The organism is Paludibacter propionicigenes WB4 (assembly GCF_000183135.1).
Lineage (GTDB): Bacteria > Bacteroidota > Bacteroidia > Bacteroidales > Paludibacteraceae > Paludibacter > Paludibacter propionicigenes.
This window is the reverse complement of sequence record NC_014734.1, coordinates 2,710,555-2,768,225: the sequence shown is the minus strand read 5'-3', so window position 1 is coordinate 2,768,225 and position 57,671 is coordinate 2,710,555. Positions and strand designations below refer to the sequence as shown.

54 protein-coding genes (1 of these 54 running past the window's edge) are annotated in these 57,671 nt (G+C 41.1%); 32 read left to right on the top strand and 22 right to left on the bottom strand.

Going from position 1 to position 57,671, the window contains the following annotated elements:
- The 9 genes from rbfA to corA all read right to left on the bottom strand — a co-directional run.
- Positions 1-132, bottom strand: the 5' portion of a protein-coding gene (gene rbfA, locus PALPR_RS11370) for a 30S ribosome-binding factor RbfA (protein WP_013445782.1). 234 nt of this gene lie to the left of the window's left edge; only the first 132 of its 366 coding nucleotides appear in the window; it begins with the start codon at positions 130-132; its stop codon lies beyond the left edge, outside the window.
- Positions 133-145: 13 nt separating this feature from the next.
- Entirely contained in the window at positions 146-1,273 is a 1,128-nt protein-coding gene (locus tag PALPR_RS11365; RefSeq protein WP_013445781.1) for an AAA family ATPase, read from the bottom strand.
- Between the two features lie 131 nt (positions 1,274-1,404).
- Entirely contained in the window at positions 1,405-2,871 is a 1,467-nt protein-coding gene (gene cysS, locus PALPR_RS11360) for a cysteine--tRNA ligase (protein WP_013445780.1), read from the bottom strand.
- 108 nt (positions 2,872-2,979) lie between these two features.
- On the bottom strand, positions 2,980-3,708 hold the full coding sequence (locus PALPR_RS16110) for a TerB family tellurite resistance protein (protein ID WP_013445779.1): 729 nt from the start codon (positions 3,706-3,708) through the stop codon (positions 2,980-2,982).
- A 105-nt stretch (positions 3,709-3,813) separates the two neighbouring features.
- Positions 3,814-4,467, bottom strand: a complete 654-nt coding sequence (locus tag PALPR_RS11350; protein WP_013445778.1) for an HAD family hydrolase — start codon at positions 4,465-4,467, stop codon at positions 3,814-3,816.
- A 215-nt stretch (positions 4,468-4,682) separates the two neighbouring features.
- Positions 4,683-5,228: a hypothetical protein gene (locus tag PALPR_RS11345; protein ID WP_013445777.1), complete on the bottom strand. Its 546-nt coding sequence runs from the start codon at positions 5,226-5,228 to the stop codon at positions 4,683-4,685.
- A 12-nt stretch (positions 5,229-5,240) separates the two neighbouring features.
- Positions 5,241-5,969 (bottom strand): 6-phosphogluconolactonase, encoded by a 729-nt coding sequence (gene pgl, locus PALPR_RS11340; protein ID WP_013445776.1) that lies wholly within the window; start codon positions 5,967-5,969, stop codon positions 5,241-5,243.
- Between the two features lie 11 nt (positions 5,970-5,980).
- Positions 5,981-7,522 (bottom strand): glucose-6-phosphate dehydrogenase, encoded by a 1,542-nt coding sequence (gene zwf, locus PALPR_RS11335; RefSeq protein WP_013445775.1) that lies wholly within the window; start codon positions 7,520-7,522, stop codon positions 5,981-5,983.
- A 97-nt stretch (positions 7,523-7,619) separates the two neighbouring features.
- Positions 7,620-8,684, bottom strand: a complete 1,065-nt coding sequence (gene corA, locus PALPR_RS11330; RefSeq protein ID WP_013445774.1) for a magnesium/cobalt transporter CorA — start codon at positions 8,682-8,684, stop codon at positions 7,620-7,622.
- Between the two features lie 203 nt (positions 8,685-8,887).
- Between corA and pafA the strand changes: the two genes are divergently transcribed.
- The 10 genes from pafA to PALPR_RS11280 all read left to right on the top strand — a co-directional run bounded on the left by pafA (position 8,888) and on the right by PALPR_RS11280 (position 17,874).
- On the top strand, positions 8,888-10,525 hold the full coding sequence (pafA, locus tag PALPR_RS11325) for an alkaline phosphatase PafA (RefSeq protein ID WP_013445773.1): 1,638 nt from the start codon (positions 8,888-8,890) through the stop codon (positions 10,523-10,525).
- 112 nt (positions 10,526-10,637) lie between these two features.
- Complete coding sequence (locus PALPR_RS11320; protein ID WP_041620389.1) at positions 10,638-11,546, top strand: helix-turn-helix domain-containing protein; 909 nt, start codon at positions 10,638-10,640, stop codon at positions 11,544-11,546.
- 108 nt (positions 11,547-11,654) lie between these two features.
- Positions 11,655-12,860 (top strand): MFS transporter, encoded by a 1,206-nt coding sequence (locus tag PALPR_RS11315; protein ID WP_013445771.1) that lies wholly within the window; start codon positions 11,655-11,657, stop codon positions 12,858-12,860.
- Between the two features lie 105 nt (positions 12,861-12,965).
- Positions 12,966-13,613, top strand: coding sequence for a flavodoxin family protein (locus PALPR_RS11310; RefSeq protein ID WP_013445770.1), 648 nt, complete (start codon positions 12,966-12,968; stop codon positions 13,611-13,613).
- Between the two features lie 114 nt (positions 13,614-13,727).
- The gene (locus PALPR_RS11305) at positions 13,728-14,084 is read left to right on the top strand and encodes a VOC family protein (RefSeq protein WP_013445769.1); all 357 of its coding nucleotides are present in this window, start codon (positions 13,728-13,730) and stop codon (positions 14,082-14,084) included.
- A 103-nt stretch (positions 14,085-14,187) separates the two neighbouring features.
- Positions 14,188-15,168: an aldo/keto reductase gene (locus tag PALPR_RS11300; RefSeq protein ID WP_013445768.1), complete on the top strand. Its 981-nt coding sequence runs from the start codon at positions 14,188-14,190 to the stop codon at positions 15,166-15,168.
- 63 nt (positions 15,169-15,231) lie between these two features.
- Positions 15,232-16,248 (top strand): aldo/keto reductase, encoded by a 1,017-nt coding sequence (locus PALPR_RS11295; protein WP_013445767.1) that lies wholly within the window; start codon positions 15,232-15,234, stop codon positions 16,246-16,248.
- Between the two features lie 227 nt (positions 16,249-16,475).
- Positions 16,476-16,892 (top strand): hypothetical protein, encoded by a 417-nt coding sequence (locus PALPR_RS11290; protein WP_013445766.1) that lies wholly within the window; start codon positions 16,476-16,478, stop codon positions 16,890-16,892.
- A 72-nt stretch (positions 16,893-16,964) separates the two neighbouring features.
- On the top strand, positions 16,965-17,291 hold the full coding sequence (locus PALPR_RS11285; RefSeq protein WP_013445765.1) for a hypothetical protein: 327 nt from the start codon (positions 16,965-16,967) through the stop codon (positions 17,289-17,291).
- 4 nt (positions 17,292-17,295) lie between these two features.
- On the top strand, positions 17,296-17,874 hold the full coding sequence (locus tag PALPR_RS11280) for a hypothetical protein (protein ID WP_013445764.1): 579 nt from the start codon (positions 17,296-17,298) through the stop codon (positions 17,872-17,874).
- 42 nt (positions 17,875-17,916) lie between these two features.
- Here the strand turns inward: PALPR_RS11280 and PALPR_RS11275 are convergent, their stop codons facing one another.
- Positions 17,917-18,657, bottom strand: coding sequence for an RDD family protein (locus tag PALPR_RS11275; protein WP_013445763.1), 741 nt, complete (start codon positions 18,655-18,657; stop codon positions 17,917-17,919).
- 23 nt (positions 18,658-18,680) lie between these two features.
- Here PALPR_RS11275 and PALPR_RS11270 point away from each other — a divergent pair, with 23 nt between their 5' ends.
- The 7 genes from PALPR_RS11270 to PALPR_RS11240 all read left to right on the top strand — a co-directional run bounded on the left by PALPR_RS11270 (position 18,681) and on the right by PALPR_RS11240 (position 26,121).
- Positions 18,681-19,670 carry a stage II sporulation protein M gene (locus PALPR_RS11270; RefSeq protein WP_013445762.1) on the top strand — a complete coding sequence of 330 codons (990 nt, stop codon included), beginning with the start codon at positions 18,681-18,683 and terminating at the stop codon, positions 19,668-19,670.
- Complete coding sequence (locus PALPR_RS11265; RefSeq protein WP_013445761.1) at positions 19,639-20,568, top strand: hypothetical protein; 930 nt, start codon at positions 19,639-19,641, stop codon at positions 20,566-20,568. The genes PALPR_RS11270 and PALPR_RS11265 overlap by 32 nt, the downstream gene beginning before the upstream one ends.
- Positions 20,555-21,382: a DUF4129 domain-containing protein gene (locus PALPR_RS11260; RefSeq protein WP_013445760.1), complete on the top strand. Its 828-nt coding sequence runs from the start codon at positions 20,555-20,557 to the stop codon at positions 21,380-21,382. The genes PALPR_RS11265 and PALPR_RS11260 overlap by 14 nt, the downstream gene beginning before the upstream one ends.
- A complete protein-coding gene (locus PALPR_RS15485; protein WP_013445759.1) occupies positions 21,375-22,592 on the top strand; it encodes a hypothetical protein in 1,218 nt (405 codons plus the stop codon). The genes PALPR_RS11260 and PALPR_RS15485 overlap by 8 nt, the downstream gene beginning before the upstream one ends.
- Positions 22,593-22,602: 10 nt before the next feature.
- Entirely contained in the window at positions 22,603-23,601 is a 999-nt protein-coding gene (locus tag PALPR_RS11250) for an AAA family ATPase (protein ID WP_013445758.1), read from the top strand.
- Positions 23,602-24,933 (top strand): DUF58 domain-containing protein, encoded by a 1,332-nt coding sequence (locus PALPR_RS11245; RefSeq protein WP_013445757.1) that lies wholly within the window; start codon positions 23,602-23,604, stop codon positions 24,931-24,933.
- A 231-nt stretch (positions 24,934-25,164) separates the two neighbouring features.
- Entirely contained in the window at positions 25,165-26,121 is a 957-nt protein-coding gene (locus PALPR_RS11240; protein WP_013445756.1) for a substrate-binding domain-containing protein, read from the top strand.
- Positions 26,122-26,325: 204 nt separating this feature from the next.
- Here PALPR_RS11240 and PALPR_RS11235 read toward each other — a convergent pair whose 3' ends face one another.
- From PALPR_RS11235 to PALPR_RS11225, 3 genes are all read right to left on the bottom strand, one after another.
- Positions 26,326-26,922 carry an LURP-one-related family protein gene (locus tag PALPR_RS11235; protein WP_013445755.1) on the bottom strand — a complete coding sequence of 199 codons (597 nt, stop codon included), beginning with the start codon at positions 26,920-26,922 and terminating at the stop codon, positions 26,326-26,328.
- Between the two features lie 13 nt (positions 26,923-26,935).
- Positions 26,936-27,805, bottom strand: a complete 870-nt coding sequence (locus PALPR_RS11230; protein ID WP_013445754.1) for an endonuclease/exonuclease/phosphatase family protein — start codon at positions 27,803-27,805, stop codon at positions 26,936-26,938.
- A 61-nt stretch (positions 27,806-27,866) separates the two neighbouring features.
- Positions 27,867-28,328 carry a hypothetical protein gene (locus PALPR_RS11225; RefSeq protein ID WP_013445753.1) on the bottom strand — a complete coding sequence of 154 codons (462 nt, stop codon included), beginning with the start codon at positions 28,326-28,328 and terminating at the stop codon, positions 27,867-27,869.
- Between the two features lie 163 nt (positions 28,329-28,491).
- Between PALPR_RS11225 and PALPR_RS11220 the strand changes: the two genes are divergently transcribed.
- From PALPR_RS11220 to PALPR_RS11205, 4 genes are all read left to right on the top strand, one after another.
- A complete protein-coding gene (locus PALPR_RS11220) occupies positions 28,492-28,773 on the top strand; it encodes a SemiSWEET family sugar transporter (RefSeq protein WP_013445752.1) in 282 nt (93 codons plus the stop codon).
- Positions 28,770-29,192, top strand: a complete 423-nt coding sequence (aroQ, locus tag PALPR_RS11215; RefSeq protein WP_013445751.1) for a type II 3-dehydroquinate dehydratase — start codon at positions 28,770-28,772, stop codon at positions 29,190-29,192. Before PALPR_RS11220 ends, aroQ begins: the two co-directional genes overlap by 4 nt.
- A 75-nt stretch (positions 29,193-29,267) precedes the next feature.
- On the top strand, positions 29,268-30,710 hold the full coding sequence (gene pyk / locus PALPR_RS11210; RefSeq protein ID WP_013445750.1) for a pyruvate kinase: 1,443 nt from the start codon (positions 29,268-29,270) through the stop codon (positions 30,708-30,710).
- A 155-nt stretch (positions 30,711-30,865) separates the two neighbouring features.
- Complete coding sequence (locus PALPR_RS11205) at positions 30,866-33,352, top strand: TonB-dependent receptor (RefSeq protein ID WP_041620914.1); 2,487 nt, start codon at positions 30,866-30,868, stop codon at positions 33,350-33,352.
- Positions 33,353-33,433: 81 nt separating this feature from the next.
- On the opposite strand, the gene PALPR_RS11200 is transcribed toward PALPR_RS11205, so the two are convergent.
- The gene (locus tag PALPR_RS11200; protein ID WP_013445748.1) at positions 33,434-34,186 is read right to left on the bottom strand and encodes a TrmH family RNA methyltransferase; all 753 of its coding nucleotides are present in this window, start codon (positions 34,184-34,186) and stop codon (positions 33,434-33,436) included.
- Positions 34,187-34,352: 166 nt separating this feature from the next.
- Between PALPR_RS11200 and tamL the strand changes: the two genes are divergently transcribed.
- Complete coding sequence (gene tamL, locus PALPR_RS11195) at positions 34,353-36,614, top strand: translocation and assembly module lipoprotein TamL (protein WP_013445747.1); 2,262 nt, start codon at positions 34,353-34,355, stop codon at positions 36,612-36,614.
- On the opposite strand, the gene PALPR_RS11190 is transcribed toward tamL, so the two are convergent.
- Both PALPR_RS11190 and PALPR_RS15480 read right to left on the bottom strand, forming a co-directional pair.
- Positions 36,602-37,264 carry a ribonuclease HII gene (locus tag PALPR_RS11190; RefSeq protein WP_013445746.1) on the bottom strand — a complete coding sequence of 221 codons (663 nt, stop codon included), beginning with the start codon at positions 37,262-37,264 and terminating at the stop codon, positions 36,602-36,604. The two genes, tamL and PALPR_RS11190, sit on opposite strands and share 13 nt — an antisense overlap.
- Positions 37,265-37,294: 30 nt before the next feature.
- Positions 37,295-37,822: a CvpA family protein gene (locus PALPR_RS15480; RefSeq protein ID WP_013445745.1), complete on the bottom strand. Its 528-nt coding sequence runs from the start codon at positions 37,820-37,822 to the stop codon at positions 37,295-37,297.
- A gap of 321 nt (positions 37,823-38,143) precedes the next feature.
- On the opposite strand from PALPR_RS15480, the gene PALPR_RS11180 reads away from it, so the two are divergent.
- Both PALPR_RS11180 and PALPR_RS11175 read left to right on the top strand, forming a co-directional pair.
- Positions 38,144-39,391: a hypothetical protein gene (locus tag PALPR_RS11180; protein WP_013445744.1), complete on the top strand. Its 1,248-nt coding sequence runs from the start codon at positions 38,144-38,146 to the stop codon at positions 39,389-39,391.
- Between the two features lie 149 nt (positions 39,392-39,540).
- Positions 39,541-40,461 carry a nitroreductase family protein gene (locus PALPR_RS11175; protein WP_013445743.1) on the top strand — a complete coding sequence of 307 codons (921 nt, stop codon included), beginning with the start codon at positions 39,541-39,543 and terminating at the stop codon, positions 40,459-40,461.
- Between the two features lie 54 nt (positions 40,462-40,515).
- Here PALPR_RS11175 and PALPR_RS11170 read toward each other — a convergent pair whose 3' ends face one another.
- The 6 genes from PALPR_RS11170 to PALPR_RS11145 all read right to left on the bottom strand — a co-directional run bounded on the left by PALPR_RS11170 (position 40,516) and on the right by PALPR_RS11145 (position 46,227).
- Positions 40,516-41,457: a glycosyltransferase 28 domain-containing protein gene (locus PALPR_RS11170; protein WP_013445742.1), complete on the bottom strand. Its 942-nt coding sequence runs from the start codon at positions 41,455-41,457 to the stop codon at positions 40,516-40,518.
- Positions 41,458-41,559: 102 nt separating this feature from the next.
- Positions 41,560-42,330: a radical SAM protein gene (locus tag PALPR_RS11165; RefSeq protein ID WP_013445741.1), complete on the bottom strand. Its 771-nt coding sequence runs from the start codon at positions 42,328-42,330 to the stop codon at positions 41,560-41,562.
- Positions 42,331-42,437: 107 nt separating this feature from the next.
- Positions 42,438-44,387, bottom strand: coding sequence for a DNA primase (dnaG, locus tag PALPR_RS11160; protein WP_013445740.1), 1,950 nt, complete (start codon positions 44,385-44,387; stop codon positions 42,438-42,440).
- Positions 44,388-44,567: 180 nt separating this feature from the next.
- Positions 44,568-44,993, bottom strand: coding sequence for a hypothetical protein (locus PALPR_RS11155; RefSeq protein ID WP_013445739.1), 426 nt, complete (start codon positions 44,991-44,993; stop codon positions 44,568-44,570).
- A 41-nt stretch (positions 44,994-45,034) separates the two neighbouring features.
- Complete coding sequence (locus PALPR_RS11150; RefSeq protein WP_013445738.1) at positions 45,035-45,460, bottom strand: hypothetical protein; 426 nt, start codon at positions 45,458-45,460, stop codon at positions 45,035-45,037.
- A gap of 80 nt (positions 45,461-45,540) precedes the next feature.
- A complete protein-coding gene (locus tag PALPR_RS11145; RefSeq protein WP_013445737.1) occupies positions 45,541-46,227 on the bottom strand; it encodes a PQLLE family protein in 687 nt (228 codons plus the stop codon).
- 601 nt (positions 46,228-46,828) lie between these two features.
- Between PALPR_RS11145 and PALPR_RS11140 the strand changes: the two genes are divergently transcribed.
- From PALPR_RS11140 to ovoA, 8 genes are all read left to right on the top strand, one after another.
- A complete protein-coding gene (locus PALPR_RS11140) occupies positions 46,829-47,950 on the top strand; it encodes a DUF6588 family protein (RefSeq protein ID WP_013445736.1) in 1,122 nt (373 codons plus the stop codon).
- 281 nt (positions 47,951-48,231) lie between these two features.
- Positions 48,232-49,683 (top strand): RNA polymerase factor sigma-54, encoded by a 1,452-nt coding sequence (gene rpoN / locus PALPR_RS11135; protein WP_013445735.1) that lies wholly within the window; start codon positions 48,232-48,234, stop codon positions 49,681-49,683.
- 94 nt (positions 49,684-49,777) lie between these two features.
- Complete coding sequence (locus tag PALPR_RS11130) at positions 49,778-50,383, top strand: phosphatase PAP2 family protein (protein ID WP_013445734.1); 606 nt, start codon at positions 49,778-49,780, stop codon at positions 50,381-50,383.
- Between the two features lie 93 nt (positions 50,384-50,476).
- Positions 50,477-51,584 (top strand): peptide chain release factor 2 gene (gene prfB, locus PALPR_RS11125; protein ID WP_013445733.1). Its coding sequence is split into 2 segments (ribosomal slippage): positions 50,477-50,539 and positions 50,541-51,584, totalling 1,107 coding nucleotides; the frame shifts between segments, so codons are not numbered across the junction.
- 117 nt (positions 51,585-51,701) lie between these two features.
- A complete protein-coding gene (locus tag PALPR_RS11120; RefSeq protein ID WP_013445732.1) occupies positions 51,702-52,802 on the top strand; it encodes a transglutaminase domain-containing protein in 1,101 nt (366 codons plus the stop codon).
- Between the two features lie 3 nt (positions 52,803-52,805).
- A complete protein-coding gene (locus PALPR_RS11115) occupies positions 52,806-54,818 on the top strand; it encodes a beta strand repeat-containing protein (RefSeq protein WP_013445731.1) in 2,013 nt (670 codons plus the stop codon).
- Positions 54,819-54,974: 156 nt separating this feature from the next.
- Positions 54,975-55,502, top strand: a complete 528-nt coding sequence (locus tag PALPR_RS11110; RefSeq protein ID WP_013445730.1) for a GNAT family N-acetyltransferase — start codon at positions 54,975-54,977, stop codon at positions 55,500-55,502.
- Positions 55,503-55,504: 2 nt separating this feature from the next.
- Positions 55,505-57,610: a 5-histidylcysteine sulfoxide synthase gene (gene ovoA, locus PALPR_RS11105; protein ID WP_013445729.1), complete on the top strand. Its 2,106-nt coding sequence runs from the start codon at positions 55,505-55,507 to the stop codon at positions 57,608-57,610.
- Positions 57,611-57,671 lie beyond the last annotated feature (61 nt).

Here is a 57,671-nt window from a genome sequence, read left to right as displayed (position 1 = left end):
TAAGTCGGGACTTACCCGAACCGCAGTTACAGTAATCAATGTACCCTGTAATTCACGAGCATACAACAAAAAGATTTCTCCCAACTCTTTCTGCAACATCCGCGATATTTTTTGTTGTCTGGTAGTTTCCATTATTTTTTAATTTTTATAATTTTCTTATGTTCTTTTGAAACCAAATTTTGAAAACCGGATCATTAAAACTAACAATCCTGCCTGTTATATCTATCAGCTCCTTTTTCTCTAAAGCATCTTTTAATCGTTTCACATTCGCCGAAGTTCCTAAATGATAATTCTGAAGTGTCTCCGATCTGGTAAATTCATTACTTTTCCCATCGGCAACTGCTCGCAGAAAGTTGATCTGAAAACCCGACAAACCCTCAATATATCTGTAATACAGCATTGAGTTTTGATTGAATAAGTCAATTAATGCTGCATCAACATCAGTACTCGTTGCTGATGTTTTTGTTTTAATCCACACATTCCATGCTAATTGTTGAACGTATGACGAATGATTTTCAACTGTATCGCATATTTTTCTAGCCAACTCGGCTGAGATACTCTTACCTGTTGATCGAAAGCGTTCACAAATGAAGGTTATCCAATCGTCTGTGCTTATTTTTTGCAAAAAAAAGATATCTCCAAATTTATAAAATGGCATGCTTTGATTTGAAAAAAGCTCACTTAATACATGTTTTTTGCTACCATACAAGCAATACGAAACCTCTGTTTGTAATTGCCATACAGAGCGTAGTTTCTTCTGAAAATGAACATGATCCAGAAATTCAGCTATTTGTTGAAATTCATCAATACAGACTACGATTCTAAATCCTTTATCCTTAGCTATTTTCTGAGGTAAATCAAGTAATTCATCATTCAGCCTTGTATTTGAAAAATCAAGCGAAACGGAAAAATCGGTATTCGGATCTATACCAAAACTTATTTTTGGAATCAATGCAGATAAGAATTTCTTGGCATTCTCAGCCCATTCTTCCCATTTATTAGCCGTTTGCTTTATTACTTCTGTGGCAAAAAGCTGATAAAAATCTTCAGCATTCCTGCATGAAAAAATATCAAGGTTTACAACTTTAATATCTTTACTTTGAGCCATAGCACTCACTTTCTGTACCAAAGAAGTTTTCCCCCAGCGACGCGGTGAAATAAGAATAACACTAACGCCGTGCTTAAAATTGGCTAATAGTCTTTCTGCATCTTGAACCCTATCGGTGAACTGTTCTCCCGAAGTGGCTGAACCAAAAACAAATGGATTACCCATATTACTCTATTTTTGATGCCAAAGATAGTAATACTTTTTTATTGTAACAATATTGTATGTAACAATATTGTATGTAACGACCTTTTATATACTTAACTCAAAGAAGACAAACAGATTAAAACAGATATAATTTAAATCTTCCACTCAAATCCGTCCTTCGTATCTTTTATTTCGAATCCAAGAGCAGTTAGTTCGTTGCGGATTTTATCGCTGGTTGCCCAGTCTTTATTTTGTTTTGCTGCCAGGCGCATATTCAACAGTAAGTCAACTGCTCCTTTGTATGCCTCACTGCCTCCTGAAGTCGCAACTTCAGATTTCAATCCCAAAACATCCTCAATAAACACCTTGAAAACAGATTTCAATTCCTCCAAATCTTTTGCAGAGATGGTTTCTTTTCCGTCGTGTATCAGATTGATTGCTTTCAGTGCATCAAACAAATGAGCAATTGCAATAGGAGTATTGAAATCGTCATTCATTGCTTCTTCGCATTTTGACCTTAAACTGGAAGTATAAACCGAAGATGCAGTCGAAGCCTGCAGTTTTTGCAAACGGGCATAACCATCCATAAGCCTTTCAAAACCTTTTTCGGAAGCCTGAAGAGCCTCGTTCGAGAAATCCAGCGTACTCCGATAGTGCGACTGAGCCATAAAGAAGCGCACCGTCATGGGAGAATACCCTCTTTCGAGCAAGGGATGTGCCCCCGTAAAAAGTTCTTTGGGTAAAAATCCGTTTCCTGCGCTCTTCGACATTCTGACGCCATTTACCGTGAGCATATTGGTATGCATCCAGTACTTGACAGGCGCAACATGGTTACATGCCTGCGATTGAGCTATTTCATTGGTATGGTGCGTGGCTTGCAAATCCATTCCTCCACCATGAATATCGAAAGTTGCACCAAGGTATTTTGTACTCATGGCCGAACATTCAATATGCCAACCCGGGAAACCCCATCCCCAGGGAGAAGGCCATTGCATAAGTGTTTCCGGCTTGGCTTTTATCCACAAGGCAAAGTCCAGTCGACCTTTTTTCTCGTCTTGTCCGCCTAACTCGCGTGTACCTTCCAACAAATCTTCCAACTTTCGGTTGGTCAGTATTCCGTAAGGTAAATCTTTATTATATTTCTCAACATCAAAGTAAACCGTACCTTCAATTTCGTACGCATAACCGCTTTCCAAAATGGCCTTAACCATTTCTATCTGCTCGGAAATATGTCCGGTGGCAGTGGGTTCGATGCTTGGTGGAAGCGTATTGAAAACATTCAAAACATCATGAAAACCAACAGTATATTTCTGTACAATTTCCATAGGCTCAAGCTGTTCAAGCTTGGCTTTCTTGGCAAATTTATCATCGCCTTCGTCGCGGTCGCCTTCCAAATGTCCGGCATCGGTTATGTTTCTTACATATCTCACTTTATACCCCAGATAGAGCAAGTAACGGTAAATTAAATCGAAAGAAATGAATGTACGGCAATTACCCAAATGAACGTCGCTGTAAACGGTAGGACCGCAAACGTACATGCCCACTCTATCTTCATGGAGTGGAATAAATTGTTCTTTTTTTCGACTTAATGTGTTGTAGATATATAAATTGTGTTCCATAGACCCCTAACCCCTAAAGGGGAAATTTAAATTAGTATCGTTTATATATTTCATTCAGAATTAATGCAAATTCCTTACCTCTTACTACTTGCCTCTTACTGCTATTTCTCAATTTATTCCTCGTTGCTTTTTCAGGCTTTCATACGCTTCATTGATAGAGCGGAATTTTTCGGTAGCGGATTTTTTTACTTCTTCACCCAAATCATTCACTTTATCGGGGTGGTATTTCATAGCCATCTTGCGATAGGCCTTTTTTATTTCCTCGTTTGTAGCACTTGGTTCTATTTCGAGCGATTTGTATGCCCAATTTGTATCCACATGCTTCATGTAAGGAGCTTTGATTGACTCAAAATCAAGACGATCAATCCTGAATATCTGAGCAATGCGCTGGATAGTATTTAACTCCGACGCCACCACCTCTCCATCGGCATAAGCGATATTGAACAGCAAATGAAGCAATTCGAGCTTAGAAGAGTAGTTCAGATTCTGACCGATCTGCATAGCCACTTCAGTTTCATCGATAGGCTGATCCAGTAATTTTTTCAGTATTTGCAGGGCATCCAGTGCACCTTCTTCACCAAAATTGGCAACTAAGAATTTCTTTACCACGGCCAACTCGGCTTTATCAACACGCCCGTCGGCTTTCATAATGCAGGCTACCAAAACGAGTAGACTCATTTTGAAATCGCCTTCAGCGGTATGTCCAGGCAACTGAGCTGTACCAGCTGTTACAGAGCCATCGAACATTGAACCCAAGGCAAAACCTACCAGTGCACCAATAGGACCACCAACAGCCCAACCCAGGCCACCACCTATCCATTTTCCAAAACTTCCCATATTGTGTTATTTATACTGATTTTTGGGCAACAAAGATACGAAAAAATGTACTAACAACCGAACCTTCAAGTTGTGAAGATTAAAGTTCTGCTATTTTAAAATAGACTATCGTTCAAATAGTTTTCTATCCACACGGTCAAAATGTGTGATTATATCGTACGAAAATCTGCTGTAATTCTCGCCATACGAGTTAACGATATAAATCAGTCCGGCACCGGCTTTTTCGGCAGCAATAATTCCGGGAACCGAATCTTCGAAAATAACAGTTTCGGAAGGTTTCAGTCCAAGTTTTTCGGCACCGGCCAGAAAAACATCGGGCTCCGGTTTTCCTCGCAAGGTTCCGTCGTTGTAAGCCACTTTATCGAGACTAAACCAACGGTTCAGACCCATATGCTCGAAATAGAAAGCTACATTTTCGATACCCGCAGAGGTTGCTATGGTTTGAGGAATATTATTGGAGGCGAGAAAATTAAATAAATCTTCAGCCCCATCGGCGAACTTCAGTTCATCTTCGCACAATTCACGATAAATCAATTCCTTTTCCTGCGTCAGGTCTTCGAGTTCCTGATCAGTCAGTTGATTACCAAAAATTGTTCGCATAATGTCCGGATTACCCTTACCGTGTATTTTTACTCTTTTTTCTTCGTCGGTAAGGTGAAGTCCTCTTTTTGCCAAAAAAATATCAAAAGCTCTGTCGTGATATGGTGTATCCCAGAAAAGTGTTCCGTTGAAATCGAAAATTGCTCCTTTAAAAGTCATTTTTTATTGTTTATTATTTATAGTAAAAACCATTGCTAGAATATAAAAGCTAAAGCAAACCGGAGTTTGGATTAGCGTTTTATTTCAGCATACGGCTCCATTTTTTTTGAAGCCACAAAATTAGCTAATAACTTTAGCTCTAAAACCGAAGAGGAATAAATTTATTGAAATTTGACAGAAATTACTGTTCTTGATGCGGATGTAAGAAACTAAATTCACGCAAAAAGCACGAGAAAAAAGGAGATCAGAATAATTACCGGAAACAGAAATACCAACTGACTGATAAGACCATACACAATAAAACGGAAATAATAAGATAAGCGTGAACGCTGTTTACGATTGAGCGTAAGCTGCTGTAATTTATCTAAATCCAGATCCAAAAGCTCATCCTGAGATAAGTTCAGACGAGCGATTCCTTTATCCCTACTTCCTTTACGAAATGCCCGGAAGACGACTTCAGGATAAGTCCAGAAACCCCATCCCATAGTCCAGAGAGGAAAAACAATGACCGGAAAGCTTCTGTAAAATCCGGTGGAAATTTCCCATGTTGCAATAAATATTTCGCCTTTCCAGGAAGTATCCTGATTGTTCAGAATATGCTCCAGGTCATGGATATAAAGCATTTTTCTTCTCCACGAGAAGTTGGGTAAAGTGAGCATAAAAAAAGGAAGTGGCACTTCGAAGGTTTTATCATTAACTCCTCCTTCCTCAGGGATATTGTAGGTGTGGTAAAATTTGTCCAGATGCTCTCGTAAAGTCATTCAAACGCAGAATTAAAGTTCCGCGGCGGCTGCTTTATCGAGATAAAAATCGGCCGGAGCGGAATAAGCATGAATATATGATGCCGGAAAATCCTTGAAATTTTGTTTCCGGTGAATAATTTGTTGTAAAACCGATGATTTTGAAGATCCAGTGATAAGAAACACTACTTTATCGGCATTGCTAATAACATTGCCCGTCAGCGTAATTCTTTGCTGACCACTGACTGGGTGCGCGGCAACCGCCACGGATGCATCGGCATACAGTAAGCTCATATTGTCGGGAAAAATCGATGCTGTGTGGCCATCATCTCCCATACCCAATAAAATAAGGTCGAAGCGGGGTAAAGCATCCCTTAACGGCAGTTGAGCTTCGAGCATGGTCTGGTAGCGTTCGGCCTCTTTCGCTGGATTGACTTCGCCAAGCATTCTGAACACATTGGAATTGTGGACAGGAACTTGTTTCAGTAAGTTTTCATACGTCATCCCGAAATTGCTTTCGGGGTGCGTAGGCGGAACACAACGTTCATCCACCCAAAACAATCGAACAAAATGCCAGGGAATAGACTGAGCATATTCCGCTGCCAAAATATTGAATAACAATTTTGGAGTACTCCCACCCGACAAAGCCACATTGAATGGAAGCGAATGTTTGTTCTTCTCTTTCGCCATGTTCAGAATCAACTCTGCCACAGCCCGTGCAGTTTGTTCAGGAGTTTCGAATACATGAATGTTAGAATCCATCTTCTTACAATTTATTGAGTCTTGAACTTTTTAAACGGTGGTCGCCATTTAAGTTCTTTGTTTCCAAACAGCAGATTGGCTTCTTTCGGTCCCCAGGTATTGCATTCGTAAAAATACAACGGAATATCCTGATTGGTTTTCCATGCCTGCAAAATCGGATCAACAAACTTCCAGCTCGCTTTTACGGCATCGGCGCGGGCGTAAAGGGTGGAGTCACCAATCATACAGTCTAACAATAAACGTTCGTAAGCTTCGGATATTTTAGTTTCAGCTAAATCAGAATAATGAAAATCCATATTTACGTTCTGAACCTTGTAACCGGCACCCGGTATTTTCATCCCAAAATCTACAGCCACTCCGGCATCAGGACTTATACGCAGAATGATCATATTGGTAGACTGAGCCACACAACGCTGCTTGAACAGCTGATGAGGAGCCGGTTTCAAGTGTATGGTAACTTCGGTTACATGTTCAGGCAGTTGTTTTCCTGTACGGATATAAAAAGGAACGTCGCCCCAGCGCCAGTTATCGACAAAAACCCGCAACGCCACAAAAGTTTCGGTTTTCGAATTCGGAGCAACTCCTTTTTCCTGCCGGTAGCCTTTTTGAATCACATCGTCCACCAAGGTTTCGATGTATTGGCCTCGCACAACATTTTGAGTAATCTCTGCCGGTTTAATAGGTCGGAGCGATTGCAACACTTTCACACTTTCATTACGGATAGACTCCGAATCAAAAATAGACGGCGGCTCCATGGCAACTACGGCCAGCACCTGCAACAAGTGATTCTGAATCATATCGCGCATGGCACCCGAAGTATCATAATACCCACCACGACTGCCCACACCGATTTTCTCGGAAGCTGTAATCTCTACTCGATCAATATATTTTCGGTTCCATATCGGTTCAAAAAAGCCGTTAGAGAAACGCGTAACCATAATATTCTGAACCGTTTCTTTTCCCAGATAATGGTCGATACGATAAATCTGATCTTCATTAAAGCCGTTTCGGAGTTTTTTGTCCAGATCTATCGCTGTATCGTAGCTGTATCCGAATGGTTTCTCTATTATAATCCGCTTCCAACCGGTCGCTTCTTCATTCAAACCATACTTTACCAAATGACCGGCCACCACTTCGTACAAGAACGGCGGGATAGAGAAATAGTAAATAATATTTTGCGGAAGCTCCAGTCTGGCCGACAGGTCATCGATGTATTGCTTCAACAGACCAAAATCTTCTTCCGTTTCGTTATGTACTTTCTGATAATAAACATTTTCCAGAAAAAGTTGGAGCTTTTCGGGATTATCGGTTGCTCCTTTGGTGGCAAATTCCAACAGCGAAGCACCCACATCGGTACGGTTTTCGGCTTCAGTTTTTTCCATACTACCGGCACCGAGCACCGCGAAGCGTTCGGGCAATAAGTTGTCAAGATATAGCTGAAAAATGGCGGGTAAAAGCTTACGCTTAGCCAAGTCGCCATTCGACCCGAAAATTACCAGTATCTGGCTTTCCACCGGGTTCTTTCGGGTTACTTTTTTAATTACTTCTTCCATTAAAAATCGAAATTAAACGGGTTACATAGATTCCACTGAATTATGTCTATGGCAGAATCGTATATGTTTAAACAAATTAACGGTCGAATCGTTCATATCAAAACCATTTCTTTCGACGAAAAAACCAGAGCATAACCAATGTGGTTAAAATCATTATCACCCACATAAACAGATAACCGTGTCGCCAGTGCACTTCGGGCAAGTTCTCAAAGTTGGTTCCGTAAACTCCTACTATGAAGGTCAATGGAATGAAGATCACTGAAAAAATCGTCAGAATACTCATTATTTCGTTCAGCTTGGTACTCATGGATGAATGATATACATTTAACTGATCGTAAAGAATTTCGCGGTAACTGTCCGACAACTCGGAAGCTTCGTTGATATTGTCCTGCAGCTCGCGGAAATGAATTCGGTTTTCGTCGTGTATAAATTCCGACTCCATCTTGCCCAGGTTGAGAATCATTTCTTTTGCAGGCTTAATATGTTTACGCATAAAGTTCATTTCACTTTTATACGAATTTATGCTTTCCAATAACTCCTTCTTCAGATTACCGGTCATGTCATTTTCCAACGCTTCAATTTTATCTCCCAATATACCGTTGATATATATGTAATTATCCACAACCACATCCAGCAAAGCAAAAGCCAGATAATCCGCTCCGGAAGTTCTGATTTTGTTTTTATGCTTACGAATCCGTTCGCGGATAGGTTCGAACACCAACCCCGATTGCTCCTGAAAAGAAATAAGCGTATTATCGGTGATAATCAAACTCAGATTATCAGCAGACAAGCTATCGTTCTTTTCATCAAAATGAAGCATCTTGATGGTAATGAAAATTCCGTTGTCGAATTCCTGCACTTTAGGCCGTGCTGCCGGATTCATTACATCCGAAAGAATATTTTGCTCAATTTTAAACACCCGGGCCAGGTTTTCCATCAATTCGGCATTATCCAGTCCGTCAATATTAAGCCAGGTGAGTTTTTTAGATTTTTTACGGCCTATCAGATCGTCAGTGGATTTCAGCTCTTGTTCGGTCACATCTTCCAGGTCAAAATCCATGGCTCGTAAAACAGTTTTGTCTGTTTTCTTTTGCCCACGAAACACCAAAGCATAAGGCGAAAGCCCGATATCTTCTTTTTTCTTTTTGATAAATCTCGACATAATTATAGTTCTTAATTTCCTTATTGGCAAAGATATACAATTTTACGTTTACGCTTTCAAAACTCCTGAAAATGTTTTGCAAAATGGAACAAAATGAAGATTCTGTGAAATTTCGGAAAGAAGCCATTCAAAAACTAGCTGTTTCTGTATTTTTCCTTTACTTTTGCTACAGTATTTTATAAACTCATTTAATTTCTATCTAAATGAAAAAGATTTTTTTCTTAAATATACTGTTACTTTTAGGAAGTAGCACGTTGTCCGCTCAAAAAAATACGCAGCTGGAACGCCCTAAACTGGTCGTTGGTATTGTAGTCGACCAAATGCGCTGGGATTATCTTTATCGCTACTACAATAAATATGAATCAGGCGGCTTTAAACGGCTGCTCAATGATGGTTTTTCGTGCGAAAACACCATGATAAACTACATTCCGGCAGTGACTGCACTGGGGCACACATCCATTTTTACCGGTTCGGTTCCATCCATACATGGCATTGCCGGAAACGATTGGATTGACCCAAAAACCGGAAAATCGGTTTATTGCACCGACGATTCGACCGTAACCACTGTAGGAGCCAACAGCAAAGCCGGTAAAATGTCGCCCCGCAATTTGTGGGCTACAACCATTACAGACGAATTGCGCCTGGCAACAAATTTTCAATCGAAAGTTGTGGGTGTTTCGCTTAAAGACAGAGCTTCAATCCTGCCGGCCGGACACAATCCTACTGCCGCTTTCTGGATAGACGATGCCTCAGGTAAATTTATCACCAGTTCTTATTACATGCAGCAACTTCCGGGTTGGGTAAACGATTTCAACAACGCTAATCCCATCGATAAACTCATTGCTAACGGATGGAATACGCTGTTGCCGATAGATCAGTACACAGAAAGTACAGACGATGATGTGGAATGGGAAGGAATACTGAAGGGTGCTACCAGACCGGTTTTTCCATACGACACGAAGAAAGCCTATGCGGCCGATCATGGATCGTTGCGTCAAATGCCGTTTGGCAATACGCTAACATTGCAATTTGCCAAAGCAGCCATTGAAGGTTACAAGCTCGGACAAGAAGCATCGAGCGATTTTCTAACCATCAACTGCGCTTCAACAGATTATTGCGGACACCTGGTTGGTCCAAATGCGATAGAAATAGAAGATGTTTACCTGCGACTGGACCGCGACTTAGCCGAATTTTTCAGCTACCTCGACAAAAAGATAGGCAAAGGAAATTACCTGATATTCCTCACTGCCGATCATGGAGCTGCTCATGCCGAAGGTTTTTCGCGTGCTCACAAAATGCCTACAGGGTTATTGGCCAAAGACCTGGAAAGCAACATGGTGAAAACAATAGAAAAACAATTTGGAGCTAAAAAACTGATTCTGGGTACAGACAATTTTCAGGTTACGTATAACAAAGAAAGAATTGACAGCCTGAAGCTCAATATAAACGAGATTAAATCGGCCACCATCAATTATCTGATTCATCAGGAAGGAATTCAATATGCTGTTGATCAGGATAAAATTGCAGACGCCTCTATTCCTGAACCACTCAAAACCCTTATGATAAATGGATATAACCAGCAACGAAGCGGAAGTGTGCTGATGGTAAATCTTCCGGGCTGGCTTCCGGCCTATTGCAAGAAAGGGTGTACACACAGCGTGTGGAATCCCTACGATACACATATTCCACTCATATTTATGGGATGGAACATAGCGCACGGCACTACCAACCGGACTACACAAATGACCGACATTTCGGCTACACTGGCTGCACTGCTTCACATACAGATGCCCAGCGGATGTATTGGTGCACCGATTACTGAAATCACAAACAAGAAATAGATTTCACTCCCAATATTACTGCAATGGTAAGGGCGCTCAACTACAAAAGTTGACGCCCTTATTTTTTTAGGCTAAGTCGATGTAGATTGTTTGAATTTTGTATCTTTGTCGCATGGAAAAAATAATGACACTCGAAGAGTTTTATCGGGTTAAACTCAATTTTGTACCCGAGAATCTAAAAAAAGGACTGGGACATTTCAATGTTTTCAGGGTGGACGATTGTATGTGCGGCAGAAAGAAGAGCGTGCCCTACAGCCGGAAAGATTATTATAAAATTACCCTGCTGAAAGGAAAATACAATATTCAATACGCCGACCGCACACTGGAAACGAGCGGCAATGCTTTGGTTTTCAGCAATCCGATGATTCCCTACACCTGGGAGTCGCTGGACGATTTTCAGACAGGGTACTTCTGTATTTTTACCGAAGAATTCTTCAGTCAGTACGGTAACCTGAAAGAATACCCGATGTTTAAACCCGGATTTGACAAGGTTTTTATTCTGAACAACGAGCAGGCGGCCGAAGTGGAGAAACTCTATCAGCGTATGTTCGAGGAAATTAATTCGGGGTTTGAGTATAAATTTGATGTTATCAGGGGATTGGTTTTCAATCTTATACACGATGCACTCCGCATGCAACCTGCTCACGAAGCACTAAACTCAGGGTCCAATGCCACCAGCCGCATTACCACCATGTTTGCCGAATTACTCGAAAGGCAGTTTCCGGTAGAAACTTCCATGCAACGCATAAAACTACGCTCGCCCATTGACTTTGCCGAGCATCTGGCCGTACACGTCAATCATCTGAATCGCAGCCTGAAAGAAACTACCGGCAAAACCACTTCGCAGCTCATAACAGAGCGTGTTACGCAGGAAGCGCGCGTACTGCTCCGCCACACCGACTGGAATATCTCGGAGATTGGTTATAGTTTGGGGTTCGAAGAATCGTCCCATTTCGTAAACTTCTTTAGAAAAAATAACGGCGAAAGCCCCAAAACATACCGCGACAGAGCTGTTGTTTGATTTTTGCAACTTTTGGTTTGAAATTTATATAGCTGAGGCATCTTGAACATATTACTTTTGCATCGTGTTTTTAATGCAGATAATTAAACTATTCATCTCTTTACAACTATGAGCAAAGTAATCTCCTCAAACACTGCCGCAGGCATACCCGCCGCACTGATAACCTTAATGGCCGTATCGGCAGGTATCACGGTAGCCAATATATATTACAATCAACCCATCCTGATGGATATTGCCCGTGAGTTCAACACCACAGAAACCAGTGCGGGTCTTATATCCATGTTGTCGCAAATAGGGTATGGACTTGGGTTATTTTTTATCACCCCGCTGGGCGATAAAATGAACAAGAAAACGCTGATCATCTCGCTTCAGGTATTGCTGCTTGTGGCACTGGCCGGCATTTTCATCAGCAACAGCATTGTTCAACTTTGGTTTCTGAGCATACTGGTCAGCTTATTTTCGGTATCAGTGCAGGTTATTATGCCTATGGCAGCCGGAATGAGTACGGTGAACAGAGGTAAAAACGTAGGAACAATATTTACTGGCGTACTGATAGGAATCTTAGCCGCTAGGGTTTTCAGCGGTGCCATTGCCGACTTGCTGGGCTGGCGGTATGTGTATCTTATTTCGGCGGGAGCCGTAGGGCTTTCTACTCTGTTGCTTATGCTTTATCTGCCCCATACCACCAGCACGTTTAGCGGCAATTATCCTCAACTGTTGGGTTCGGCACTTCAGCAGTTCGGTAGGTTCAAATTACTCCGCAGATTGTCGTTTATCGGTATTTTGCAGTTCGGACTTTTCTGCTCGTTCTGGACGACGCTGACTTTTCATCTGAGCGGTGCACCTTTTAATTTTCAGAGCAGCACCATTGGTTTGTTTGGAATAATTGCCATCGCCGGAGCATCGGTTGCGCCATTTATGGGCAAAAGTGCCGACAAAGGCAGCGTAACCCGTGTACGCTTTATGGCAATTAGCCTTACCATCAGCTCCATTCTGATTATGTTGTTTTTCCAACACTCGGTGGCGGCTATGATAGTGGGCATTCTGTTGCTCGACGTAGGTGCGCAGTCGCTTCAGGTTACCAATACCGCATTGCTGTATACGCTCGATGAGTCGGTACATAGCCGCATCAACACCATATACATGACATTGTTCTTCAGCGGCGGCGCATTGGGTACATTCATTGGCATTATGATGTGGCAATGGGGCGGTTGGAACTTCGTGATGCTACAAATGCTGCTCTTTGCCGCTGGGGTTGTGTTCTTGCTTTTCAAAGAACGAAAAGCCGCAGAAGATCACGCAAATAAAGGATAATTAATTTCAAACTCTATAATATACAAAAGCGCCAGGCAATCATTATAAAAGACACATGTTTTGATTCCCAGCTTTTTAATCTATCAATAAAAAAAACATAAACGTATGAAAGTAGTAGCAATCAACGGAAGTCCGCACAAAGACGGCAATACGGCTCAATCACTGCAGATCGTAGGAGAGAAACTGAAATCGAACGGCATTGATTTCGAGGTAATTCATATTGGCCACAAAGCCATTCATGGTTGCATAGCCTGTGGTCAGTGCCGGGTGAAACGCGATGGTACCTGTGGTATTAAAAACGATGTGCTCAACGGACATATCCCGGCATTGCGCCAGGCCGAAGGGATTATACTGGCTTCACCGGTTTATTTTTCGGGCATAGCAGGTTCTATGAAAAGTTTCCTCGACCGGTTATTCTATGTGTCGCTGAGTAATGGCAATTTTTTCCGCCATAAGGTGGGAGCTGCTTTGGTGGCAGTGCGCCGCACAGGTGGTTCTCACACGTTGGACGGACTGAATCATTACCTTACCTACTGCGAAATGCAATTAGCCACAAGCAATTATTGGTCGGTAGTGCACGGACTCACTCCCGGCGAAGCGCGATATGACGGTGAGGGCGTGAACACCCTCGAAGTGTTGGGCGACAACATGGCCTGGCAGCTGAAAATGCGCGAAGCTACCCGCTCTACTTTACCCGAACCCCAGGTTGTACAAAAAGTTGCAACACACTTTGTACGCCAAGATTTGAAATAATAAACAGACAAAAAATATCCGGTCAATAAACAAATCATGACTAACTTCATCTGATAAGCATGCACAATCTTTGTTTTAGATATTCAAATATAAATAATTTAATTTTCAATTAAGATGAAAGTTTTACAGATATTATCCCGTGTATATGTAAACGATATTGATGCGGCAATTTGTTTTTACGAGGGATTGCTTCAGGAGAAATGCTCTTCCCGATTCGACTATCCGCAGATGAAATTAGAAATAGCCCGAGTTAGGGATATTCTTTTGATTGGAGGTTCTGATGAGGCATTAAAACCATTTATGAATACAAAAGCAACATTTCTCGTAGATTCTGTTGAGGAATTCAAAGAGTTTTTACTGAAAAATGATGCAACAATCATCCGGGATATTCAGCAAGTACCCACCGGATTTAATATGACAGTTCAACACAAAGATGGAATCATTATAGAATACGTAGAGCACAAAAAATAATCTTAAGTAAACATTGCTCACAGTTTAAAATCTAAACTAACATTATCAGACAAACAGCGTTGTAATAAAACGCAATAATCAACTCCTAATCAAAAAAAACAACATGAAATACAGAAATCTGGGAAAAACAAACATGCAACTCTCTGCCATTGGATTGGGTTGCATGGGTATGAGTCATGCCTACGGCGAACGCGACGACAAAGAATCCATTGCCACCTTGGAAAAAGCGCTTGATCTGGGGATCAACTTCTGGGACACGGCAGATATTTACGGCAACGGCATCAACGAAGAACTTATTTCGAAAGTATTGGTGCCAAATCGCGACAAGGTATTTATTGCCACTAAGTTTGGATTCAAAGTTACTCCACAAGATCCGTTTACCGTGGATGCATCTCCCGCTCACATGAAAAAGGCCGTCGAAGCAAGTCTGCACCGACTGAAAATTGAAACCATCGATTTGTATTATGCCCACCGCATTGACCCCAAAGTGCCTGTGGAAGAAATGGTGGAAGCCATGGCTGCGTTGGTCAAAGAAGGCAAAGTGCGCTACCTCGGATTGTCCGAAGCCTCAGCCGAATCCATCCGCCGGGCACATGCGGTGCACCCTATCTCTGCACTTCAGAGCGAGTATTCGTTGCTCACCCGGGGTGTTGAAAAAGAAATTCTGCCTCTGTGTCAGGAATTAGGCATCAGCTTTATTCCTTTTAGCCCTCTGTCGCGCGGGTTAGTCACCAACACGGTGGAAAAAGAGAGTCTGGGTGAAAACGATTTTCGTAAATCTCTTCCGCGCTTTTCTGACGAACATTGGGACAATAATCGTAAACTGGCAGGAGCATTTGCCGCATTGGCAATCGACAAACAATGTACACCTGCACAGTTGGCGTTAGCCTGGGTATTGGCGCAAAGCGAAAATATTATCCCCATACCCGGAACAAAACGGCGGAAATACCTTGAAGATAATGCCGGAGCCGTGGATGTTGTGCTTTCGGAAGCCGACATGCAATCTATCGAAGATTTATTGCTCCGCTATCCCAATATCGGGGTTCGCTACCCCGAAAGTATGGCAAAGATGGCGGGTAAATAATATTGTCATTTTAATTCGATACATATTTATATCATTAAACTCAACAACTAAAAACAAACAAATATGAAATACAATTTATTAGGAAACACCGGACTAAAAGTGTCCGAACTCTGCCTGGGCACCATGACCTTTGGCGGACAGGGAATGTGGACAGCCATCGGTGCTCTGCCACAGGATGAAGCCAACGAATTGGTAAAACAGTCGGTAGATGCCGGCATCAACTTTATTGACACAGCCAATGTATATAGCGAAGGACTTAGCGAAATGATGACCGGACAGGCCATCCGCGATCTGGGACTGAAACGCGACGACCTGGTGATTGCCACCAAAGTGCGTGGCACCATAGGTACTGGCATCAATAATTCGGGATTAACCCGCAAACATATTCTGCAACAGGCCAACGAAAGTCTGACCCGCCTGAATATGGATTATATTGATTTGTATCAGATTCACGGTTTCGACCCCCTGACTCCGATTGAAGAAACACTGGAAGCGCTCGACATGCTTGTAAAAAGTGGCAAAGTGCGTTATATCGGTTGCTCCAACCTGGCGGCCTGGCAAATAATGAAAGCCCTGGGCATTTCGGCTCAACAACATTTAGCTAAATTCGTATCGTTACAAGCATATTATACTGTTGCCGGACGTGATCTGGAACGCGAAGTAGTGCCCTTATTGCTCGACCAAAAGGTGGGACTGATGGTTTGGAGTCCATTGGCAGGAGGTTTCCTGAGCGGAAAATATACCCGCGAAGCCAATGCTGAAGAAGGTCGCCGTGTAAACTTCGACTTTCCACCCGTGAATAAAGACAAAGCCTTCGACATCATTGATGTCATGCAGGAAATAGCCGTAGCTAAAGATGTCACCGTACCGCAGGTTGCTTTGGGATGGTTGCTTCACCAGCCGGTGGTTACTTCGGTCATTATCGGAGCCAAAAGACCGGAACAGCTACAGGATAACCTGAAAGCGGTAGACCTGAAACTTACGGCAGACGAATTAGCTCAACTCGAAGCGGTAAGCAAACTATCGCCCGAATATCCTGGCTGGATGATTGAACGCCAGAGTGCCGACCGTAAGGCATAAATCTACAATCTCACTCTTTTCATTTAAATCCCCGCCCCTGTTGCTCTAGGTAGCAACGAGGGCGTTTTTTTTGCTATGACAGTCACGATTACGAAATAATAAACTGTAAAATATTTATTTAAATTTGCAGCAAGAAGAAATGCAACGTTTTTAAAGCAAATTGCATCTTTATAATTAAATTTTGTAGATTAAGATGCTATACAATTCGTACAAAAGACAAAAAAGCTATGAGAATAAAAATTATTAGTAGTTTATTTATTTTGTTCCTCTTAATGGGATGCAAGAATGATCCCCAGTATTCAAGATTTGAAAATCACAACGTTCCAGCTTGTGGTATAACTGATCCTTTAAATAATCTTCCTTGGTTGAAAGCATATTGTAGTGAACATTATAATAGCTACTCGATATCCATATCCATTTATAAAAATAATACAACTGGCGTGAATCATATCGTCATTTTAAATACTTCTGCCGAGAATCGTGATAAGAGTCCATCCGTAATTTGGAAGCACGTAGTGTACACTTGCGAAGGAATAGGTGTTTTGTTTAATTACACTGAAGGAACGGTGTCTGAAGGCTGGGATGCTTTTTTCCTAGAAAATACACTTGTTGCAAAAATATGGGAGGTGAAGGAAAATTATTGACCTAACGTTCAAAAAAGAAAAATATACATCTAATTAATCTATTAATACTTTATCGTATAAACTTATAAGATTATGAAAACGAGATTAATTTCACTAACATTTATTACTCTATTATTTGTGCTGTTTAGCTGTGAGGATGATAACCTGTCTTATCAAGGAAAGATTATATCTTTAAATGCCGGTGCATGTTATAATATAATTCAGATTGAAAAATCTATTCCCCAAGGATTACCTGTAAACTCAACAATCTCTTTTGATCCAAATTTGCACAAAGGACAGTTGAAAATAGGTGATATCGTCTATTTTAAAATCACTAAATATACAGAGTGGACAGGTGTCGTAATTGCAATGTGTACTGCTCCTCAATATGCAGGACAATTAGAATTTTATAATAAATAAAAATATGAAGTATAAAATCATTAGAGCTCTTCTAATTTTTTCTTGTGTGGGATTTCTTGCATGCAAGTCTGAAGATCTTACAACAGATAATGTAGGACAAGTTGTAAATGTATTTGAATTAAAGTACGGGGAATCAATAGGAATACAAGTAGATAATAATAACTATATCTTCGCTCTTAAAAATGCAAGTAATAATGTTCCTTGTCTAGGGCTTGTAGATTTTGTCGATTATCAAAAGCAAATCTTAGAAATAAGAGCACATGCTTATTTGCAAATTAATGGCAATAATAAGTTATTAGATGTTCAATCCGCTCCCGGAGGGACAGCTTTCGATTATTTAGATAATGGAACTGATGTCAGTGATATTCAACGTAGAATTGATGAGCTTAAGTCTACGGGGGTAGCACTAAAAGACAGCACCTATTTTAATCAAGCGTTCATCAAAGTTTTCGGCTCTGGTGCTTTAATTAAGAACACATCATTAAAAATATTTTTAGCAAAGACTAATATAACTCAATGTCAACAACCCAATGCAACAGTTGAACAATATAAATTCATTCTAATTGTAACTAAACAATCATGAAAATACTCTTTCATAAATAGTTTCCAATCAAAACAACCATTTTTACTTCCCCGTATGATAATCATAGTCCTTCAGCAGGGTATTAATTAGCTCACGCTCGGTTTTAAAGGGATTTTGGATATTCATTACCGATTCTATTTTTCGGGTCAGCTTTTCCATAATGCTATAATTGACCTGCGCAAAGGCTATGTCGGCATTTTCCTTGATAATCCGGATGTCGTTATCACTAAAAAGTATAACCTGATGCTGCGCAAAGTAAGGTTTGTAGCTGTCATCCACATCCATCAGGATAGTGTGCGATATGTCATACTTCGATTTTTCGGTGATAACGGCAGTTCCGGCAGCCAAATCGCCTAACCGTCGCGTGTGAGTAGTAACCACCATCGAAATAAGCCCGGGCACATAGCCTATGTTAATATCCACTATCGCAAATATCCAACGGGTGAGGTAATCGATAAATCCCGCCTGAAAGCCATCTATTTTTATCACTTTGATTTTAATCAGCTTTTTACCGAAAGTTTGTCCCTCCATCAGTGTTTCGGAAACGAGAGTGTAAAACACTACCGGCAACATAAACAATGAAAACAAAGCTATCGACAACCAGTCGTGCCCATCCAGAATGCTTCCGATACTCCCAACATAGACATACACCATAACGACAATAAACACATAGGCTATTTTTATCAGTAAATCAATACCATACGCCAGCATTCTGTCTCCCACGGAAGCCGGAGTGAAAAATAGTTTAACGTTTTGTGTTGTGGTTACATATAACTTTGACATTTTTTATTATTTTTGCAATTAGTATGAGAGAAATAGCATTCATAAAACAAAACAAATCGAAATGGTTGGACTTTGAACAATCGTTGAAGACCAAAAGCAAACGTAACCCCGACGAGTTGGCAGATGCTTATATACAGCTATTAAACGACCTCTCCTATGCGCAAACCTATTATCCAAAAAGTAAAACCACCGTTTATCTTAACTTTTTGGTGTCGCAAATATACAGAAAAATTTACAAGACCCGACGAATAGAGCACAACCGGGTGGCTTATTTTTTTAAAACAGAAGTTCCCACCATTGTCTACAGTCACCGCAAAAAAATAATTTTTGCTTTCGTACTGTTCTTCTTTTTCAGTCTGTTGGGAGCGCTCTCGGCACGATACGACCGTACATTCGTGAGACTGGTGCTGGGCGATGCCTATGTAAACAAAACTCTGGAGAACATTGCCAAGGGCGACCCCATGGCCGTTTACAAATCAGGAAACTCATTCGGCTCGTTTATCGGCATCACCATGAATAACATAGGAGTGGCAGCCAGCGCTTATATATACGGGCTTTCGGCCGGAATACTGACTTTTTACATTGCGTTGCAAAACGGCATTATGCTGGGCTCATTTCAGTATTTCTTTTACGAGCAGGGGGTGTTGGAGCAAAGCATCAGAGGTATATGGCTCCACGGAGCGATGGAGATATTCAGTATTGTAATCTCCACGGCGGCCGGATTTATACTGGCAGGTTCATTTCTTTTTCCAAAAACTTACTCCAGAATGTACTCTTTTAAAACAGGTGTGCAGGATAGTCTGAAAGTGTTCATCAGCACAGTGCCATTTTTTGTGACTGCCGGATTTATCGAAGGATTTGTAACCCGTCATTCGAACACCATGCCTCTGTGGCTCAATATTCTGATCATTATTTCTACATTGTCAATCATCTCGTTTTATTACTTACTATATCCAACCATTGTAAACAAAAAGCAAAGCCATGTCAGTATTTCAACTTTACAAAAAACGTGATTTCAGCGCCTACATTGGCGACACTATGCAGTATTTGAAGCAGTTCGGGAAAAATTTTTTAAAGAACTACCTCGTTATCAACGGAGCTTTGATGCTTGTGTGGAGTTTGGTTTATTACTTCATGTTCAAGAGCAGTATGCAAAATCTGCTTAGTATGCAAAAACCCAGCGCCAATCTGTTTTCGATGTACACCAACGACATGGGATCTTTTTTCAGCATGGGGGCTATATTCTTTGTAGTAATGATTGTTTTCTCCATTTTCACTATAGCCTACCCAATGGCTCACATGAGGTTGATTAAAGAAACCGATCGGGATACGTTCACTCCTTCCGAGATTTTCATCGAAATGAAAGGATATGCAGCGCGCATTTTTTTATTCGGACTCATTTCCATGTTCACACTTTTACCACTCGCAATGATAATCTTTGCTTTGGGGGTTGTGCTTTGTTTTATTCTTGTCGGAATTCCGCTTCTGTTGCTATCCATCCCTACCATCATGGCCTGGTACATGCAGGCACTGTATGTTTATATGGAAGAGGAAGTCGGCTTTTTTGAAGCTGTAGGCGAAGGACGTAGAATTGTGTTCAGCAATTACTGGAGCATTATCGGATCCACAGTAGCCTTGCTCTTTGCTGTTTCTATATTAGGTAGCACCATCACCATGATACCAAGCATGATGTCAATAGCTACCCTGATTTCATCGGGTGGAACGCCTTCTCCTGTAAATCTGTCGCCCACCATGACAGCTATTTACATCCTTGGTACAATTGTTTCGTACGTGCTGTACAATATCTTGTATGTACATCAGGGAATAATTTATTATAGCTCGCAGGAAGCAACCGAACATTATGATGCTTATTCGGAGATTGATAATATAGGCAAGAATGAAGAGGAATAAAACCCTGCTTATATTTTACTTGTTTCTGGCTTCGCAATCCTTTTTGTTTGCAAAGTCCGACTCTATTCGGATAAGTCCTAAATCGGTCATCGATAAACTCCATACAGAGACACCCAAAGATCAGATTACCGAAATCGAAAAGGTTCTCAAATCGGTGCCCGTGGACACTACCGACAGAAAGGTAGTGACGCTTAACCCCAATTTCAGAAAAAAATATCTGAGTGATAATGATTTTAATTACAAACAGGAAGACGTCAGCAAATCGTTTTTCGTCCGTTTACTCGAAAAAATAAATGAACTGCTGAAAAAGTTATTAGGACTTAATTCATTAAACAAGGCTTCCGGTATTACGCTATGGAGTATAAGGATATTGTGCGTCCTAATCATTCTGGCAGTTATCTATTTCATCGTCAGAGTTTACATGAACCACAAAGGAACCTGGTTTTTCCAGAAAAAAAACGATTCGGTGGTAATCGATATCAATAACACAGAACAACTTATCCAGTCTGCCGACTTTGAGCAACTCATATCCGAAATAGAAAAACAAGGTAATACACGTCAGAGTATTCGGTTATATTATCTATGGTTACTTAAAAACCTCAAAGACAAAGAGCTCATCGTGTGGTTGCCCGAAAAAACAAATGCCGACTATCTGGCGGAGTTAAGAGATGAAACTTTGCGGAAACAATTTGCGTACCTTTCATACCTGTACAACAATATCTGGTACGGCGAATTCTCTATAACTGACGATGAATATGTGGCAGCCCGAAAAGCGTTTTTGACTCATTTGCGAAAGGAGAACAAAGATGGATAAAACGTTTAAAATATACCTGGCTGTGTTGCTCGGAGTGATTCTCGTCGTGTTCTTCATACAAAAATCGCGTCCAAAACCCGTCGACTGGACGCCAACTTATTCGCTCGACAATAAAAATCCACTTGATTTGTATGTATTTAATCACGAAGTGGATAAAATTGTACCGAAAGGGCAACTAAAACGTGTCACCGAAACGCCCTATGAATACATCAGCAAAAACAAATCAAAGGTCAATTTCTTAATCATAAAACAGAATGCTTACGATTATATTGACTCTACCCTGCTGAAAGAGGTGCGTAACGGTTGTAACCTTTGGATAAGCGCCGAGAATTACGTGAAGTCATTTACCGATACGCTGAAGTTACAATATGCCGATGCCGACCCGAGTATAAGTCTAAGAAAGATTGACTCAATAAAACTTAGCCTGTGCATGAGCAGCTGGCACGCCAAAACATTTTATTTGCGCCCCGTGCTAAACTCCTTTACTTTTACAAAAATGGATTCGAGTGTTACAGCCATTTTAGGCACAACCCAGATGCCGGACAACGTGGTTTACCCAAATTTTATCCGGATCAAATATGGTAAAGGATACATTTACCTGCACAATCAGCCCCAGGTGTTTACCAACGTAGCACTCCTGTCCGACGCTAGTTCTGCCGACTATGTCGCACATATTTTCTCGTATATCACGCACGACAAGCCGGTTGTGTGGTTTGTCAAGGGTCAGACACGAAACACGGGCGAACCTATAAACGAGACAATACTTTCGGTGATATTTCGCTATCCTGCTCTACGAGCTACCTGGCTACTGTTTATATATGGCATGTTGCTTTACATATTGTTTAATGCCAAGCGTCGGCAACGTGTAGTGCCTGTTATAACTCCACTGAAAAACACCACCGTAGAATTTGTCCAAACAATCGGTAATCTTTATTTTCTGGAAGGCGACATTCCCAACATTGTGGAAAAGAAAATCATCTACTTTCTGGATCGTGTACGACACAGATATTATCTGGATACCACTAAGATGGATGACAGCTTTGCAGACAAACTACACAGCAAATCCGGCAAGGATAAAGCGCTGATTGAGTCAATTTTACTTTTTATCAATAATTTTGAGAAAACGAAATCTGCCCGACAGACTGACTTAGTGAAACTAAACAGCCTGACCGAAGAATTTTGGAAAGAAGAAAATAAAACACATAACTAACTGAAATAATATGGAAAACGAACAAACTGAATCAACCGATATTCGTTTCGAATCGCGCATTGATCTTACGGAACTACAGCAAAGCATGGATGCTGTACGTTTGGAACTTAAAAAAGTGATAGTAGGACAAAACAAAATGATTGACCACTTGCTGGTAGCTATGTTGGCCAACGGACATGTGTTGCTGGAAGGCGTGCCGGGCGTAGCCAAAACCATTGCAGTGAAATTGCTGGCTAAAGCCGTAGATGTAAAATTCAGCCGCATACAGTTCACTCCGGATTTGATGCCGGCCGATATTCTGGGAACCTCGGTTTTCGACTTGAAAAAGACGGAATTTGAGTTTCGCCCGGGACCCATATTTGCCAATCTGGTGCTGATTGATGAGGTAAACCGTGCTCCGGCCAAGACTCAGGCAGCGCTTTTCGAAGTTATGGACGAACGCCAGATAACCATCGACGGTAAAACTTATCAAATGGATGCTCCGTTTCTGGTAATGGCTACGCAAAACCCCATTGAGCAGGAAGGAACTTACCGATTGCCCGAAGCACAGCTCGACCGGTTTATGTTCAAGGTTGTGATTGACTATCCGACATTGGAGGATGAATATGAAATTATCCGCCGCGAACATGAAGCCGTGGATGGCGATAAAACCGCCGACGTAAAGCATGTTATTTCGGGAAATAAAATTGCCGAATTCAAGTCCATTGTTCGTCGCATTATTGTCGAGAAAAATATCATCGAATACATTGCCAAGATCGTGAATAACACTCGCGAGAATCCGTTTCTGTACCTGGGTGCTTCGCCACGTGCTTCGCTGGCGATTCTCAATGCTTCCAAAGGATTTGCTGCACTTCGCGGACGCGATTTTGTAACGCCCGAAGATATCAAAGACTCAGCAGTAGCAGTATTGCAGCATCGTCTCATCGTGTCGCCCGAGAAAGAAATGGAAGGCTTAAAAGCAGAAGAAATAGTAAAACAAATTATCGAATCGGTAGAAGTTCCACGTTAAATGAAAACACTCAGGTCAGTTTATATCAATCAACGGTTTTTCTATCTCCTGATGGGATTAGGAGCTGTGTTCTTTATTTCATTCTTTGTGAAATGGTTGTTTGATATTGCATTGATTCTGCTGGTGTTGTTTTTACTGATTACCGTAGCCGATTTTTTTATACTTTACTCGCTCCGCAAAGGTATTGTTGCCGAACGCGAATTGCCCGACAAATTATCAAACGGTGATGACAATATCATCCGTATCAGCCTGAATAACAATTATCCTATAGCGGTCAGGTTGGAGATTATCGACGAAATCCCTTTTCAGTTTCAGAAACGTGATTTTCTGGTTCATCTCCGGCTTATTGCTAAAGAAAAAAGAGAGATTGAGTATTCACTGCGACCTACCAAACGGGGAGAATATGTTTATGGCAAATTGAACGTATACGCAAAATCCGTCATTGGGTTGGTGGCAAAACGTTACGTTTTTTCCGAAAATGCAACCATCCCCACCTATCCATCGTTTATCCAGCTACGGAAGTATGATATGATGGCTTTTTCCAATACGCTGACTCAATTCGGATTGAAACGAATTCGGCGAATAGGCCACACCATGGAGTTTGAACAAATAAAAGACTATGTGCAGGGCGACGACATGCGCACCATAAACTGGAAAGCCACCTCGAAAAAAAATGAGCTGATGGTAAATCAGTATCAGGATGAAAAATCTCAGCCCGTCTATCAGGTCATTGATACAGGCCGTTCCATGCAAATGCCTTTTATGGAACTTAGCCTACTTGATTATGCTATCAACTCCACCCTGGCGTTGAGCAACATTGTGCTGAAAAAACAGGATAAAGCCGGCATGTTTAGCTTTTCTAAAAAAGTAGAAAATTATGTGACTGCCGAGCGTCGTGCGGGTCAAATGCACAAATTGATGGAAACACTGTATCGCATCGATACAGATTTTATGGAAAGTGACTTCAGCAGGCTGTATGTAGACATTAAACAGGCTGTCACACAGCGCAGTTTAATATTACTCTACAGCAACTTCGAAACGCTGGATGCATTGCGCCGTCAACTCGCTTACCTGAAAGGTATCGCAAAAAACCATCTACTCATTGTTGTTTTCTTCGACAATACAGAGCTAAATCAAATCATCACCCACTCGGCCAAAAGCACTCAGGAAATATACGATAAAATTATTGCGGAGAAATTTGCGTTTGAAAAGCGACTTATCGTACGCGAACTGAATAAACACGGCATCCAGTCCATCCTTACGCAACCCGAAAATCTGACAGTAGATACGATCAACAAATACCTTGAACTTAAAGCCAGAGGCATGATTTAATAAGCATCTACGCCCTGCCAGCCTCAAATATTTTCGTCCCAATAGTATTCCTCACCTTTTGGAGTAAACAATCAAGCTTTAAATAAACTCTAAACAGAACAAAATTTTTCGTAATTTGTTTTAATATAAACATCACGAATTTCCTGTTATTACCTTAGATCCAAATCACTTAAGAATATTTGCCTTTTTAAAGAAGTAAACCCATTTTTTAATCTTTAAAATATCAATATTATGAAAAAAGCAGGACTCTCTCTACTGGCAATTTGCCTTTTTACAGGGCTTCTCATTTCATGTAAGCAAAATGCAAATGTAAAACACGCACCTAAGGACAATGTAATCATTGCCATCATCCCCAAGGTCGACAACGAAATTTTCGACCAGGTAAAAGAAAGCGCCATTAAAGCCGGCAAAGAGCTTGGAATTACGATCACCTGGGAAGCACCCACCTCTAACGACGGCAAGAAACAGGTTGAGCTCATTGAAAATCTGATCCAGTACAAGGTGGACGGTATTCTGATAAGCTGTAACGATGCCGAATTGCTCAAGGAACCTATAGACAGAGCCATAAAAGCAGGAATAAAGGTAGGCACATTCGATTCGGACTGCCCTAAAAGCAACCGCATTTTTTATGTCGGTACCGACAATAAAGAAGCAGGAACTATATGTGCTCAAACCATGCTGAATTTATTGGCAAAGAATAAAAAGCAAAACAATAAAATTATTATCCTGAGTAGCGGTCCCAATGCAGAAAACATGAAAGAACGCTTAAACGGATTCCGGTCTGTCATTAATCAAAACAGCATAGACGACATTCTTTTTGCCTTCGAAATGAACGACTATGGCAAAGACCTGCTGACTTTATCGCTGAAAAAACCTAAGAAAATTGATGGAGTACAAATGCTGTGGGGACTTCCGGTACTGAAAGGAGTTGACAGTATACCCGCATTGTCCAGGTTTATGAATAAAGGAGGCGTTTCGGTATTTTTTGACGTGTCAAAACCGCTGTTGAAGTATATAAAGGATCACCCAAACTGCGCCACGATGAAACAAGACTTTCATTCAATGGGTTACGACGGCGTAACAAATATGTATAACGCCATCATGGATAAGTCATACCAAATGCAGATTTTATACAAAGTACAGGTAATTGATCAGCGCAATGCAGAAGAAGAGTTAAGTAAGCTATGATATATAAACTTCGGTCAACAATCAAAGAGGCTGTCCAATAAGTATATTTTTTGAACGCATATTACACAAATTTCCGCAAATGTTATCTTTGTAAATAGCTATATTGACCATTTATAATTTGTCTCTATTTGCGGTTGTTTGCGTAATTTGCGTTCTTTTTTCCTTTTGGGATACCCTTTTGATTCAGTAAAAATTTCCGGTTGTTCAACCTCTCTGACGTTCCAGCAAAATCATCATCATTAAGCCGAGCAAGATACGTTCTTCCTCGCCTTTTTCAAATTCAGCCAATTTTTCAATAACAAACCTTCGACCGAAAAATGAAGTCACTTTACGTAAACGAGCCACCAGAGTACCATCAGGGCGAGTCACAGCGTATGACGGATGAAAAAGATAACCCGTTAGCAGATTGACACCGGGTAACTCGCCCAACAACGAATCGAATACTTTTGCCCAGGGATTTTCTTCGCTGACATGTAAATCTATTATCTGACTTTCATCAAAAATATCGTAATTGGCTTTCCAGAGCGAAGCCCAGCCTTTGCGCGTGATGCGCCCCAAATCTCGTCCATATTTATCTGCGAAGAGGTAAGAAGCTGAGAAATCGAGCCATTTATTTGCTTTAATCGTGTAGTTTAATTCCGACCGGCTCTCGTTATTAAAAACATGTATTTCTTCTATTAGTTTCAGCATTTTCTGGCGTACGTATGCCACAGTTTGTCCATTGGCATCCTGAGCAACAAAATCGTTACTGAGCGTCGTAATCTTAAATGTAAGGTCAAGCGGAAATTGTAGTGAATTCATATTTAATTAGCAATTAGTGATTTATTTTGCATTCAATCATTACCGGAAAATGATCCGAAGGGTAGGTTTTTTCTGAAAACCTGTCGGAAATAACCCGGTAGCTGAACACCTTGATTTTTTTACAGAAAATATAATCTATACGCTCCGAAACAGGCAACATCATTTTTGAAACATCGTAGTTGTTGAAAGTACCCACCGAGCCAATAGCCGGTTTTGCCGAAATCTCACGCGAATCGTCAAAAGTCGCATGCAATATTTTATACATGTCCGTTTCGTCAGGCGCAGTGTTCAAATCGCCCAAGAAAAGTACTGGTTTGCCGGCCGCTATTTTTTTCACCTGTTGCTCTATCAACCGGGCACTTTCTACACGGGCTTTCACTCCCATGTGATCGAAATGAGAACAGAATACAAAAAATTCCGACTTGGTTTCAGCATCCTGAAATCTGATCCACACACACATTCGCCTATAAGCCGCATCCCAACCCTTGCTCATTACTTCGGGAGTTTCGGACAGAAAAAAAGAGCCCTTTTCTTTCGCAAGGAAACGTTTTGTTTTGTAAAATAGCCCTATCTGCTCTCCGTCCGTTCCCACCTGATTATCACGTCCCTTGCCAAAATAAGTATAATCGGGGATCAATGCTTTCAAATCCGCTTCCTGATTTTTGTTACCCACCTCCTGAACTCCGAAAATATCAAAATCATATTTCTTGATAACGCGAGCCACATCGGCTTTTCGGTTTACCCACGATCGGGCTCCAGAATCTACCGGAGTTTGTAAACGGATATTGTAAGTCGCAATGGTAAGTTTGCCCGCATTGTCACCGGCAAATAAATGGCTCCAACACATAGCAACAACTAAAATCAAAACATTTCTTTTTGTCATAATTCAATCTGCTTAATCTTTTATAATAAAGTTATTAGCTCATAGAACGAGAAGGAAATTCTCATTCTACAACTTTTTTGAACGAAATACTGTTGTAATAAAATCTAAACGACGAAAGCAACAATGGCATGCCCATAGCGATATAAAAAGCCGACAGATATTCAAGCGGAATAACGCCTGTTTTACGCAAAGTTATACCCAAACAAATCATTAATGTCATCATTATGTAACTTCGCAAATTAAAAAAAGAGAATAAACAGGGTCTTTCTATCTGCATCCTGAAAATACGTTGAATATGTTTTCGGGAAATTCTTGAAAATAACACAATATAAAAGATGACTCCCACGGTAGTACAAACAATTATCTTCAACCAAAGTAACCGTGGAAAAAGAATTAACGTTGACAACCCTCTACAAAGAAGCATACCACCGGCAAAGGTCCAAACAAAAGCTGCAACTAAAAGTAAATACCGCTTCGGGATACCGGGTTTGAGAATCTGATAAATTGAGTTTTTGGCAATCATAATTATTCAAAATTCGACTGTAAAAATACAATATTATTTTTTAAGAATAGCAAAACCATATCTCACAAAATACAGGTAAACACATAGAAATTATCAATTAGCGCATTTACACGTATTTTGTGCAAGTCGTTTTTTTTTGCTACTTTTGCACAAAATTTGAAATATGGCGTTCGACATCGTGATTATTGGCTATTTTGCTGGCTTTTGCACTGCTATTGCGCAATTTCCGCAGGCAATAAAAGTAATTAAAACGAACGACACCAAAAGTATTTCGCTGGGGATGTATTTTATCATGACGCTGGGTATCACCTTGTGGTTTCTCTACGGTGTTCTTTTAAAAAATTTACCCATGATAATAGCCAATGGAGTTTGTCTAATTCCTTCTGTCTATATACTTTACATTACCATTCGCAATTTGATAAAATCTAAAAAGTTATCTTCATGAAACGAATACAGATTATCAACGGACCAAACCTGAACCTGCTGGGAAAACGTGAACCCACAGTTTATGGAAATCAAACATTCGAAGATTATTTTCAAGAACTCAAGCAACTATTTCCGAATGCTCAACTGGATTATTTTCAGTCGAATACCGAAGGAGCGCTTATAGACAAGCTCCACGAAACCGGATTTACATACGATGGCATTGTGCTTAATGCCGGGGCTTATACGCATACCTCTATTGCGATAGCTGATGCTATCAGATCAATAACAGTACCGGTTATTGAAGTTCATATTTCTAATGTTTTCAAACGCGAAGAATATCGACACCATTCATACCTTTCGGAGGCGTGCAAAGGTTGCATTGTCGGGTTTGGAATGGATTCATATCGGCTTGCTGTCGATTCTATATTACATTTCTGATAAATTTTCATCGTCGAATCTTTACCGGAATCAACTAAGAATTAGTTTTTTAAAGAATATAATAAATAAAGTTTTATGTCTAAATCAACAAAAATTGTTGCTACCATTAGCGACTTGCGCTGCGAAGTAGATTTTATCCGTTCGTTGTATAACGAAGGAATGAACGTTGTTCGCATGAATTCTGCCCACTTGCAACGTGAAGGATTTGAAAGAATTGTAAATAATGTTCGCGCCGTAAGCAACCAAATTGCTATCCTTATGGATACAAAAGGTCCTGAAATCAGAACCACAGTAGTTGAAAATGATTCAATCGACCTGTCAACAGGTGACACGGTAAAAATAACCGGAAACCCTGACTTAATGTCAACACGTGAATGTATTTCTGTAAATTATCCTCACTTCGTTCGTGATTTGAACGTGGGTGACAATATCCTTTTTGACGATGGAGAAATTGATCTTCAAGTTGACTCAAAAGATGATCAATACTTGTATTGTACCGTGCTTAACAACGGAAATCTTGGAAGCCGTAAGAGTGTGAATGTACCGGGCGTACGCATCAATTTGCCTTCGCTTACTGAAAAAGACCGTAAAAACATTTTGTTGGCTATCGAATTAGACCTTGATTTCATTGCTCACTCATTCGTTAGAAACAAACAAGATCTTATCGATATTCAAACTATCCTTGATGAGCACAACAGCCCAATTAAAATTATCTCAAAAATTGAAAACCAAGAAGGTGTTGACAACATTGATGAGATTCTGGAACACACATACGGTGTTATGATTGCTCGTGGTGACCTGGGTATTGAAGTTGCACAGGAAAAAATTCCGGGTATTCAACGTCGTCTTATCCGCAAATGTGTTGTGGCTCGCAAGCCGGTTATCGTAGCTACTCAAATGCTACACACCATGATTAAAAACCCACGTCCTACACGTGCCGAAATTACAGATATTGCAAACGCAATTTATTATCGCACAGATGCAGTGATGCTCAGCGGCGAAACTGCTTACGGAAAATATCCGGTAGAAGCTGTTAGAACAATGGCAAGTGTGGCTAAAGAAGCTGAGAAAACCAAACTGACCGAAAATGATATCCCTGTAAACATCGGTACTAACGATATTACTTCGTTCCTGGCAAACGCTGCTAACGAAGCAAGTATCAATCTTGGCACTAAAGCTATCATAACAGATACATACACCGGCAAAACAGCTCTTAATTTGTCTGCATACCGTAGTACTAATCCTATTCTGGCACTTTGCTACCATGAGCGTTCAACTCGTCAGTTGGCTTTATCTTATGGCGTTTTCCCTGTATTCCAGGAAGAAAAAGGAAATACTCAGAAGTATTTCATTGCCGGGCTACAAGGATTTATCAAACAAGGCATGCTTGAACCTGAAGACTATGTAAGTTACCTGAGCGGCAGCTTCGGCTCCGGATTCGGAACTTCATTCCTCGAAATTAATCAGGTTAGTAAAATCTTCGAATCTCGAGAAAAATACATACTTCCAAATTTCTAAAGATCAGAAACAAAAAAAGACGTTGCAAAACGTCTTTTTTGTTTAATAATCCATATAAAAACTGATTTTCTATTAAACAGCAAAAGCAAATCATGGTTTTTGTTGTTCTTGGTATGGTATTAAAAATTCTCTCAGGTATAAAAAGTGTTTCGTGTATGAAAAAAATTGTTGTTTTCTTTTTAGTCTCAGTAATGAGCCTACCCCTTATGGCGTCTGGTGGCATCAAAGGAACCATAGTGGATGCCGGAGACCAGTCTCCACTTGATTTTGTAAACGTAGCTTTATTTAAACAGGGTTCGCAAACACCCGTAGCAGGTGTAGCCACTGATAATAAAGGAGTATTCAGCATCCCTTCGGTTGCCAATGGAAAATATAGTCTGCGTATTAGCTACGTTGGTTATACTACAGTAAATAAGTCATTGGAAATAGTTGGTGCCCCATTAAATCTGGGGACAATCCAACTAAACGAAGACAGCAAATCTTTGAAAGAAGTAGAAGTGGTAGCACAAAGCTCCCAAATGCGGTTCGAAATTGATAAAAAAGTGTTTTCTGTCGATCAAAATATTGCTGCAGCAGGCGGTTCAGCATCGGATGTTTTAAAAAATATCCCATCAGTTTCTGTTGACAACGATGGCAATGTGTCACTGCGAAAAGATGGTAATGTGGAAGTATGGATCAATGGCAAAGCTTCCGGTTTGACTGCCGATAACCGCGCTCAGGTATTGCAGCAGTTGCCTGCAGAGAGTATAGAGTCAGTAGAAATCATGACAAATCCATCAGCCAAATTTAATCCCGAGGGCTCGGCAGGTATCATCAATATCGTGATGAAACAGAATCGTAAAGCAGGATATTACGGAAGTGTTTCAGCAGGGGTAACTTATCCTGATGGCGGAAAATTAGGGGGTAATTTGGGAGCCAGTATCAATTTCAGTAACAGTAAATTTGACAGCTACATAAACCTGGGCTACCGAAATATGTCATTCAATGGTGGCGGAAACACCGACCGAACTAATTTCAACGGAACAGACAGCACATTATTGAACCAGCACTCAACGATGTCCAATTCTTTTTCAGGAATATTTATGCGGGCAGGTGTCGATTATCATTTGGACAAAAAAAACACAATAGGACTATCGGGATTTGGGATGTCCGGAAGCGGAAATTCCGAAAACAATTCCAGTTATCTTCTCACCAATTTACGTTCAAATCCTGCTAGCGTACTTCGTAACTACAGTCGAACAAACACCGGAACCGGAACACGACCAAGCCTCAATCTGAGTTTGGATTACAGACACGAATTTGACAAGAAAGGAACAAATTTGAATGCCAGCATGTCATACTCGTACCACAACCGAACAAGCGACAATATGTATCTTACAAACGATGCATTGGCTAGTACAAACAACTCAAATATATCTCAAAGCACAGACGGAAAAAATAAAGGTATTGAATTTAAAGTGGATTACACCAATAAATTGACAGACGATAGTAAATTAGAAGCCGGCTGGCAAAGCAATATAAACAACACTCTAAGTACAACCGACGGTACAAACAATTTAACAAATGCTGTAATTCCTTCGTATTACGACAATTTTGATTACAAAGAGCAAATACATGCAGGCTATCTGACTTATGGTAATCGGATTAATAAGTTGTCTTATCAGATTGGATTGCGTGCCGAGTATTTACAAAAGAAATCGACAAATACGACGAAATCGATAGTAAGTTCAGCCATTGATACCGTGCAAACAATTCCCGCTAAAACATTATTCCATGTTTTCCCGAGTCTTTATTTGTCCTACAACCTTGCTAACAACGCCGAATTACAGCTTAACTACACCAACAGAGTAAATCGCCCGCGTGGTCAACAGATTAACCCGTACAGAAACCTTTCTGATTCAACCAATATTTCATACGGAAACCCTGATTTAATGCCTCAGTATGCATCTGCTATGGAATTAAATTACATCAAAAGTTGGGATACCCAATCACTGTCCGCGTCGGTTTACTACCGTTCAACTGACAACGTAATTCAGAACGTGCGATTTCTGCACAACGGTATAATGGAAAGCACATTCATGAATATTGCTAAATCGCAAAATACCGGATTGGAACTTATCTCTAAGAACAGACTGTTTAAAATACTCAATCTGACTTCATCTGTGAATGTTTATTATAGCAAACTGGATGCGGCCACGTATATCAATCCATATAACACAGCAATCCAAACTACCATTCCCGGTCAGGATAATTTTTCGTGGAGTGCCAACGTACTGGCTAATTTCATGCTCAGCAAAACCCTTTCAGGTCAAATCTCCGGAGAATACGAATCTCCTCAGCTAATTGCACAAGGGAAACAAAACGAAAGGTACACACTGGATCTGGGGTTACGTAAAACTTTCATGGACAGAAAATTAAGTATCAGCGTAAATGTCAGAGACATATTGAATTCTTCAAGCTTCAAATCAACAACTTCGGGTAGCGGATTTTACCAAACTTCCTCTAACTATTTCCACGGTAGAATGTTCGGCTTAACGGCTAGTTACAATTTTGGAACTATGAAAGCCAAGAAAACCGATCAAATGAAGAAAAAAGAAGGTGCCGGCGATATGCAGGACATGAATATGGATGGTGTTGATTAACAATCAACTAAAAGCAATAAGAATTTTCCCACTCAGTATGCAAATCCACAAATTGAACTTGCATGCTAAGTGGGATTTATTTTAAGATCTTCTTCTGAATTCGGCACAAACCAATGCTGTAGCAACACCTACGTTCAGCGACTCGGAAGTAGCCTGCCCTAGCGGGAAATTAGGGAGAAGCAATCGCTCGGTTACGAGCTTTTCAATTTCGTCCGAAATTCCGTTTCCTTCATTTCCCATCACAATAATTCCATGCTTAGTCAAGGTCTTATCATAGATATTTTCGCCATCCATAAATGTGCCATAAACAGGAATTTCATGCGCAACAGATAGAAGAAAATCAACCAAACTGACAGTATGCACTTTCACGCGAGCGAGAGCGCCCATGGTTGCTTGCACGGTTTTTGTGTTATAAGCATCAGCCGAATGCGTTGAACAAAAAATATCAGTAATTCCAAACCAGTCGGCTATTCGAATAATAGTTCCAAGGTTGCCAGGATCCTGTACATCGTCCAGTGCCAGACTTAGTTTTTCTTTCAGCGAATCTTTGTCCCAACTGTGATTTGGTTTCGCAAAAACGGCCAGAACACCCTGAGGACTTTTCTGATTGGAAATTTTACTCAGCTCGTTTTCATCAATTTCAATAATCTCGTCAGCTTCGAGCCGGGAGTATTCCTCAAGCCAGGCAGCAGTTGCAGCCAATATTGAGCATTGAAAAGCCTGAGCAAGGTCAAGTACCAGTTTTGTACCTTCGGCCACAAAAAGACCTGTTTCGTCCCGAAACTTCTTTTGAGACAGACTATTGATTAGTTTTATTTTATTTTTTGATATCACTGTTTTATTCTTTGTTTCATTTTCAAAATCCTAAAGTTCATTTTTTAGGTCTGATTTATTGAGGGTTTTAGACAATATAATCAGAAATTTAATGTTACAAAGCTAACAAAGAAAACTTTAAAAAGCTATATTTGCAAAATATTTTTAATTCTTTTTTTCCCTGATTATGAAGATACGGTTTTTCGGTCTCCTTATTTTAATTACATTGCTGTTTTGGTCGTGCAATACGACCAAGTACGTGCCTGCCGGAGAATATTTGCTGAATAAGGTCTCTATAAAATCAGACAATAAAGAAATAAAAAATGATGGTTTAAAGGAATATATCCGCCAAACGCCTAATGCAGCAGTTTTCGGTGCTTTTCGTATGCAATTGGGTGTATACAACCTGGCAGGAAAAGACACTACCAAATGGATAAACAGAACGCTCAAACGAATAGGTGACCCGCCGGTGATATACAATGCTACATCAACCTCACTTTCGGTACAGCAACTACAAAAAGTACTTGAGAACAAAGGATACATCAATGCTAAAATTCAGACAGACGTACGTTTCAAAGGCAAAAAAGCGTACGTAAAGTACATTATTCACAGTAATACGCCATATAAATTAAATCAGTATAAAATAGATCTGAAAAACGAGCTTTTGGCTAATATCGCATCTGACACGGCCAAGTCGCTTATAAAACCCAATATGTTGTTTGATGTTGATGTTTTTAATTCAGAACGCCAACGAATCACAAGCTCGATAAGGGAGCAGGGATATTTCAACTTTAACAAAGAATTTCTGAGCTATTATGCTGACAGCACACTGAATGCTCACAAGGTAAATATGAGTCTGGATATGCAGGAAAATCTGAAACGTTCGTCGGACTCGGTGAATAATGTAATTTTCAAAAAGTTCAATATTCGGAAAGTAATTTTTTATACGAATACCGATGCGAATGTTACTACCGATTTAGAGAACAAAGTAGAGATGGACACAGTCACGTTTCGCGATTTTATACTCATATCTCCCAAAAAACGTATATTAAAGCTGGATGCATTGGTTCAGAACACCTACATAAATCCGAAATCCCTGTACTCCGATGAAGCTGTGGAGAAAACCTACTCTTCGTTAAACACACTGGGTCCAATCAAGTATGTCAACATCAGCTTCAAAGAAGTCGACAAAAACCAGTTGGATTGCTACATTGTCATTGTTCCATCCAAAACCGTAACACTCTCCACTGAGCTCGAAGCAACATATTCGGCCGGGTATTGGGGTGTAGGAGGTAACATAAACACTGTCAACAGAAATGTATTTAAAGGTGCTGAATCATTATCGTTTCTGGTAAGAGGCGCTTTCGAAAAGCAAGAAGTCATTTGGGCCAAAGAATATGGAGTTCAGGTAGGATTGAAATTTCCACGGGCTATACTTCCTTTCGGAAGCTATGACTTTAAGCGGAATATTCATGCCAACACTGAATTTACAAGCGCCCTCAGCTATCAAAGTCGGCCGGGCGAATTTACCACCACCAATGCCAGCGGTGGAATAACTTACTCGTGGAACAGAAAACAATTCCGTCACAGTTTTCAGCTTTTCAATTTAAGCTATGTGCAGATAAATACCGAGCAGGCATTCCGTGACATGTATCTGAATCCGGCCAAACCGTTATTCAACCCGTATAACTACAACGACCATTTTATCATGAACATGGGTTACGCAGGTGCTTTCACAACGTTTAACGCCAACAGACCGATGCAAAATTACAGTACAGCGCGATACACAATAGAAACTGCGGGAAATTTTTTGTACGCCTTGAGCAATATACTGGGTAACGAAAAGGTAGATGGTTCGTATAAATTTTCTAACGTACGTTACTCACAATATGTGAAAACGGAGTTTAACCTGACCCATCATCAGATTTTCGACAAAAACAACCGACTGGTATATCATTTCGATGTGGGCGTTGGAATTCCGTATGGAAATGCCAATGTAATTCCGTACGAAAAAAGATTTTTCAGTGGTGGAGCGAACAGTGTTAGAGGTTGGGGCGAAAGCATGCTTGGTCCGGGTATATACAACCGAATAACCGGTTCTTCCAGAGATTTCAACCAGGTGGGAGATATAAAACTGGATATGAACATGGAATACCGTGCTAAGATTATAAAAATGCTGGAAGGTGCGGTGTTTTTAGATGCCGGAAATGTATGGACCATAAAAGACTATGCCACTCAACAAGGAGGAACATTCAAATTTGACACCTTCGCGTCTCAAATAGCACTTGCCTATGGAGTGGGGATCAGATTCGATTTTTCATTCTTCATACTACGCTTTGATTTAGGAGCAAAGCTATACGATCCTGTGTTGAGCAGGCGTGAGCAATGGCGCATCAAACCAGGTTGGAGCGATTTGGCATTTCACTTCGGGATTGGTTATCCATTCTGATTTTTGGCTGCTTTCTGCTCTTTTATTCGCTTCTTTTCTAAAAGTAAAGCTTGTTTCTCAGCTTTTCGGTCGCCTAACAAATCGTATGATAACCGGTGGTAAGGAGTTGTGCCGAACTTCCGGATAGCATTCCGGTGTTTGACGGTTGGATAAGCCTTATTTTTATCCCAGTCATAATGAGGATATTCGGCATGCAGTTGCTGCATCATTTCATCCCGATGGGTTTTGGCCAAAACCGATGCAGCTGCAATGGATAAATATTTACTGTCTCCTTTTACAATGGTTTGATAAGGAATATCTGCATACGATTTAAATTTATTACCATCCACAATAATAAATTCCGGTCGGATATTGAGTTTATCTATGGCTCGATGCATAGCCAGAATGGAGGCATTTAATATATTTATCTCGTCTATCTCACCGCTATCAACCAACGCCACTCCCCACGCCAAAGCTTGCTGTTCGATGATAGGTCGTAAAGTATCACGTTCCTGCTCCGAAAGTTGTTTAGAGTCATTTAGCAAAGGGCAATCAAAATCTGCAGGCAGGATAACGGCAGCCGCCACTACAGGTCCGGCCAGACAGCCCCGACCAGCCTCGTCGCAACCACATTCGTATGTTTTCGAAGAATAATTACCTAGCAGACTCATATTATTTTCTGGAAAGCATTAAGGCAGACACTATTTCTTTTCATCAGCCACCTTGTGATGACCCGAACCAAAAGCATCCGTCGATTTTGATTCCTCCCACAGTTTAGGAGCTAAACTCATCAATGGCTTATAACACACGGATTCAGCTTTGGTTTTTGATTTTATCAGCGTGAACCGGGCATCCAATGCATTAAAAACATTGAGTAAGACACTTACAATCAACGCATATTTAAATCCGCCAAACAGTCCACCGAAAATTTTATTCAATCCGCCTAAAGCCAATGAATCGAAAATTTTATCAAGTAATTTTGCAGTCCAGAGAAGTCCGATAGCAATAAGGATAAACAAAATAAGATACGCAAGCGGAAGTGCTGTTTTGGGAGAGAAATGGAGATGATGAATCAGAAAGTCAGATACAAAAGGTGCAAATAACCTGGCACCGAAAATACCTAACACAATGGCAGCCAAGGAGGCAAGTTCTTTCACCAACCCTTTGAACAAACCAAAGATAAAACCTAAAGCAACAGGAACAAAGAGAATAAAGTCTAAGGTATTCATGATTAAAAATTATATAGCACAAAGATAAACAAAAAAAGAAATAAATATTAATTCCCCAAAAAACCGACACGAAAACTTAATGTAAAATTATTGGATTCAAGGCATTAAAATCAACAACTCATAGAATAAGAATTTTATATTATTATACATCTGTATATGTGTGATTTATATTGAATGTATTGACCTTCATCAGCAGAATTCGGATCAACTTCTGACGGAGGAAATATTTCTGGCACAGAAATTGGATAAGACATTTCAACAAAAAAGACATTAATGACTTATTTTCGGGGAAAGAATAATCACCTATAAAAATTTAAGATTATGAAAACAAAAGTAGCAAGCCTGTTGGTAGTTCTGGTATTAACCGCAACCCAATCCATGGCACAGAAAAGAATTACTGTCCAAGCTCAAAACGATGATATAAGTAACAACCTTGATTTAAAAGCAGTATCCACGGCGTTTGGAGAGTCCAGAAATTTGGAAGAATTTGAACAAAAATTGAATGACTACGACAGTGGCATTTCAAATCTTGATTTAAACAACGACGGACAGGTTGATTATTTACGTGTAATCGAAAGTAACGAGAAAAATGTTCACGTAGTAGTGATACAGGCCGTACTAGATAAAGATGTTTATCAGGACGTAGCTTCAATCGTAGTGGATAGAGACCGCGACAATGTAACTACAGTACAGGTAATCGGCGATCCTTACATTTATGGCGACAATTATATTATTGAACCGGCCTATGTTTATACTCCCTCTATCTTTTCTTTCTTCTGGGGACCCTCATACTTTAGCTGGCGTTCACCATATTACTGGGGATACTATCCAACATATTACCGCTATCGCAGACCTTTTGAAGTAAATGTATATTTGTCGAACGTGTATATGCACGTTAACCACAACCAACGGTATTATTACACATCGTACAGAAGAAATGACCGTTATGACAATATTTACAGATCTATCAGACGTAATGACTACGCTGTCAGATATCCCGATCGTACATTTAGTAGCCGTAACACGAATGTGAGAAACAAAAGAGAGTTTGAATTCAGTAGAAACGGTGTGGTAAGAAACGATTATCGCGGATTTTCAGACGGATCAAGAAGCGTAAGATCAAACGACAATAATTCAAGCTGGAACAGTCAACGCAGTGCCGGACAAAGAAATTACACTCCGTCAGATAACAACAGCAGAAGTAACACGTATCAATCGCGCAGCAGCAACAACAATAATAACTGGCAAAATTCCGGAGGCAGTCGTAATCAATACAATTCAGGAACGTCAACCTATTCTGCTCCACGAAACGATAACAACACCAACGTGAATATTCAACGCAGTAACAACAATTATCAACCACGTGTAAACTCTGATAATAATGGTAGCAGAAGCAATAATAATGTGGTTCGTGAAAGTAGCAGGAGCAACAGTACCCCGCAGGTAGTATCGCAACCACGGTCGGCAGCTCCTCAAAGACAAGCCGAGAGTAGCTCACGCAGCAGCGAATCCAGATCATCAGGAAGCTCGTCAGGAAGTCGTTCTGCCAGCGAAGGTTCAAGAAGATAAATACAAGGTATGATTTATAGATGTTTGTTTAGTTAACACAAGAATCGCTGAGAAATAACTCAGCGATTTTTTTTATTTTTATCAGCTGCAAATCAATATTTTGTTTTAAATTTGTGCAGTCCCGATTAATCATTAATAAATTGTTCACCATGCCAGTACCAACCACCCGAGACAAAAATCCTGCAAGTATTCTCATCGAAGCAGACAAGTGTTCAGGCTGTGGACTTTGCGTAAATGTATGCAAAGACTTTGGTTTAGAGATTGTAAATAATAAGGTACATCAATCAGACAAAGCTCTGTTCGGATGCATTGCCTGCGGTCATTGTATGATGGTTTGTCCCACTGATGTGATTGCTATTGAGGGGCGCACCTTGTCGCCTGTTCTGATGTTTGAATTACCGGAGAAGAGTCAGGCCGCTGATTATGAAAGTTTGCTGGCTATGTTTAAGCGTCGGCGCAGCATTCGTGAGTTTAAAAACAAGGCTGTAGAAAAAGAGAAAATAGAGAAAATTCTGGAAGCAGCACAAACTGCTCCTATGGGTATTCCTCCTTCGGATGTGCACGTTTTGGTTCTGGAAAATAAAAAACAAGTTCGGTTATTTGCTGAAGATTTTTCGAACTATTTGAAAGGACTTCGCTGGATGTCTTCGCGTTGGTTTCTGGCTTTAATTCGCCCTTTTCTGAAAAAAGAAAACAACGAAATGATGCATGATTTTGTTAAGCCTTTGTTCGATGTTTATGTGGATGATATGGATAAAGGCAATAACTGGATAAATTATGATGCTCCGTTGGCAATGTATTTCTATGGTTCACCTTATGCCGATCCGGCCGATCCGATTATTGCAGCTACTTATGCTATGCTCGCCGGAGAGTCACTCGGACTTGGCACCTGCATGCTCGGAGCTGTTCATCCGTTTATTCAAAATGGCAAAAAAGCTTCTGCTTTTCGCGAAAGATGGGGAATCAAGTATCCTTCACGCGAAGGATTAGTGGTTATTTTCGGCTACCCTGCTGTGCACTATCAGAAAGGTGTGAAAAGAACCTTTGCCCATATACACCGTGTTAGTTGAAAATTGATAGTTGACAGTTGATAGCTAATTAAAATATCAGCAAACCTTCATTGTTTACTGATAACTGTTCACTGAATAAAGGTATTCTTGTTCGGTTTGTCCGGGAGTTGGTACAAGTTCGGCTTTATGCAGGCATTTAAGAGCTTCTAAATCCATGATGCTCGAATAACCCGACCGGCAAATAATCTTTTTTGCACCCAGTAATACCGCCGCCATTTCAGCATCCGGAAGATGAGCCACCAGGCTTATATTTCCAAGCTTTCGTTCATTCTTTACGGTCTGCGGTTGACCGCAAACAATAAGCACTTTCTCTGTTCGGCTTTTATATTGTTCAATTAAAGCAGTCTCAAAAATTGTTCGTTGTGGTTCTACGCCCGAGATGACAGCTACCACATCAAATTCGCTGTTTGGATTTATATTTTCCATACCAAGAAAACGAGATAGTACCCCGATAAACTTTGCATTGGCAGGCAAGGGATATTGGTGAGCCAAGTCGCCGGATAAGCCACCACCCTCTTCTCTATCGGGAATCCAACATTCGTCGTACCTGTTGATAAATGCTTTGTGAATACGTTGAACCAATGGTTCGAGGATTTTCAGACCCTGCGGCATCTTTACCATCAGCTGATGGGTTATGTAGATGGAATGAACACGTTTATTCCACATCCCAAAACGATTGTCGGAGATAACCTGATCGAAATGTTCAGACTGAAGTAAGTTCCTCAACCAAAAATGTTCCCGGATTGTCCCTGCGATAATGTTCGGGAAATTGAACAGCATGACTCCGACCTGCGATTTGCCGGCAGCATAATAAACAGCATAGGATGGAAACTCGATAAAACGAAGTGAAGGAAACTCTTGTTGCAGAAATGCGAGCGGAAAACCATCTGCCACCACCACCGGCTCATGACCCTCGGACATAAGTTTTCGGATTATCGGTACACAGCGCGTGGCATGACCCAATCCCCAGTTTAGCGGGCAAATAAGAATTTTCATTACATATAAGCTTTCTGTCAAGGATATTCAAATGGAAGTCTTACTTAATATCACGACCGAAGGGAGTAAATATCTATAAATATCGCGAAGCAAATATCATTATTACCCCGCTACCGAAACATCAAACCCTTTTGCTCTCACTTTTTCGGCGATGATGTTTAGTTCGTCTACGCTTACCTTTTGCAGATTTTGTGTGGGTGCTTCACGATCGAGGCTGTACATCATTACCTGCTGCGGACGGATTTGTTCCAGTGCCTGAATCCAGGCTTCCACTTCTTCGTCAGTAGTATTATCAAGCTTTTCTCCCTGTACTTCACCACGCAAAAACATGGTTTGGATAATCAGCCGTCCGTCAAATTTCTTCAGATGTTCGATAAACCAGGCAACGTTGATGTGTTTTCCTACGGGTTGATCCATCAATTTCATAGTACGGTCAATCGCTGAGTCGAACTTCAGGATGTTATTGTCCACTTTGTTGAGGGCAGCGAAAATATGCGGTTTGTGTATGCGGGTGGAGTTTGACAATACACTGACTTTGGCTGTGGGGCAATATTTATTCCGCAAAGCGATGGTGTCATCTATAATTCCTTCAAATTCGGCATGCAGTGTAGGTTCTCCATTTCCGGCAAAGGTGATTACATCCGGAATTTGGCCTTCGGCAACCATTTCGTGCAACTTGGCATCGAGTGTTTCGCGCACCTGATCGCGGGTTGGAATGGGAGAATCGTGCATGGTGGTGTTGAAACCACATTCGCAGTAAATACAGTTGAACGAACAGATTTTAGCATCAATCGGCAGCAGGTTTACACCCAGCGAAAGTCCCAGTCGACGACTGTGGATAGGTCCGAAAATTATTTGGTCAAAAAGAATCATTATGTTAGTCTATGGTCTATAGTCAGAAGTCTACAGACTTGGTTTACAATTAATATAACGAAGTAAATATCGGCGAAGCGAATAACGCGAACGAAGTGAGCTACTATCTATAACTTAATAATTATCCTCTCCCCGAGCGTTTTAGAGAGTTGTTTTTTCACCACTTCCAGCTGGCTCATTTCCTGCATTATTTCATCCACCAGCGCATTGTTTTTTGCATCGTTGGCAGCCTTCATCTGTAGCAGCTTTTGTTTAATCATATCCAGAATCAGCATATTCTTAAACTCAAAAACCACCCGCGGAACCAAGTCAATAAAGCGTTCGGCATCGGTTTCCACCCGTTTTATTTTAGAGTGAACCTTGCTGAGTGTATATTTCTCAGTCACCAAATCGGCAGTGAGCATACTTATCTGTCCATTCTGATGATAAAGGAAAAAACGTTCGGCACTAAAGTTTTCTTGCTTATGATGCATTTTATATTCTTCGAACATCAGGGCATGAACCGGATTTTCAAACACCAGATTATCCCGCTCCAGTTCTTCCAAAATATAATCGCCCACCGTTACGGGATGTTGCTTCTCTTCATCGGAATAAAAGAAAACGGCTTCACCATGCTTTACAAGCACTTGTAAGATATTCCGCTCCTGTTCTTCGAACCTTGATGTTACGACACCCTGTTCGTGAGCAAAAAACTCATCGGGCGGAGGCATGTCCGGTGCAGCGTTCGACCGTCGGGTAGCATTTTTCTCCTGCTCATTGGTTTTGAGTTTGTTTATTTCGTAGTAAAGCATCTGCTCTTCTACGTTCAGCAGCGTGCTGCATTCCTTCACATATTCGCCGCGAATGGCCGTGTTGGGAATTATGGAAATGCTTCGTACAATGTCCAGCACAAGCCCGGCACGTTTTACGGGATCATTACCCGCGTCGGCCAACAACAGGTTCGTTTTGAAACGGATAAAGTCGGATGCATTGCGTTCCACGTATTCGATAAAGTCCGACGCATTGGTTTTACGGGCAAAAGAGTCTGGGTCATCGCCGTCGGGCAAGAGCAGGACTTTGATGTTCAATCCTTCTTCTAACAGTAAATCGATACCCCGGATAGAAGCTTTGATACCCGCTGCATCACCGTCGTAAATCACCGTTACGTTTTCGGTGAAACGGTGAATAAGGCGGATTTGCCCGGGGGTAAGCGACGTTCCCGACGAGGCCACCACGTTTTCGATGCCACTTTGGTGCATGGAGATAACGTCGGTATATCCTTCCACCAAAAAGCAACGATCTTGCTTGACGATGGATTGTTTGGCAAAGTAGATGCCGTAAAGTTCGTTGCTCTTGTGGTAAATTTCCGATTCGGGCGAGTTGACGTACTTCGCCATCTTGTCGTCCTTCTTGAGGATACGTCCCCCGAAAGCCACCACTTTACCGGATAGCGAATGTACGGGAAACATAACACGACCCCGGAAGCGGTCGGCCAGGTAATTATTGTCGCCTTCGAGCGTGAGGCCGGTTTTTACCAGGTATTCTTTGTTGTACCCGGCCCGGATGGCGGCTTGGGTAAATGCATCACGTTGTTCCAGACTGTATCCGAGTTGGAACTTCTGGATAATGTCATCGCGGAAGCCACGTTCGCGGAAATAGCTGAGCCCGATAGCTTTTCCGTCGAGATTATTGTGCAGCGTGTGCGTAAAATGTTTTTGCGCAAATTCGTTGACCAGAAACATGGATTCACGGTCGTTGCGCACAGCCTGTTCTTCGGGGCTGAGCTCACGTTCCTGCACTTCGATATTGTACTTGCGGGCCAGGTATTTCAGGGCTTCGTAGTACGAAATCTGCTCGTGCTCCATGATAAAGTGCACCGAGTTACCGCCTTTGCCACAACCGAAACATTTGAAAATGCCTTTGGCCGGCGACACGATAAACGACGGAGTTTTCTCGCCATGAAACGGACACAGCCCAAGCAAGTTGACCCCGCGTTTCTTCAGGGTAACAAAATCACCAACCACATCTTGTATCTGGGCGGCTTCGGTTATGCGGTCTATGGTGGGTTGATCAATCATTTTTTATTGATAATTTGTAGAGACGCATGGCCATGCGTCTCTACAAAAATTGAAATACAAAACTACGGATTTTATTCAACAAAACGATTAGGGGTAGGATTAAATGTGGTGGATAAAAATATCTCAATTCCCTTGAAAAAAGATTCAGATGAATTCGGTTATATCAATATTCAAACATCTCTAGATATTGACTATCAAAACGTATGCATCAATCTCTAACAATCCTTCTGTGAGATGAACAAGAATTCTATGATAACCATTATATAAAATAAATTGTCCATTTTTATTTATAACATAAACAGGATCATTGATATTAGCTTTTTGAGGACCGTTTATCCCAACTTTTAATTGATAAAACATTAATTCAACGATTTTAAGTGTGCTAAGAACTCCATATTCCCTAAAACAAGCACTATCATTACTATATTTTTCAATTAAACCAAATCGAATATTTCTAATGATATCATCCGCAATGAATTTGAATGATTGAGAAAGTTTTCTTCTCAAATACTCATCAAATAGAATTTCATCATAATTTGGAGTCCTATATTTTGTAGTCTCGATTATGTCTGAGAATTCAGATTTCAAGTTTGTTTCATTCGTCATTCTTCTATTTTTTTATAAATGTAATCAAAGATTGATTAATTCTAAAGCAATTGAAACTTAATTCCTTTTTCAGTAGAACTATTAAGAACCATTTTAATAAAATCGACATAAAAGTACAAAGCAAAAGTATCAGTATTAAAAGTATTCTCAATATTTCCTATCTTATCAAAACTATATGAAATTATTAATTCAAAATCATCATTCTTTTTATGAAAAATATTCAATTCGCCATCGTTAAATTTAGAAGATTCTTTATTAAATGAGATATTTGCTTTAGCAATAAAATCTAAACCAAGAAACTTGAAATCAAACGAATTATTGTTTGTTTCAGAAACCTTAATTTTTTTACTTTCAAATACTGCTCTTGCTTTTTCTATATAAATTTCAGACTTAATTTTATATTTATCAACTATTTCTAGCCAATAATCAATGTTTTCAATTTCTTCATTCAAATTATATCGTCTCATAATAATTCATTTTATTTTTATTATATTTTTTATTTCCCCCGCCACTCTTCACAGCGGGGGTAAATCTTATTTATCTCTCTTTACTTCGTCGTAACGCCAAGCATTTTGAGGAGTGATGCGTCGGGTAAGAGAAGTTTGGCGTATTTTACGTAATCGGAGTACAGTGGATAGAGCTCATCGTACGCCACGTCGCGGGCATGGGTAGCACCTACGGCATCGCCGCTTTCTTTGATAATGCTGTCTTTAAGGGCATTCAGTTCGGTCAGGGCTTGTTGCTGAGCGTTTACAACTTGCTGAGTGATAGCAACAGCGGAAGTTTGTTCCAACATGTCGGGTTTAGCCAGTTGCACATAGAATCGTGTTACCAACTGATTCCAGTTACCGTAAGCTGTCGGATTTTCCACATTCAGTTGCAGGGTTTTGTAAGCGGGGTCATTTCCTTTAAAGAAAATCCGCAACATGCCGCGGTGTGTATTGAAAAGAGTATTAATTTCCTTTCGTTTGTTGTCGAACTTAGTTTGTTCGGCGCTTTGTTCCGCACTTTCTTTCACCTGATTGGCATTGAGCAAAATCAGGTCATTCAGGCTGTTTTTCATGCCGTCGATTTTCTCGGCGGTGTAACCTACAGTCACCATCACAGTAAAGATTTCGGGCAAGGTGGCATTGTCAAAGGTTACTTTCATTTTAGTAATTTTCTCATCGATTGTTTCGTAATGAGATTTCGATACTTTTTTCTCGTCGGTGGTTGCAGTTGTTTTTGTTTCCATCGGATAAATTTGTTTAAAGTTAATAATAGAGAGTATTTAGTTTTAGAAATCTTACTGTTCCGTTCAGAAATGACTGGAATGCTGCTCTAGTGTCACTTCGTCGTGTCCTTACGTTAAATAATCCTGTCCTTCTACTAATTCGTCCTGCCTTTCACTCGTTTCTATGTGCCCTTGCCTCATTTCGTCCTGCCCTTCTTTCATTTCCAAGTGGGTTTGGGGTATTTCGTCCTGCAGCTCTCCTATTTCTGCGGAAGCATACCTTACTTTCGGAAGTATAACTTAATTTCCTCCTTTATTAATGGGCATTTCCACGTAATTTCTACTCAAATTTCTACTTATTTTGACCACTTTAGGCTTCAAATGTAAAAAGATTAAATTAATCTGCAAAATAAAATTATAACTATTGCTAAAAAAGTTTTCAACAAATTACGGAAACCCTTTCTACAAGCATATTTCGTTAAACGATCTTTTTTTGAGTAGATTCCGCAAGCAAGAAAGCCTTGTCAAAAGGATGCATCTCAAAAAAAATATGTATGTTTGCATTATTGAAAAAAAGTAAAGAATATTTAATCGTTTTTTATTCAACAAAAAGAACAGAACAATGAAAAAAACATCTTTTTTGGTGGCAAGCGCCTTACTAATCTGTGGCTTTACTACTTCGCTTAAAGCTCAGGAGGCTATCACAAACATTTTTAAATCGGGATTGGCCGACCTGAATACAGTAGCTAACAGCTACCTGCGACCTGCCGGAAACAGTCTGTCTGCCGGACTGGGCTCTAACTGGTATAACACTGCCGATGTGCACAAAACATGGGGATTCGACCTCACCATAGGCGGTAGCGTGGTGGTGGCTCCGCAGTCCGAAAGAACGTTTGACATCACCGGACTTCAGAACCTGAAACCAACCGTGGCAGGAACCACACAGGCACCTACCTTTGCCGGAAAAGGCAGCGGCGTGGAACTTAATCTTATGCAACCCCACTTCCTGAAAGACGGAACCACCGTAAACCCTCTGTGGAACAACGGAACGGGCAAAATCGTATCGTTTACCACCCCAAAGGGCGTATCGAAATACATACCGGCTCCTACGGTGCAGTTTACCATCGGTCTGCCGATAATCAACGACGTAAGTATCCGCTGGATGCCTACCGTAAAAACATCGGATGCCAAAGTATCTTTCTGGGGTCTGGGAGTTAAACATAATTTCAAGCAATGGATTCCGGGTGTGAAGATGCTTCCGTTTGACGCATCGGTGTTGGTAGCTTATACCAAGTTGAATGCTGACTACTATTTCCCGGCTGAGTCGCAGATTACGCCCGACAAACTGGTGGGCGGAGGTCTGGGCTACGTGGCCGACCCGAATCTGAACAACTACAGCACACAAAGCATGAGAATCAACACCAAAGCTTTTACTACCGGCATAGTATTCTCTAAAACACTGTTGTTCTTCACCCCTTACATTGGAGCAGGGATAGTAAAAACCAATTTCGATGTTGTACTGGCCGGCAATTACCCAACATTGGGTGACCCGGTGTTGAGCGGAGGAAGCTACAAAATGCAAATAAAAAATGTGGCCGATCCGGTGAAAGTAACCGGTAGCGAAACCATGCCGAATGCCACATTCGGTTTCCGCCTGAAATTTGCCGTGATATCATTCCATGCGCAATACGTGGCTCAAAAATATGCCACTGCCTCGGCCGGATTCGGGATTACATTCCGATAAATCAAATTCGGTTTTATTTCCATACAAAAGACACAGATCGTTAATGACCTGTGTCTTTTTTTCATAATGTCTTAACCACCGGGGTTCGCGATTTTTAATCGCGATTCCTCCAAGACCGCGATTAAAAATCGCGAGACCCATCTCAAAACTCAATCAGAAAGCCCTGTCTCTTTGTCTCAAAAATTGCAAACACCCGGCGTCTTTCCTTTATAATCTCCTGAAAAAAACGTATCTTTGCGGCTTGTTGGAGGTCTTTACTGACCCGATAAACATTATCATTTATGCTAAAGCAACAACTACAACAGAAATTACAACAAAAACTATCGCCTGCGCAAATTCAGGTTATCAAAATGCTCGAAGTGCCTACTTTGGAGCTCGAAGAGCGCATCCGTCAGGAGTTGGAGGAAAATCCTGCATTGGAAGAAGGTGCTGAAACGGACAAAGAGTCCGAAGAGATGGATGATTTAAGTATCGACGACGGTGGTAATAACGATGATCTGGAATTGGATGAATACATGGCCGACGACGACATCCCCGACTACAAACTGAAGGCTAACAATACTTCCAAAGACGATAAACACGAAGATATTCCGTTTTCGGCCGGTATGACTTTTCATGAGTTCCTGCTGGATCAGGTTGGCCTGTTACACCTGTCCGAAAAAGACCGCTTGCTTACCGAATATGTGATTGGGAATATCGATGACGAAGGTTACCTCCGACGAACTCCCGAAGCTATGGTAGACGACATCGTGTTTCAGGCAGGCGTGCAAACCAACGACGCCGAAATGAACCGCATCATCGCCCTGGTTCGCCAGCTCGACCCAGCCGGAGTCTGCGCCACATGCCTTCAGGAATGCCTGCTACTCCAGCTCGAAAGAAAAGAACAGACTCCAACCGTGCAGCTTGCCAAGCGACTGATAGACGAATATTTCGAAGAGTTCTCAAAAAAACACTACGACAAAATACAACGCGGGTTGGAAATGGATGACGCCATGCTGAAAAAAGTAATGAGCGAAGTCATTCACCTGAACCCCAAACCCGGAAACGCATGGGGTGGCAATATACTGGAGAAATCCATGTCCACCATTGTTCCTGATTTTATATTGGAAAACAATGAAAACCAGCTCACCGTTTCGCTCAACAACAGCAATGTACCTGAGCTGCGCGTAAACAGCACGTACAATGATATGTTTAAGGACTACTCCGGAAATAAACAAAATCAGAGTAGGGAGATGAAGGATGCGGTTATGTTTGTAAAACAAAAGATAGACTCCGCGCGTTGGTTTATCGACGCTATCAAACAGCGTCAGCAAACATTACTTACCACCATGATGGCGATTGTGGATTTTCAGCGCGAATTTTTTATCGAAGGTGACGATACCTATCTGAAGCCGATGATCCTGAAAGACATTGCCGACCGCACCGGATACGATATTTCGACCATTTCGCGCGTGAGCAACAGTAAATACATCCAAACCGAATTCGGTATTTTTCCGGTGAAATATTTCTTCTCCGAATCTATGACCAACGACTCGGGCGAAGAAGTTTCTACCCGCGAAATAAAACAAATTCTACTGGAATGCGTTCAGAACGAAGACAAACGCAAGCCCTGGAACGACGATGCACTGGCCGAAGTGCTTAAAACCAAAGGCTACATCATTGCCCGACGCACCGTGGCCAAATACCGCGAACAGTTGAACATCCCGGTGGCACGTATGCGGAAAGAAATCTAATTTGATGGTTAATGATTAATTGTAAATGATTAATCTTTAATCCTGAAAAACAAGCAAATTAATTGATCATTGACAATTTACACTTAATAATTGCATGAAGAAGTTTCACAACATAATCTCGCTAATTTTCCAGCCCCTTCTGATGCCTACATATGCCATGTTTATGCTAATGAGCATGGACATTTTCATGCCGTTGCCTTCTATTTGGAGATGGATAGCCGTTATCGGAACATTCTTGTTCACAGGTTTTTTTCCTGCATTACCTATTTGGCTAATGATGAGAAGAGGCGATATCAAAGACTTATTCATATCCAACAGACAGGAACGTACTGTGCCTTATATTTTCTCGTTTGTTGCCTACATTTTCTGGGCGCTTTTCATGTGGCGTACGTTACAATTTCCAATTTTCATTGTGACTATGGCAATCGGTTCTGCTGCCTCAATTTTAGTCATAGCACTTATTAACTTCAAGTGGAAAATAAGCGCGCACCTGGCGGGCATGGGAGGATTCTGCGGAGGCATATTTGGCATCTGTTACCGCACTGGTACCAATCCGTTGTTGCTTTTTGGCATCATTCTGGCCATATCGGCGTTGGTAGCTCTTTCGCGTATCGAACTGAAAGCACATACCCCGGGACAAACGCTGGCTGGTTTTGCTGTCGGCTTTTTTATGGTATTTACACCGGTATTCTTTTTTTAGATATTCGCTTCCCAATATTAATTTGAATAATAACCAATAATTATAAACCAAGTCCCGGGACATTTGACTCTGGACTTTAGACCCAAAAAGAATATGATAACGATAGACCAACTGAAAAATGTGTTGGAGCGCGAGTCTGCGTTGAGGAGGTATCTTTGACGTCGATACGAAATTAATCCAAATAGAAGAAGAAGAGTTACGTACCCAGGTTCCGGGTTTTTGGGACGATGCCAAAGCTGCCGAAGCTCAGATGCGCAAAGTAAAAGAACTGAAAAACTGGGTCACCGGCTACAATGCTGTGAAAACGGCGGCAGATGAACTACAGTTGGCTTTTGATTTTTATAAAGAAGAAGCAGTCAGCGAAGAGGAAGTAGACGAAGCGTATCGTCACGCAATGGAATTGCTCGAAAACATCGAAATGAAAAACATGCTTTCGCACGAGGAAGATAAACTGGGAGCAGTGATCAAAATCGTGGGTGGAGCCGGTGGAACCGAAGCGCAAGACTGGGCATCGATGCTTTTCCGCATGTACCAACGCTGGTGCGAGCGTCAGGGTTATGCCTGCGAAATAACCAACCTTCAGGAGGGTGACGAAGCAGGTATTAAGACTGTGACCATGCAGATAGAAGGCGAAATGGCTTACGGATACCTGAAAAGCGAGAACGGTGTACACCGACTGGTGCGTGTTTCTCCATTCAATGCTCAGGGTAAGCGTATGACGTCTTTCACCTCCGTGTACGTGGTGCCACTGGTTGACGATACAATTGAAATTGAAGTCAACCCGGGCATGCTGTCGTGGGATACTTTCCGATCTTCGGGAGCAGGAGGTCAGAATGTAAATAAGGTAGAAACCGGTGTGCGCTTGCATTATAAGTTTGTCAATCCTGTGACCAATCAGCCCGACGAAATTGTAATTGAAAACACGGAAAGTCGCTCGCAGTTCGGGAACAAAGACAACGCTATCCGCTTGCTTAAATCGCAGTTATACGAACTGGAACTGGAAAAACGCCGTGCAGCAACAGCTGTGGTAGAGGCCGGTAAAAAGAAAATTGAATGGGGATCGCAAATCCGCAGCTACGTCTTTGACGACCGCCGCGTAAAAGATCACCGAACCAATTATCAGACTTCCAACGTAAACGGGGTGATGGATGGTGATATCGACGCTTTTATCAAAGCATACCTAATGGAATTTCCTGATTAAAAATCTATTCAGGAAATCAAACAAACAAAACAATAGCATATTTCTTCTTAAATTAAGGGTGGAAATATGCTATTTTTGTATTTTCGCCGTTCATATATTTCAAATTGAGCTTTAAATATGAAACGATTTCTGCTACTTAGTCTTTATCTACTCGCTTTCGGCACAGCATATTGTACCGACTATAGTAAGATAGATAAGCAATCGGAAACTGTTCCGCCCAATTTCAAAACTCCTAAAGAAATAGCCCGCTACCTTACGCATAAGCTTTCATCTCCTACAGATAAGGTTCGTGCGATTTATTACTGGATCACCCACAACATTAGTTACGATGTGGCTAAATTAAACAAAACCGGATTCTATTCAGATAACAGCGATCTTGTAAACGAAGTACTTGCCAGTCGAAAAGGAGTTTGCTCAAACTACTCGGCTCTTTTTAAAGCATGCTGCGATGCAGTCGGCATCGAGAGTTACATTATTGATGGTTACATCCGGCAAAACGGAAAACTGATTCTCGTGGGACATTCGTGGAATGCAGTGAAAATTGGAGGACAATTTTATAATATTGATGCTACCTGGGGAGCTGGTTATCTGGCAAAAGGCAAATTTGTACAGCATTTCAATGATGCTGAATTCATGATTCAACCTGTAGAATTTATAAAAACCCATATGCCATTCGATCCTGTATGGCAATTCTCCTCAAAACCGGTTTCGTACAAAGAGTTCGACACGAATAACTTTGAAAGCACAGAAAAGAATTCGTTTTTCAATTTCTCCGATTCAATAAAAACAATTTCAACACTAAACCCGTTAGAAAAACTGAAACGGGAGACAGTCAGAATAACACGGAACGGTACAAGAAACAAGTTACTGGATGAAATTTTGGACTATATCTCATCAAATATTGCTGTTGAGGAACTAAAACAAGAAACGATAAAGTTTAATAAAGCTGTTGATATATTCAATGAAGGTGTACGAACGTACAATAAGTACATTTTGGCAGTTAGAAATACAAAAATAAAAGCATCAAATCTTTCTCAATTGACCGACCTGCTGAATCAAGCCAGACAGAAAAACGAAAAGGCATTATACATGGCATTGCAGGTAAAAACAATCAACCTACAATTAAATGAAAAGCTGAATACGTTCAAAAAAAGTATTGAAAAAGAGTTTAGCAATATAGAACGAGAGAACTCGTTCCTCCTAAGTAAAAAGCAATAAAATATGAACTCAATTAAACGAAAACAGTTTTATAACTTGCTTTCCGCTCTGGCAATCTTATTGTTTGCAGCGGGTTGTAATACTATGCAGGTTTCACCATCGCTGACTACTATCGCCGCAAGCAACGTAACCCTAACCAGTGCAACAACAGGAGGGAGTATAAAAAACGATGCCGGAGTGAGTGTTACTTCCGAAGGAGTATGCTGGAGTACCAGCCCATCACCTACAATTAACGATAATAAGATTACCGGACTGACCGTAACAGCTGATTTCAGCAGCAACATTACCGGATTATCACCTAGCACGAAGTACTACGTAAGAGCTTTTATTTCAAACAGTGATGGTGTTATTTATGGCAACGAAGTTACATTTACCACCCTACAAGGCGAATTGCCGGCTCTTACCACCACTACCCCAACATCCATTGGTACAACTACTGCTACGGCGGGTGGTAATATTACATCCGATGCAGGGTCGCCTATTTTAGCTCGCGGAGTATGCTGGAGCACTACTCCCGGACCAACTGTCAACAACAGCAAAACAACTAATGGAACCGGAACCGGAGCATTTACGAGTAGCATCACCGGACTGTCTCCCAATACTGGCTATTACCTGAGAGCCTACGCTACAAGTGCTAATGGCACTGCGTATGGAAATGAAGTGTCATTTATCACACCGCTCACCATCATGCTCAGTCTTACCACCGCAGCCCCTAGCGGAATTGCAACCACAGCGGCCATTGCCGGTGGCACTATAACTTCCGATGGAGGATCACCGATAACAGCCCGCGGTGTTTGCTGGAGTACAACTACAGGTCCAACTATAAGTAATAGTAAAACTTCTGATGGAACCGGAATCGGAACATTTACCAGTACTGTCACCGGTTTACAAGCCAACACCAAATACTACCTGAAAGCGTATGCCACCAATGCCAATGGAACCAGTTACGGTAACGAAGTAACATTTACTACTGCACAAACCGCAGTACTTACCCTTACCACCGCCACCCCTTCGGCCGTAATGCTTAATACTGCCACCTCGGGTGGTAACATTACTTCGGATGGAGGATCGGCTGTAACAGCCCGCGGAGTGTGTTGGAGCACTACTTCCGGACCAACTGTCAGCAACAGCAAAACAAGTAATGGTACTGGAACAGGAAGTTTCACCAGCAGCATCACCGGTTTACTGGCAGGTACAACATATTATGTACGGGCTTACGCTACGAATGCTAACGGAACAAGTTATGGAAACGAAGTATCGTTAACCACTACACAAACCGCCATACCTATACTTTCCACAACCACACCTACGGCCATTACCGTATCAACAGCCACTGCAGGAGGAAATATAACTTCGGATGGTGGATCGCCGGTAACAGCACGCGGAGTCTGCTGGAACACCTCCACTTCGCCAACCATCAACAACAGTAAAACAAGCGATGGTAGTGGTACAGGAAGTTTCACCAGTAGTTTAACCGGACTTCAATCTGGTACAACCTACTATTTACGTGCTTATGCATCAAATGTTAGCGGAACAACTTATGGCAATGAAGTATCATTCACGACCACTACTCCCGCACCAACAAATAGTGCTGGTATATTAGCAATAAGTACCCTTACCAGTTCGGCAGGAGGAAGCTATTCACCCAGAAACATTGTTGCAATCTGGATAGAGAATAGCTCGGGAACTTTTGTAAAATCACTCATGGTTTTCGCAGCTGCCCGTATTCAATACCTAACTAACTGGGTTTCCAATTCGTCTAAAAATGTGGTTAACGCAACAACAGGAGCTACTCAAAGCAACCATGGTACCAGAACCTGCTCATGGGATGGAACCAATGTGGCAGGCACGGTAGTAACCGATGGAACTTATAAAGTATGTATGGAACTGACCGACAAAAACGGCACAGGGAATTTCTCTACATTTACCTTTACAAAAGGACCTACTGCCGTCAGCTTAACCCCGACTAATGTACCTAGCTTTTCGAACATCTCTATTGTTTGGACTCCTAAGTAATTACTCATAGTAATACAAACCTCGTTTCAGAAATATAAACCCATACAATTTTTATTGTATGGGTTTATATTTTTTAGAAACAAAATCGATTTGTAAGCGTTAAATGCTTATGTTTGTAAGCGATTATACACCTAAAAATCTTTTGAACGTTTTTCTATGAAAATAATTCAAAGCAATGATGCTATTTATCTACAGGAAATAACGAAACTTTACACTGAAGTTTTTTCTTCAGGTATTTCCCAACAACACATCTCCAGCCATGAGTTGAGCCTCTACATCAACACTATCCTGAAAAATGGATATGCATTACTTGCACTCGATAATAACCACATAATTGGCGCTTTGCTATGCTGCCCCTTGACACTCGACGAACTGTTTCCGAAACAAACCGTGCAAAACATTTCAATTGAAAAATGCGTTTATGTGGCAGAAATAATGATTAGTTCAGCATATCGTGGACAAGGAATAGGAAAAGAATTCCTAAACCAGTTTGAGCAAAGCACAGACAAATCCCTTTACACCGATGCTGTTATCCGCGTTTGGGATGAGAATATTCCGGCGCTAAGCCTCTATCGGAAAATGGGATTCGAACCCATCGCGTCCATTCAGCAAACAAAACTAAGACCCGACGGTAAAGAAACTTTCGTAATGAATAAAATATATTTACACAAAAAACTGTATTGAATATGCACGACTTATTGACCAAAACAATTGATTTACAGAGTGGAAATGTTGAAGACAAACGACTAGAAATTCTGGAATACTTTGAAAAAACATGGGCAATTGATGAAAAGCTTTACACCCAACTGGCATCCGATGACATTTTTTACCATCGTGGAGACCCGCTTCGTCATGTACTGCTCTTTTATTTTGGACATACGGCCGTGTTTTATATCAACAAGTTCATGCTGGCCAAACTGATTGAAAACCGCATAAATCCTGAATTTGAATCAATATTTGCCATCGGGGTGGATGAAATGAGCTGGGACGATTTAAACGAAAAACACTATAACTGGCCGTCTGTCGATGCCGTAAGAGAGTATCGTCAGAAAGCCAGAGAAGTAGTAAAGAATGTAATTCTTAACTCCCCCTTAAATATCCCTATTGGTTGGAACGATCCGCTTTGGGTCGTTTTGATGGGCATAGAACATGAACGCATTCATCTAGAAACATCGTCGGTACTGATTCGACAATTGCCATTAAATGAAGTTGTGCCCGGTCTCTTCGGCAATATTTGTCCCGAAAGTGACGATGCTCCCGAAAACGAGTTTCTCCCTGTTCTCGGATCCGATATGAAATTAGGAAAACCCGCTTATCACAAACTATATGGTTGGGACAATGAATATGGACATTATTCTGAAAAGGTAGAAGATTTCTACGCAAGCAAATTTCTCGTTTCCAACGGAGAATTTCTGGCTTTTGTAACTGACAATGGATATAAAACCGAGGCGTACTGGACAAAAGAAGGATGGGAGTGGTGTAACTACAAACAAGCCGAGATGCCTCTTTTCTGGCGTCGCGATAGTACGGGCTACATGCTCAGGCTGGTTGCCGAAGAAATTCCCATGCCCTGGAACTGGCCTGTAGAAATAAATTATCTTGAGGCAAAGGCATTTTGTAACTGGAAAACTGCCCGCGAAGGCAAAATATACCGATTGCCTACGGAAGCTGAGTGGATTCGGTTATCTGAAGTATGCAACGTTCCGGATATGACTGAATGGTCTGTGGCTCCCGGCAATATAAACCTGGAACATTTTGCTTCGCCTTGTCCGGTAGACAAGTTCAAAACCGGAGATTTCTTCGATGTCATCGGTAATGTTTGGCAATGGACAGAGACACCTATCACCGGATACGCGGGCTTTAAAGTGCATCCGCTTTACGATGATTTCTCTACTCCTACATTCGACGGAAAACACAATCTGATAAAAGGCGGTTCGTGGATTTCGACTGGAAATGAAGCAACTCACCATGCGCGCTATGCTTTTCGCCGTCATTTTTACCAACATGCCGGATTTCGTATTGTGCAATCTGAAAAACCCTTGCAAATTCACAACGATGAATACGAAACGGACACAGAAATAGCCAATTCATGCGAGGCAAACTGGGGAGACATGTTTTCATCCACTCCGAACTTTTCTAAACAATTGGCCGAATTCATCGTGGAAATTACCAAATACAAACCTATTAGTCGGGTGTTGGACTTAAATGCCGATACCGGCAGACTGGCTTTTGAACTTGCCGGTCATTTCGATTCTGTTACAGCACTCGACATGTCGGCCCGGTTTATCCGCATGCCCATACAGCTTCAGGAAAAAGGTTTTCTCCGCTATATTGCAAAGGACGAGGGTGAGTTGGTTTTCTATCGGGATGTGGTACTTTCCGATTTTGGAATCGACGCTGACAAGCTTAATATACTATTTATGCAGGATAATGCAAACAACCTGAAACCAATTTACTCCGGCTACGATCTGATAGTGGTTCCGAATCTGCTGGAAGAACTGATCTGCCCTATTTTATTTTTGAAGAGTATACATGAACGATTAAACCATAATGGATTGCTGGTAATAGCCTCTACCTACGAATGGGAGATAAACAAAGTGAAACGCGAACACTGGCCCGGAGGTTTCAAGCAAGATGGTGAACCTATTACTTCTTTAGAAGGAATTCAACATATCCTTAGCGCCAATTTTGAGATGGTCTGCGAACCGAAGGATATTATTTTCAACCTTCGGAAATCGTCGCGAATATCGGAACAACGGACAAGTGAAGTGAGTGTCTGGCGAAAAAGATAGAAAACAAGCTCAACAGCAATTAAACTGTTGAGCTTGTTTTGTTTTATGATAGTTTTTTATC

Excerpts from the sequence above, each read along its gene's own strand:
- PALPR_RS11365 (WP_013445781.1), bottom strand. The coding sequence starts at position 1,273 with ATGGGTAATCCATTTGTTTTTGGTTCAGCCACTTCGGGAGAACAGTTC.
- PALPR_RS11220 (WP_013445752.1), top strand. The coding sequence starts at position 28,492 with ATGGCGTTCGACATCGTGATTATTGGCTATTTTGCTGGCTTTTGCACT.
- ovoA (WP_013445729.1), top strand. The coding sequence starts at position 55,505 with ATGCACGACTTATTGACCAAAACAATTGATTTACAGAGTGGAAATGTT.
- aroQ (WP_013445751.1), top strand. The coding sequence starts at position 28,770 with ATGAAACGAATACAGATTATCAACGGACCAAACCTGAACCTGCTGGGA.
- PALPR_RS11310 (WP_013445770.1), top strand. The coding sequence starts at position 12,966 with ATGAAAGTAGTAGCAATCAACGGAAGTCCGCACAAAGACGGCAATACG.
- PALPR_RS11280 (WP_013445764.1), top strand. The coding sequence starts at position 17,296 with ATGAAGTATAAAATCATTAGAGCTCTTCTAATTTTTTCTTGTGTGGGA.
- PALPR_RS11130 (WP_013445734.1), top strand. The coding sequence starts at position 49,778 with ATGAAGAAGTTTCACAACATAATCTCGCTAATTTTCCAGCCCCTTCTG.
- dnaG (WP_013445740.1), bottom strand. The coding sequence starts at position 44,387 with ATGATTGATCAACCCACCATAGACCGCATAACCGAAGCCGCCCAGATA.
- PALPR_RS11300 (WP_013445768.1), top strand. The coding sequence starts at position 14,188 with ATGAAATACAGAAATCTGGGAAAAACAAACATGCAACTCTCTGCCATT.
- PALPR_RS11265 (WP_013445761.1), top strand. The coding sequence starts at position 19,639 with ATGTCAGTATTTCAACTTTACAAAAAACGTGATTTCAGCGCCTACATT.
- PALPR_RS11230 (WP_013445754.1), bottom strand. The coding sequence starts at position 27,805 with ATGACAAAAAGAAATGTTTTGATTTTAGTTGTTGCTATGTGTTGGAGC.
- PALPR_RS11155 (WP_013445739.1), bottom strand. The coding sequence starts at position 44,993 with ATGACGAATGAAACAAACTTGAAATCTGAATTCTCAGACATAATCGAG.
- PALPR_RS11320 (WP_041620389.1), top strand. The coding sequence starts at position 10,638 with ATGGAAAAAATAATGACACTCGAAGAGTTTTATCGGGTTAAACTCAAT.
- PALPR_RS11170 (WP_013445742.1), bottom strand. The coding sequence starts at position 41,457 with ATGAAAATTCTTATTTGCCCGCTAAACTGGGGATTGGGTCATGCCACG.
- PALPR_RS11140 (WP_013445736.1), top strand. The coding sequence starts at position 46,829 with ATGAAAAAAACATCTTTTTTGGTGGCAAGCGCCTTACTAATCTGTGGC.
- PALPR_RS11190 (WP_013445746.1), bottom strand. The coding sequence starts at position 37,264 with ATGAGTCTGCTAGGTAATTATTCTTCGAAAACATACGAATGTGGTTGC.
- PALPR_RS11175 (WP_013445743.1), top strand. The coding sequence starts at position 39,541 with ATGCCAGTACCAACCACCCGAGACAAAAATCCTGCAAGTATTCTCATC.
- pgl (WP_013445776.1), bottom strand. The coding sequence starts at position 5,969 with ATGGATTCTAACATTCATGTATTCGAAACTCCTGAACAAACTGCACGG.
- PALPR_RS11245 (WP_013445757.1), top strand. The coding sequence starts at position 23,602 with ATGAAAACACTCAGGTCAGTTTATATCAATCAACGGTTTTTCTATCTC.
- PALPR_RS11235 (WP_013445755.1), bottom strand. The coding sequence starts at position 26,922 with ATGAATTCACTACAATTTCCGCTTGACCTTACATTTAAGATTACGACG.
- PALPR_RS11350 (WP_013445778.1), bottom strand. The coding sequence starts at position 4,467 with ATGACTTTTAAAGGAGCAATTTTCGATTTCAACGGAACACTTTTCTGG.
- PALPR_RS11120 (WP_013445732.1), top strand. The coding sequence starts at position 51,702 with ATGAAACGATTTCTGCTACTTAGTCTTTATCTACTCGCTTTCGGCACA.
- PALPR_RS11150 (WP_013445738.1), bottom strand. The coding sequence starts at position 45,460 with ATGAGACGATATAATTTGAATGAAGAAATTGAAAACATTGATTATTGG.
- PALPR_RS15480 (WP_013445745.1), bottom strand. The coding sequence starts at position 37,822 with ATGAATACCTTAGACTTTATTCTCTTTGTTCCTGTTGCTTTAGGTTTT.
- PALPR_RS11285 (WP_013445765.1), top strand. The coding sequence starts at position 16,965 with ATGAAAACGAGATTAATTTCACTAACATTTATTACTCTATTATTTGTG.
- PALPR_RS11205 (WP_041620914.1), top strand. The coding sequence starts at position 30,866 with ATGAAAAAAATTGTTGTTTTCTTTTTAGTCTCAGTAATGAGCCTACCC.
- pyk (WP_013445750.1), top strand. The coding sequence starts at position 29,268 with ATGTCTAAATCAACAAAAATTGTTGCTACCATTAGCGACTTGCGCTGC.
- PALPR_RS11295 (WP_013445767.1), top strand. The coding sequence starts at position 15,232 with ATGAAATACAATTTATTAGGAAACACCGGACTAAAAGTGTCCGAACTC.
- PALPR_RS11180 (WP_013445744.1), top strand. The coding sequence starts at position 38,144 with ATGAAAACAAAAGTAGCAAGCCTGTTGGTAGTTCTGGTATTAACCGCA.
- PALPR_RS11345 (WP_013445777.1), bottom strand. The coding sequence starts at position 5,228 with ATGACTTTACGAGAGCATCTGGACAAATTTTACCACACCTACAATATC.
- PALPR_RS11305 (WP_013445769.1), top strand. The coding sequence starts at position 13,728 with ATGAAAGTTTTACAGATATTATCCCGTGTATATGTAAACGATATTGAT.
- cysS (WP_013445780.1), bottom strand. The coding sequence starts at position 2,871 with ATGGAACACAATTTATATATCTACAACACATTAAGTCGAAAAAAAGAA.
- PALPR_RS11115 (WP_013445731.1), top strand. The coding sequence starts at position 52,806 with ATGAACTCAATTAAACGAAAACAGTTTTATAACTTGCTTTCCGCTCTG.
- PALPR_RS11290 (WP_013445766.1), top strand. The coding sequence starts at position 16,476 with ATGAGAATAAAAATTATTAGTAGTTTATTTATTTTGTTCCTCTTAATG.
- PALPR_RS11110 (WP_013445730.1), top strand. The coding sequence starts at position 54,975 with ATGAAAATAATTCAAAGCAATGATGCTATTTATCTACAGGAAATAACG.
- PALPR_RS16110 (WP_013445779.1), bottom strand. The coding sequence starts at position 3,708 with ATGGGAAGTTTTGGAAAATGGATAGGTGGTGGCCTGGGTTGGGCTGTT.
- PALPR_RS11270 (WP_013445762.1), top strand. The coding sequence starts at position 18,681 with ATGAGAGAAATAGCATTCATAAAACAAAACAAATCGAAATGGTTGGAC.
- zwf (WP_013445775.1), bottom strand. The coding sequence starts at position 7,522 with ATGGAAGAAGTAATTAAAAAAGTAACCCGAAAGAACCCGGTGGAAAGC.
- tamL (WP_013445747.1), top strand. The coding sequence starts at position 34,353 with ATGAAGATACGGTTTTTCGGTCTCCTTATTTTAATTACATTGCTGTTT.
- PALPR_RS11275 (WP_013445763.1), bottom strand. The coding sequence starts at position 18,657 with ATGTCAAAGTTATATGTAACCACAACACAAAACGTTAAACTATTTTTC.
- corA (WP_013445774.1), bottom strand. The coding sequence starts at position 8,684 with ATGTCGAGATTTATCAAAAAGAAAAAAGAAGATATCGGGCTTTCGCCT.
- PALPR_RS11165 (WP_013445741.1), bottom strand. The coding sequence starts at position 42,330 with ATGATTCTTTTTGACCAAATAATTTTCGGACCTATCCACAGTCGTCGA.
- PALPR_RS11225 (WP_013445753.1), bottom strand. The coding sequence starts at position 28,328 with ATGATTGCCAAAAACTCAATTTATCAGATTCTCAAACCCGGTATCCCG.
- PALPR_RS11250 (WP_013445758.1), top strand. The coding sequence starts at position 22,603 with ATGGAAAACGAACAAACTGAATCAACCGATATTCGTTTCGAATCGCGC.
- PALPR_RS11260 (WP_013445760.1), top strand. The coding sequence starts at position 20,555 with ATGAAGAGGAATAAAACCCTGCTTATATTTTACTTGTTTCTGGCTTCG.
- PALPR_RS11145 (WP_013445737.1), bottom strand. The coding sequence starts at position 46,227 with ATGGAAACAAAAACAACTGCAACCACCGACGAGAAAAAAGTATCGAAA.
- PALPR_RS11240 (WP_013445756.1), top strand. The coding sequence starts at position 25,165 with ATGAAAAAAGCAGGACTCTCTCTACTGGCAATTTGCCTTTTTACAGGG.
- pafA (WP_013445773.1), top strand. The coding sequence starts at position 8,888 with ATGAAAAAGATTTTTTTCTTAAATATACTGTTACTTTTAGGAAGTAGC.
- PALPR_RS15485 (WP_013445759.1), top strand. The coding sequence starts at position 21,375 with ATGGATAAAACGTTTAAAATATACCTGGCTGTGTTGCTCGGAGTGATT.
- PALPR_RS11315 (WP_013445771.1), top strand. The coding sequence starts at position 11,655 with ATGAGCAAAGTAATCTCCTCAAACACTGCCGCAGGCATACCCGCCGCA.
- rpoN (WP_013445735.1), top strand. The coding sequence starts at position 48,232 with ATGCTAAAGCAACAACTACAACAGAAATTACAACAAAAACTATCGCCT.